Consider the following 55,577-nt stretch of genomic DNA (forward strand, 5'->3'; position numbering starts at 1 on the left):
ATCAATTTGCGATTCTGTACGGAGATCGGTTCATCAGGCCAACCTGGTGAAATCAAGGCCTGCCTGACGGCAGGCCGTTACCGGCCCGCACACAAAAAATCTGACACTTCCACGAGGCCAGTGTGCGCAAACGATTATCCTGTCGCCTGTAACCCTGCCAGCAGTAGCCGCTGATAAAGCTCCTCTTTCAACCCTTGCGGAACCTCCAGCCCCATCCGCGCCAGATGCCGCTCATACCCTTCCGGCCCCGGTGCATCCAACGCTGCCTTGCCCAGCTCCAGCACCTCGCTCAGCTTGAACTTGCTCTTCAACCAGTTCAGCGCCCGCAACAGATCCCGCTCCTCGGCCGTAAAGTCCGTGCCCATCGGATACTCCGGGAACAGCCGCGCATGCTGTGCCCTGATCGCCTCCAGGCGTTGCGGGGTATTGTCGGTAAAGCGCGCCTCCAGCTGAAAGTCGTCGGCAAGCTTGCCAGCGTCTTTGGCCTGCTTGATCAGGCCCGGCTGGAACCGCGAATCGCTCACCGCCAACAACCGCGCAATCACTTCGCTGTCAGTCTGCCCACGCAAGTCAGCAATGCCGTACTCGGTCACCACGATATCGCGCAGGTGCCGGGGAATGGTGCAGTGGCCATAGGTCCAGAACAGGTTCGAGGTCACCTCCCCGCCTGCCTCGCGCCAGCTGCGCAAGAGCAGGATCGAACGCCCGCCCTCCAGCGCATGGCCCTGGGCAACGAAGTTGTACTGCCCGCCCACGCCACTGAGCACGCGGCCGCCCTCCAGCTGGTCGGCCACCCCGGCGCCGAGCAGGGTCATGCCAAACGCGGTGTTGATGAAGCGCGCATCACGACGTTGTCGGCGCTTGAGTGCCTCCTGCCCATAGAGCTCGTTGATGAAGCTGATACGGGTCATGACAAACTGCGCGCGCTGCTCCAGCGGCATCTCGCGCAAGCGCTGGTAGAACGCTTGCGGGCCGAGGAAAAAGCCGCCATGCAGTATTGCGCCTTGCTCGTCCGCCGGGCGTCGTAGCAGCCCTGCTTCGGCCAGCACCAGCAAGCCGTTGACGAACATCTCGCTGCAGCCGTACAAGCCGTGGGTAAGGGTGTCCAGGCCCCCTTCTCGCTCGATCAACGCCTGCCACGGTCCGACATCCAGCGCCTTGAGCACCGCTCGGTAACCGGCGTTGTCGCCCTGACGTGCCAGCAATGCCGCCGCAACCGCATCGCCCATGGCACCAATGCCGATCTGCAGCGTACCGCCATCGCGTACCAGGCTGCTGGCGTGCAGGCCGATGCAGTGGTCCTGAATGCCAACCGGCATGTTTGGTGTGGAAAACAGCCGACGTTGCTCTACTTCATCGAGCAGCAGGTCGAAGGCATCGATGGGCAGCTCGGCATCGCCTGGCATGTAGGGCAGTTCGGCATGCACCTGGCCCAGCATGAGGATGGTTTCGCCTGCAGCGCGGCGCTTGGCGATCATCGGCAGCAGGTCGAGGGTGATGTCTGGGTTGCAGGCCAGGCTCAGGTGCACGGGCTTTTCGGGGGTGGCGGCCACCAACTGGGCGACCAGGTTCAGGCCCTTGGCGTTGATATCACGTGCGGCGTGGCTGTAGTTGCTGCTGACGTAGTCCTGCTGGGCCGATTCGCTGTGCAGCAGGCTGCCGGGCTGCATGAAGAACTGTTCGACACGGATGTTGGGCGGCAGGCTGTCGTTGCGCAGGTCTGCGAGGTAACTGAGCTCTTCGTAGTCAGCGAAGACACGCTCGACGAAGGGTTCGAGAAAGCGCCGCTGCAGGCCATCGCCCAGTGGCGGGCGGCCGAGGGAAAGTGCGGTATAGATGGTCAGGCGCCGTTCGGGCAGCTCGCGTACGCGGGCGTAAAGCGCGTTGACGAAGGCATTGGGTTTGCCCAGGCCCAAAGGCAGGCCCATGTGGATATGGGCTGGCAGCCGGGACAAGACCTGCTCGACAGCCTGGTCGATGGAGCAGAGGTGCATCTGGGCCTCCTGAAACATCCATGGGTTCAGGAGTTGGACATAGGGCTGAAGTAATTGGTTGCCCGCGAAGAGGCCGGCCCAGGCAACAAAAAAACAAAGCCCGCCATCAACGGCGGGCCTCATGCAATTCAGCTGTAAATCACAGCCCGGACATTTTCTTGATCGCCCCTTTCAGGTCTTCATCCGAGCAGTCTGCACAGGTGCCCTTTGGCGGCATGGCGTTGATGCCAGTAATGGCCTTGGCCAGGATGCCATCCAGGCCGCCCTGGTGGTCGGCGCGTTCTTTCCACGCCGCGGTGTCACCAATTTTAGGCGCGCCGAGCAAGCCGCTGCCATGGCAGGCATTGCAGTGCTTGGCGATGATTTCATCCGGCGTTTTGGCTCCCCCGCCACCCGCTGCAGCGGCCACTTCCATGCCTTTGCACTCCTGGCCCTGGACGCACACCTGGCCAACCGGCTCCAGGCGCTTGGCGATGTCGTCATTGGTCGCAGCGGTTGCGCTCATTGCCCAGAGGGCGAATACGGCTGCTGGTACGGCCAGCATCTTCTTGATTTGATTCACGCGAACACCCTCATGGTGGCTAATCACGCTCGCGGCCACGGATCGGCGAGCGTTGAAAAGTATAGCGGGAACCCAGAGGCCGTGAAACGACCCCACACAGGAAAGGGGTATTGCCGAATCAATGCACTGCGCTGGATCAAAAGTTTGAAGGCGTCGCCGCACTGATCAGCCGCGCCGGCTGGTCGAATGGGTTGCGGAAGCGGTGCGGGCGGGTGCTTTCGAAGTAGTAGCTGTCGCCTTCTTCGAGAACGAAAATCTCGTTGCCGACCACCAGTTCCAGGCGGCCTTCAAGCAGGATACCGGTCTCCTCGCCGTCGTGGGTCAGCATCTCGGCACCGGTGTCCGCACCTGGCGGGTACACCTCGGTCAGAAAAGCGATGGCACGGTTGGGGTGCGACTTGCCCACCAGCTTCATGGTCACCGCACCGTCCGAGATATCGATCAGCTCGTGGGCCTTGTAGACGATCTGAGTCGGGCTTTGCGGCTCCAGCTCGACCGAAAAGAATTCGACCATGGACATGGGAATGCCGCTCAGCACCTTGCGCAGCGAGCTGATAGAGGGGCTTACGCTGTTCTTCTCGATCATCGAGATGGTGCTGTTGGTCACGCCAGCACGCTTGGCGAGTTCGCGCTGCGACAGGCCCTTGAGCTTGCGGATGGCTTGCAGTCGTTCGCCGACGTCCAAAGCTGGAGCCTCCTGAAACGGTGAAAGGGGAGTGGATGTGAACGATATCATGGCAATGCCGTTCAGTATTTACAACACACCGCCCCCAACCTGTCCGCTTCAGCGTCTCATTCGCCGACGTAGTCCCGTGGTACTCGCTTCAGGTTGCAGAAGATCTGGTACGGAATGGTGCCCGCCTGCGCGGCCACTTCACTGGCCAGCACCTGCTTGCCCCAGAGTTCGACCGGGCTGCCGACAGTGGCTTGCGGTACGTCGGTGAGGTCGATGCTGAGCATGTCCATCGACACCCGGCCGATCAGGTGGGTACGCTTGCCGGCGACCAGCACTGGGGTGCCGTTGGGCGCCTGGCGCGGGTAGCCATCGGCATAGCCCATGGCGACCACACCCACGCGGGTCGGCCGAGGGCTGACGAACTTGGCACCATAGCCCACCGGCTCGCCGGCAGGCAGCTCGCGCACGCTGATCACCCGCGATTGCAGGGTCATCACCGGTTGCAGGCGTGCGGCCTCGGCCTGCGCCACTTCGAACGGCGTGGCGCCGTACAGCATCAGGCCTGGGCGTACCCAGTCGCTGGGCGCTTGCGGCCAGCCCAGCACACCGGGTGAGTTACGCAGGCTGCATTCGGCGGCCAGGCCCTGTCGGGCAGCTTCGAACACGGCAATTTGCTGGGCGGTAGCGTCAGCGTCCAGTTCGTCGGCGCGAGCGAAGTGGCTCATCAACACGATGCGCGAAACCTTGCCACTGGCCAGCAGTCGCTGGTAGGCATCGTGGTAGTCCTTGGGGTGCAGGCCAACGCGGTGCATGCCACTGTCCAGCTTCAGCCAGACGGTGAGCGGCTTGTGCAGCGGGGTTTTCTCGATGGCTTCCAGCTGCCACAGCGAGTGCACCACGCACCACAGGTCGTGCTCGGCGATCAGTGCCAGTTCGCTGGCTTCGAAAAAACCTTCCAGCAGCAACACCGGGGCATTGATACCCGCGGCGCGCAGTTCCAGTGCCTCCTCGATGCAGGCCACCGCAAAGCCATCGGCCTCGGCCTCCAAGGCCAGGGCACAGCGCACGGCGCCGTGGCCATAGGCGTCGGCCTTGATCACGGCGAGGGCTTTGGCACCGGTCAGTTCACGGGCCAGACGGTAGTTGTGGCGCAGGGCCTGGAGGTCGATCAGGGCGCGGGCGGGACGCATGGCGGCTGCCTTATGGTGGTTCGGGTTGAAATCGGTGGTGGATTCTTCGCGGGCTTGCCCGCTCCCACAGGTCGTGCACAGCTTTCAAAAGCGGTGGTGTTCCTGCGGGAGCGGGCAAGCCCGCGAATGGGCCGGCACAGGCTATTACTGCTGGTGAGCCGGCGCGCTTTGCCCGTGCTTGGCCACTTCCCGGCTGTTGCCATACCGGGAGATATCCAGGCCTTCGGCACTGATCTGCGGCTTCTTGCGCGCAATCAGGTCGGCCAGCAAGCGACCGGAACCGCACGCCATGGTCCAGCCCAAGGTACCGTGACCGGTGTTCAGGAACAGGTTGCGGAACCCCGTGGCACCCACGATCGGCGTGCCGTCCGGGGTCGCCGGGCGCAGGCCGGTCCAGAAGCTGGCCTGGCTCAAGTCACCGCCGCGAGGATAAAGGTCGTTGACGATCATCTCCAGTGTTTCGCGCCGGCGCGGGTTCAGCGACAGGTCAAAGCCGGCGATTTCAGCCATCCCGCCAACGCGGATGCGGTTATCGAAACGGGTGATCGCAACCTTATAGGTCTCGTCGAGAATGGTCGAGGTCGGAGCCATGTCGGCGTTGGTGATCGGCACGGTCAGCGAATAACCTTTCAGCGGGTACACCGGAGCCTTGATGCCCAGCGGCTTGAGCATCTGTGGCGAGTAGCTGCCCAGCGCCAGCACGTAGCGGTCTGCCGTCTCCAGCTTGCCGTCGATCCACACGCCATTGATGCGGTCACCGGCGAAGTCCAGGCGCTGGATGTCCTGGCCGAAGCGGAACTCCACGCCCAGCTTCAACGCCATGTCGGCGAGCTTGGTGGTGAACAGCTGGCAGTCGCCAGTCTGGTCGTTCGGCAAACGCAGGGCGCCGGCCAGGATATCTTTCACGCCGGCCAGGGCGGGTTCGACGCGGGCAATGCCGTCGCGGTCGAGCAGCTCGTAAGGCACACCGGACTGTTCAAGTACGGCAATGTCCTTGGCCGCAGCATCGACCTGGGCCTGGGTGCGGAACAGCTGGGTGGTGCCCAGGCTGCGGTTTTCGTAGTTGATGCCGGTTTCGGCGCGCAGCTCGTCGAGGCAGTCACGGCTGTACTCGGACAGACGCACCATACGCTCCTTGTTCACCGCGTAGCGGCTGGCGGTGCAGTTGCGCAGCATCTGTGCCATCCACAGGTACTGGTCGACGTCGCCCGTGAGCTTGATGGCCAAGGGGGCGTGACGCTCCAGTAGCCATTTGATGGCTTTGAGCGGTACACCAGGGGCAGCCCAGGGCGAGGCATAGCCGGGCGAGATCTGGCCGGCGTTGGCAAAGCTGGTTTCCATGGCCACCGCCGGCTGGCGGTCGACCACCGTGACTTCGAAACCTTGCCGGGCCAGGTAGTAGGCACTGGCGGTTCCGATTACACCGCTACCAAGTACCAGAACTCGCATCGTTTTATCCCTCACACGCGGCGCGCCGCACACTTTTATTGAAATGGCATGAATGGGCGCAGTATAGGAATTTGAGACCAGTGCAATTCACTATATAAAAGCCTATTATTGGCGAGAATTCTCGGCAAAATCGCCTTTCACGGAGGGGCATCCCCTATGAGAACCCAGCACCAGACCAAGCGTGAACTGGACAAGATCGACCGCAACATCCTGCGTATCCTGCAGAATGACGGGCGTATTTCCTTCACCGAACTGGGCGAGAAAGTTGGGCTGTCCACCACCCCTTGTACCGAGCGGGTTCGCCGCCTGGAGCGCGAGGGCATCATCATGGGCTACAACGCCCGCCTGAACCCGCAGCACCTCAAGGGCAGCTTGCTGGTGTTCGTGGAAATCAGCCTGGACTACAAGTCGGGCGATACCTTCGAGGAGTTCCGCCGCGCGGTTTTGAAGCTGCCCCACGTGCTGGAATGCCACCTGGTATCGGGCGACTTCGACTACCTGGTGAAAGCGCGTATTTCGGAAATGGCCTCGTACCGCAAGCTGCTCGGCGACATCCTGCTGAAACTGCCGCACGTGCGCGAGTCGAAGAGCTACATCGTGATGGAAGAGGTGAAGGAGAGCCTCTGCCTGCCGATCCCGGACTGAGGCTAGACCAGCACCTGGCGGGTGGTGGCAATGAACTGGTGGACCAACTGTTCAGCGGCGGGGTCGATCATCGGTTCAGGGCCACGACCACGCGGGCAGGCCATGCGCGGGGTGGTACCGAACAGCCGACAGATCATCGGCCGCTCTTCATACACCGTGCAGCCGTGGGGGCCCAGGTGCACGCAGTCCAGACGCTCCAGAGCAGCGTCCTGCTCGGCCTGGGACTTGCGCGGCAGCCGGGCCATTTCTTCCGCCGAGGTGGTGACCGGGCCGCAGCAGTCGTGGCAGCCGGGCTCGCACTCGAAAGAGGGGATGAGTTCGCGCAGGAAGTGGATCTTGTGGCGGTTACAGGACATGACGGGATACAAGCTGACAAAAGTGATTGGATTATAGGCTTATTCGCGGGTTCACCCGCGAACGAGCATGAAGCCCTCGCTGGTTGCCCGGCCGCGATGGCACAGCTTATCCTCGTCCCCCCTCCATTTTTCAGGGCCGCCCCAATGATCCACAGCGCGCAGCACGCCGCCTCCTATTACGCCGCCAGCAGCGCGCCACACCCCGACCACGCCTACCTGCAAGGCGAACACAACGCCGACGTGTGCATCATCGGCGGCGGCTACTCCGGCCTGAACACCGCCATCGAGCTGGCCGAGCGTGGTTTCTCGGTCATCCTGCTGGAAGCGCGCAAACTTGGCTGGGGCGCCAGTGGGCGCAATGGCGGGCAACTGATCCGAGGGGTCGGTCATGGTCTGGAGCAGTTCCTCCCGGTCATCGGAGAAGAAGGCGTGCGCACCATGAAACTGATGGGCCTGGAGGCCGTACAGATCGTGCGCGAGCGGGTAGAAAAGCATGCCATCGCCTGCGACCTGGCCTGGGGCTACTGCGACCTGGCCAACAAACCCGCCGAGCTGCTGGGCTTTGCCCAAGACGCCGAGGAACTGCGCAGCCTGGGCTATGCACATGAGCTGCGGCTGGTCGGCAAGGACGATATCCACAGCGTGGTCGGTGCCGATTGCTACGTGGGCGGGTTGGTCGACATGGGCTCCGGGCATCTGCATCCGCTCAATCTGGCACTGGGTGAAGCCGCCGCAGCCGCCCGCCTGGGCGTGAAGTTGTTCGAGCAATCCGAAGTCACCCGCATCGACTACGGCACTGAAGTGCAGGTGCATACTGCCCAAGGCCGGGTACGCGCCAAGACCCTGGTACTGTGCTGCAACGCCTACCACAACGACCTCAATCGCGAGCTGGGCGGCAAGGTGCTGCCGGCCGGCAGCTACATCATCGCCACCGAGCCGCTGGGCGAAGAACGCGCACACGCCTTGCTGCCGCAGAATATGGCGGTGTGTGACCAGCGCGTGGCGCTGGACTACTACCGCCTGTCCGCCGACCACCGCCTGCTGTTTGGCGGTGCCTGCCACTATTCAGGCCGCGACCCGAAGGACATCGCCGCCTATATGCGGCCGAAGATGCTCAAGGTGTTCCCGCAGCTTGCCGACGTGCGCATCGACTACCAGTGGGGTGGCATGATCGGCATTGGTGCCAATCGCCTGCCGCAGGTTGGCCGACTGGCCAGCCAGCCGAACGTGTATTACGCCCAGGCCTACTCGGGCCATGGGCTCAACGCCACCCACCTGGCCGCACGCCTGCTGGGTGAAGCCATCAGTGGCCAGGAAAGCGGGCGCTTCGACCTTTTCAACAAGGTGCCGCACATCACCTTCCCTGGCGGCAAGCACCTGCGCTCGCCACTGCTGGCGCTGGGGATGATGTGGCATCGCCTGAAAGAGCTGGCCTGAAAGTCCCCATCCTTGTGGCAGCAACTGTCTTGCTTAAAATCTAAAAGCTGACTAGCCCCCTGTGGGAGCGGGCGTGCCCGCGAACACGGGCGAAGCCCGTGCCATCCTCCGCGACGCCTGCTTCGCGGGCATGCCCGCTCCCACAGGGTCGGTGCAAGTTTCAAGTCTGGGGCACAACAGGCCCTCCAGCGACCACCGTGTCAGTCCTTCCAAAAGGGTTTCCGCCCTTCGATCCGGGCCTGCTCCCAGCTCAGCCCGACATCGCGCAACTCGTCATCGGTCAGCAGCAGCAACGCCCTGCGGGTATGCCAGCGATGCAGCATCAGCCCCCAACGCCCCAAACCCTCTGGCGCGTTGAACACCTTGGCCTGCTGCCCGGCTTCCAGTTCCTTGGCCAACAGTTGCAAGCGCACATCGCTCATGCCACCCATCACCGCATCCTCCCGTTCAGTTGTTACCGTGGAGAAAGCATGCGCGTCGGCACCCTCGACAATACAGATCCAATACAGCCTTATTATTCCCATACAGAATTGGCCGCTGGCCGACTGAATGCTGTATTTTCAGCCCAACTGTACCGGTCGCTATGCCAATGCAGCGCAGGAGTATGCCGTGAGCCTCTACCTGAATCTCGCCGAAATACTCGGCGCCCGCATCGAGCAGGGGCTCTATCGCCCCGGCCAGCGCCTGCCGTCCGTGCGCGCACTGAGTGAGGAGCACGGGGTCAGCCTGAGCACCGTGCAGCAGGCCTATCGCATGCTCGAAGACAGCGGCATGGTCTCGCCGCGGCCCAAGTCCGGCTACTTCGTCAGCGACCAACGCCAGTTGCCGGCACTGCCCGCAGTCAGCCGCCCGGCCCAGCGCCCGGTGGACATCTCGCAGTGGGAACAGGTGCTGGAGCTGGTGCGCAGTACGCCGCGCCAGGATGTGGTGCAACTCGGCCGCGGCATGCCCGACATCGACAGCCCCACCCTGAAGCCGCTGCTGCGCAGCCTTGCCCAGTTGAGCCGGCGCCAGGACATGCCTGGCCTGTACTACGACAACATCCACGGTAACCTGGCCCTGCGCGAACAGGTGGCCCGGCTGATGCTCGACTCCGGCTGCCGCCTGGGGCCGGCCGACCTGGTGATCACCACCGGCTGCCATGAGGCGCTGTCATGCAGCATCCGCGCGGTCTGCGAGCCAGGCGACATCGTCGCGGTCGACTCGCCCAGCTTCCACGGCGCCATGCAAACCCTCAAAGGCTTGGGCATGAAAGCGCTGGAAATCCCCACCGACCCGGTCACCGGCATCAGCCTGGAGGCGCTGGAACTGGCCCTGGAGCAGTGGCCGATCAAGCTCATCCAGATCACACCCAGCTGCAACAACCCGCTGGGTTACATCATGCCCGAGGCACGCAAGAAGGCCCTGCTGAGCCTCGCCCAACGCTATGACGTGGCAATTCTGGAAGACGATGTGTACGGCGACCTGGCCTATACCTACCCACGCCCACGCACCCTGAAGTCGTTCGACGACGATGGCCGCGTGCTGCTCTGCAGTTCGTTCTCCAAAACCCTGGCGCCCGGCCTGCGGATCGGCTGGGTGGCGCCCGGGCGCTACCTGGAGCGCGTGCTGCACATGAAATACATCAGCACCGGCAGCACCGCCAGCCAGCCTCAGCTGGCCATCGCTGATTTCATCGCCGCCGGGCACTACCAGCCCCATGTACGGCGCATGCGCAGCCAGTACCAGCGTGGCCGCGACCTGATGAGCGACTGGGTGACCCGCTACTTCCCGGCGGGCACCCGGGTCAGCCGGCCCCAGGGCGGCTTCATGCTGTGGGTGGAATTACCCGAACATCTCGATACGCTTCGGCTGAACCGCGCTTTACTGGAGCAGGGCGTGCAGGTTGCCGTGGGCAGCATCTTTTCGGCCTCGGGCAAGTTCCGCCACTGCCTGCGCATGAACTTCGCCGCCAGGCCAACGCCGCAAATCGAAGCCTCCGTGCGTAAGGTAGGTGAAACCGCCCTTCGTCTACTGGATGACGAAAGCGCCGACGCGTAACTTTGCGCCGCCCGTCACGGTCAAACCCCTAAAGCCCTTGCTGCACAGGACGGTCCACCCTTGAGACTCCAGCGAGCCTTGCCTCTGCTGCTGGTGTTGTTGCTCGGCCTTGCCGGTTGCACAAGCATCAGCGCGCCCCGCGAAACCAGTCAGGCGTTGCCTGCCCACGACTCGGCCTTTGGCCGCTCGGTGCTGCGCCAAGCCGCGCCCTATGGCGGCCGCTCGGGCTTTCGCCTGCTGCCCAACAGCAACGAGGCATTTCGCGCCCGCGCCGAACTGATACGCAACGCCCAGGCGAGCATCGACCTGCAGTACTACATCGTCCACGACGGCCTCAGTACCCGCGCCCTTGTGCATGAACTGCTGCGCGCTGCCGACCGTGGCGTGCGCGTGCGCATCCTGCTCGACGACACCACCAGCGACGGCCTGGACACCGTCATGGGCACCCTTAATGCCCACCCGAACATCCAGATTCGAGTGTTCAACCCACTGCATCTGGGGCGCAGTACCGGCGTTACGCGCGCCGTGGGCCGGCTGTTCAACTTGTCGCGCCAGCACCGGCGCATGCACAACAAGCTGTTCCTGGTGGACAACAGCATGGCCATCGTCGGCGGGCGCAACCTGGGCGACGAGTATTTCGATGCCGAGCCCAACCTCAACTTCACCGACATCGACCTGCTGGGCGTGGGCCCAGTAGCCGAGCAGTTGGGGCACAGCTTCGACCAGTACTGGAACAGCGCCCTCAGCCGGCCGATCACCGACTTCCTCTGGCATGACCCGGATGCCAACGACCTGCGGGCCAGCCGCCAGCGCCTAGAAGTGTCGCTGGCCAAAGCCAGGACCCAGCGCAAGGCCCTGTACGACCGCTTGATGGCCTACCAGTCGCAGCCGCGCCTGGATGTGTGGCGCAACGAGCTGATCTGGGCTCACGCCCAGGCGCTATGGGATGCGCCCAGCAAGGTGTTGGCCGAAGACGAACCGGACCCGCAATTACTGCTGAGCCAGCAACTGGCACCGGACCTGGCTAACGTGCACCGCGAGTTGGTCCTGGCATCGGCCTACTTTGTACCGGGCGAACCGGGGCTGCTGTACCTGACCGGCCGCGCCGACGCTGGCGTTTCGGTGAAGCTGCTGACCAACTCGCTGGAAGCCACCGACGTGCCGGCAGTGCATGGAGGCTATGCACCCTATCGTCGTGCCTTGCTTGAGCACGGGGTGCAGCTTTACGAGCTTCGCCGCCAGCCAGGCGACCCCAGCGCGGGGCGACTGAGTTTCCGTGGCAGCTCGGATTCGAGCCTGCACACCAAGGCGATCGTGTTCGACCGGCGCAAGACCTTCATCGGCTCGTTCAACTTCGACCCGCGCTCAGTATTGTGGAACACCGAGGTCGGGGTAATGGTGGACAGCCCAGAGCTGGCCGAATACACCCGCGAGCTGGCCCAGCAGGGTATGGCGCCTGCGCTGAGCTATCAGGTGAAACTGATAGGTAACAAGCTGGTATGGGCGACCGAGGACAATGGCCAACGGCACGTGCTGACGTCTGAGCCGGGTGGGGTCTGGCGGCGGCTCAATGCCTGGATCAGCAAGGCGGTTGGCTTGGAGAAGATGCTGTAGCTGCGATTCCGGGGGCCTTGCGGCCCCCAACAATCATCAGGCAGAAACCGGCTCAAAGGCTCCGCGCCGCCGGGTCAATACCACCAACCCCGCAGCCCCGGCCGCCATCAGGAACAGCAACGCATGCCCGCTGATCCACTGGCTCCCCGCCCCCGCCAACAATGGCCCGAGCAAACAGCCAATACCCCACAGCTGAGCCACGTGGGCATTGGCCCGTACCAACTCATCATCGCGGTAGCGCTCACCGATCAGCACCAGCGACAAGGTGAACAGGCCGCCGGCACTGGCGCCGAACAACACCCACAATGGCCAGATAACCGGTGTGTGCAACAGCAGCGGGATCGCCAGGCTGGACACCAGCAGGGTCACCGCACAGCCAGTAAACAAGGTACGTCGCGACATATGGTCGGCCAGCGCGCCGATGGGCAACTGCAGCACCGCATCACCCACCACCACGGTACTCACCATGAACAAGGCGATTTCGGTGCTGAAACCCTGCTGCAGGCAATACACCGGCAGCAACGTGAGGATCATCGCCTCGAACGAGGCGAACAGGGCAATGGCCCAGGCAATTACCGGTAAGCGTCGGCAGAAGGCGAACAGGTCGCCAAAGGTGACACTGCAGGCTTCCGTGCTCGGCGCCCCACCACGCCCCAGCAGAACCAGCGGCGCGGCCAGCAGCAGACCGGTCGCCGCCCAGAAGCCGAAGTCGTCATCAGAGCCGAGGAAACCCAGCACCAACGGCCCGGCCAACTGGCTCAGGGCGTAGCTGCTGCCATACAGCGCCACCAACCGGCCACGCCACTGTTCGACCACCAGTTGGTTGATCCAGCTTTCGCCGAGGATGAACACCACGGTCAGGGACATGCCGATCATCAGCCGCAGCAGCAGCCATAACGGGTAACTAGGCAGCAACGCGAGCAGGCCAATCGACAGCGCCCCGCCCCACAGGCACAGGCGCATCGCCGACGGTACGCCAACCCACCCTGCCAGGCGGCTGGCCAGGCTGGCGCCGGCCAGTACGCCCAACGCCGGCATTGCCGCCATCACGCCGATGGCGAAGCTGCCGTAGCCCCAAGCCTCCAGGCGCAAGGACACCAGCGGCATGCTCACGCCGAGCGCCAGCCCGACACTGAGCACCGATGCCAGTACGGCGAAGTAGGTACCCCAACGCATTGCAGCCTCCCAGCCAATATTTCCAGGGGCCCATTTGCGGGCAAGCCCGCTCCTGCATCGGTCGCGAAGACCTGCAGGAGCGGGCTTGCCCGCGAAAAGGACCTACCGGGTTACAGCTTGATCCAGGTCGCCTTCAGCTCGGTGTACTTCTCCAGTGCGTGCAGCGACTTGTCACGGCCGTTGCCCGACTGTTTGAAGCCACCGAACGGCGCGGTCATGTCGCCACCATCGTACTGGTTGACCCAGACGCTGCCCGCACGCACGGCACGGGCGGTTTTGTGGGCCTTGGAAATGTCCGAGGTCCAGATACCCGCTGCCAGGCCATACGGGGTGTCGTTGGCAATGGCCACGGCTTCTTCGGCGGTGTCGAAGGCAATCACCGACAGCACCGGGCCGAAGATTTCTTCCTGGGCAATGCGCATGGCATTAGTCACGCCGTCGAAGATGGTCGGCTCGACGTAGGTGCCGCCGGTCTCTTCCAGGGTGCGCTTGCCGCCGGCCAGCAGCTTGGCGCCGTCCTTGTGGCCAGCCTCGATGTACGACAGTACGGTGTTCATCTGCTGGGTATCGACCAAGGCACCGACAGTGGTCTGCGGGTCCAGCGGGTTGCCTGGCTTCCAGCCTTTCAGGGCTTCTACCACCATCGGCAGGAACTTGTCCTTGATCGAACGCTCGACCAGCAGTCGGGAACCTGCAGTGCACACTTCGCCCTGGTTGAAGGCGATGGCGCTGGCGGCGGCTTCGGCGGCAGCTTGCAGGTCCGGGGCGTCGGCAAAGACGATGTTCGGGCTCTTGCCACCGGCTTCCAGCCAGATGCGCTTCATGTTCGACTCGCCCGCGTAAACCATCAGCTGCTTGGCGATCTTGGTCGAACCGGTGAACACCAGGGTATCGACGTCCATGTGCAGGGCCAGTGCCTTGCCCACGGTGTGGCCATAGCCTGGCAGCACGTTCAGCACGCCAGCCGGGATACCGGCTTCGATCGCCAGTTGGGCGATGCGGATGGCAGTCAGCGGCGATTTTTCGGACGGCTTGAGCACGACCGAGTTACCGGTGGCCAACGCCGGGCCGAGCTTCCAGCAGGCCATCAGCAGCGGGAAGTTCCAAGGTACGATGGCACCGACCACACCTACCGGCTCGCGGGTAACCAGGCCAAGCTGATCATGCGGGGTCGGGGCAACTTCGTCGTAGACCTTGTCGATGGCTTCGGCAGTCCAGTGGATGGCTTGGGCCGCACCTGGGATGTCGATACTGGAGGAGTCGCCAATCGGCTTGCCCATGTCCAGCGTTTCCAGCAGCGCCAGCTCTTCGACGTTCTTGCGCAGCAGGTCGGCGAAACGGATCAGCTTGGCCTTGCGCTTGGCCGGGGCCAGCTGCGACCACACGCCGGAGTTGAAGGTGGCACGGGCGTTTTCAACAGCGCGGTTGGCATCGGCCAGGTCGCAGCTGGCAACCTTGGCCAGGAAGCGTCCGTCGACCGGGCTCAGGCACTCGAAGGTTTCACCGGATGCGGCATCGGTGTATTCGCCGTTGATGAAGGCACGGCCTTCGATCTTCAGTTGCTGGGCACGTTGTTCCCAGTCCGCACGGGTCAGGGTGGTCATACGAAACTCCTCCTCTTGTTTAGGTGCAACGCCGCACTGAGGACTCACAGGCGTTGTCAGAATTCTGGCCGGGCGCCAAGCGCACACTGGCAAGCGATACCCTAAACCAGCCGGTGTAAACTATCAATATATTTGACACGAGAGGCTCAAAAGCCTACTGATGTTCATTTTATTAAACAACAACAGGAGCCGAACCATGAGTATCGATAGCATCATCGACTTCGCGCAGGTCCTCACCGAAGCCGAACGCTACCGCCCGGCTGCAGAGAAAGTTCTCAAGGGCGAACCGGACCAGGCGGTCTACAACCATTATTCCAGCCCGTGTGGGCAGTTTGCCGCTGGCGTATGGGAAGGTGAGGTGGGCCAGTGGACAGTGAACTACACGGAGCACGAATACTGCGAGATCGTCCAGGGCGTTTCGGTGCTGCGCGATCAGGACGGCGGGGCTAAAACCCTGCGTGCCGGCGATCGGTTTGTCATCCCCGCCGGCTTCAAAGGCACTTGGGAGGTGCTGGAGCCGTGCCGCAAGATCTATGTGATGTTCGAGCAGAAATAATTATGTAGCGCAGGGATTTTGCAGGCATGCGTGAGGATGACCCTGCCCGTTTCGGGCCATTCAGCCTCACAAGGAAAATCAGCATGACCAACGAAGAAGTTCTGCAAACCCTCGCTCACCTGGTCGGCACCCGCTACGTGCCGGAGCTGAAAGGCACCATTTGCGCCCTCACCGGGCGCACTCGCGTGGTTGGCCCCAACGAGATGTCCACCCGCGACTACGACGCCGCGCGCATCCAGATCAAGGCCGACGCCGACCTGATGATCCAGAGTTTCGCCTTCAACTGACCCTGCTGCAGCCCAAAAAAAACCCGCGTCCTTTCGGATGCGGGTTTTTTTTCAGGTCGCCGATCAATTACTTGATCTTGGCTTCCTTGTACACCACGTGCTTGCGAACAACCGGATCATATTTCTTGATCTCGATTTTGTCCGGGGTGGTGCGCTTGTTCTTGTCGGTGGTGTAGAAGTGGCCGGTACCGGCACTCGAAACCAGACGGATCAATTCACGCATGATGCTCTCCCTTAAACCTTGGCGCCAGCTTTACGGATGTCAACCAGAACGGCGTCGATGCCGCGCTTGTCGATGATACGCATGCCTTTGGCGGAAACGCGCAGACGCACGAAACGCTTCTCGGATTCAACCCAGAAACGGTGGTGCTGCAGGTTCGGCAGGAAACGACGACGGGTTTTGTTGTTTGCGTGGGAAATGTTGTTCCCGGTTACTGGACCCTTACCAGTAACTTGACAGACTCTCGACATGACTCAGCCCTCTAAAACCACATGCCCAACCCGGCATGGGTTGGCCGCTTAATCTCTCAGTCTTTGGCGCCTGGGCGCCGTGATTCTGGAGGCCTTATCGACCGGATCCGCTGATGCGACAGGCCGAGCCCCTAGAAAAGAGCGCTGCTTTATACCAGAAAGACTTGGCTGCAACAACAGTAGATGCACATTACCGCTAGCCAGAACGCGCCGGGCCAGCATAGCGGCAGGCCCCGCCAGTCGTCGACCGCTCGTCGCAAGATTTGCAAAAAAGGGTGTGGTCATTTGCCGGCGGGCGCACTAGGGTAGGCCTTTTACAGACTGCACTGGCAGATGGGCCACTGACAGCCAAGGAGCCACCATGCGTGCCGCCGCACTTTCCTTATTGTTCACCTCCCTGTTCGCCGCCGGCGTTGCCCAGGCCGCTCCGCTGAGCGTTTGCAGCGAGGCCAGCCCCGAAGGTTTCGACGTGGTGCAGTACAATTCGCTCACCACCACCAACGCCACCGCCGACGTGCTGATGAACCGCCTGGTGGAGTTCGATGCGGCGCAAGGCAAGGTGGTGCCGAGCCTGGCGACCAGCTGGACGGTATCGGCCGACGGCCTGGTGTATGACTTCACCCTGCGCGATGACGTCAAGTTTCACAGCACCCCCTACTTCAAGCCAAGCCGCAAGCTGAATGCCGACGACGTGCTGTTCAGCTTCCAGCGCATGCTCTACCCGGCCCATGCCTGGCACAAGACTGCGCCGGGCGGCTACCCGCATGCCCAATCGCTGCAGCTGGGCAGCCTGATCAAAGCGATCGAGGCACCGTCGCCGAACACCGTGCGCTTCACCCTCAGCCACCCGGACGCCACCTTCCTGGCCACCCTGAGCATGGGCTTCGCCTCGATCTACTCCGCCGAATACGCCGACAAGCTGCTCAAGGCAGGTACGCCGGAGAAGCTCAACAACCAACCGATCGGCACCGGGCCGTTCGTGTTCCAGCGTTTCCAGAAAGACGCCGTGGTGCGCTACCGCGCCAACCCGGACTACTTCGCCGGCAAGCCGGCGGTCGACCCGCTGATCTTCGCCATCACCACCGATGCCAACGTGCGCCTGCAGAAGCTCAAGCGTGGCGAGTGCCAGGTTGCCCTGTCGCCCAAGCCGTTGGACATTGCCGAAGCGGGCAAGGACGGTAACCTCAAGGTGGCCACCACCCCGGCATTCATGACTGCCTTCGTCGCCATCAACAGCCAGCACCCGCCGCTGGACAAGCCGGAAGTGCGCCAGGCGATCAACCTGGCCTTCGACAGGCAGGCCTACCTCAAGGCCGTGTTCGAAGACTCTGCGGTGGCTGCCAACGGCCCCTACCCCCCTAACACCTGGAGCTACGCCAAGGACCTGCCCGGCTACCCGCTGGACCTGAAGAAAGCCAAAGCCCTGCTGGCCAAGGCCGGGCTGGCCGAAGGCTTCAGTACCACCATCTGGACCCGGCCCTCGGGTAGCCTGCTCAACCCCAACCCCAGCCTTGGCGCGCAGATGCTGCAAGCCGACCTGGCGAAGATTGGCGTGAAAGCGGAGATCCGCGTGATCGAGTGGGGCGAACTGATACGCCGCGCCAAGGCCGGCGAGCATGACTTGCTGTTCATGGGCTGGGCGGGCGACAACGGCGACCCGGACAACTTCCTCAGCCCGCAGTTTTCCTGTGCGGCGGTAGAGTCAGGGACCAACTTCGCACGCTTCTGCGACAGCCGCCTCGACCAGCTGATCAGCGCCGGGCGCACCACCAATGACCAGAGCGTGCGCAGCCGGCTGTACCAACAGGCGCAGACACTGATCCAGCAGCAGGCGCTGTGGGTGCCACTGGCGCACCCGACGGCGGCGACCTTGCTGCGCCAAGGCGTCGAGGGGTACCAGGTGAGCCCGTTCGGGCGGCTGGATTTCAGCAAGGTGACGGTGACCAAGTAAGCCTGTACCGGCCTCTTCGCGGGTTTACCCGCGAAAGGGCCCGTACTGACCCTATAAGGCTCTCAGTAGTCCCTCAGGCCACAATCCACCCATGCTCGACCATCGACAACGGCTCCCCATCACCAATGATGATGTGATCCAGCACCCGCACATCAATCAACGCCAGCCCCCGCTTCAACGACAGGGTCAAATGCACATCGTCCTGACTCGGTTCACTGATCCCTGAAGGATGGTTGTGGCACAGGATCAATGCCGCAGCGTTGTGCACCAACGCCCGCCGCACCACCTCTCGCGGATAGACACTCGCCCGATCTATCGTGCCCCTGAACAGGATCTCGAATGCCAGTGGCCGGTGCTTGGTATCGAGAAACAGACACCCGAACACCTCGCTGGCCTCATGCCTGAGCATGGCTTTCAAGTAGCGTCGCACCGCTGCCGGGCTGTCCATGGCAGACTCCCGCTCAATCGACGTTGCAAGGTGCCTGCGGCCGATCTCAAGCAGTGCCTGCAGCTGGCTGTACCTCACCGGGCCCAACCCGAGCTCGCCGACGAAGGCCTCGCGGTCGGCCTCCAGCAACCGGCGCAAGCTGCCGAACTTCACCAACAAGCCTCGCGATAGCTCCACGACATTGCGCCCACGTATGCCTGAGCCGAGAAAAACGGCCAGCAGCTCCGTATCTGTCAGGCTCCCTGCCCCGCGCTGCAACAACTTCTCCCTAGGCCGTTCTTCCGCCGGCCACTCCCTGATGTTCATTCCGCCCCTGCCTTTGCTGCGGCCCATTTCGGCCCTGTGTTAATCTATTTCGCCTCGTACATGCGACGTTCCGCCGCAGGCATTTTCAAACGTCGCCGCCCGCTCTCACTGGAAAAAGGCAAGCCTATGCAGCGGCTGTATCGCAAGCGCATCGTTCTCGGCGTGGGTGGCGGCATTGCCGCCTACAAAAGCGCCGAGCTGATTCGCCGTCTCCTCGAGCACGGCGCGCAGGTGCGCGTCGTCATGACACGGGGTGGTGCCGAATTCATCACCCCGCTGACCCTGCAGGCGCTGTCGGGCCACCCCGTGCACATGGACCTGCTCGACCCGGCCGCCGAAGCAGCCATGGGCCATATCGAACTGGCCAAGTGGGCGGATCTGGTGTTGATCGCCCCTGCCACCGCCGACCTCATGGCACGCATGGCCCAAGGCATGGCAGACGACCTGCTGACCACGCTGGTGCTGGCCACTGACGCCACCGTCGCCGTGGCGCCGGCGATGAACCAGGCCATGTGGCGCGACCCGGCCACCCAGGCCAACCTCGAGCTGCTCAAGAGCCGTGGCATTCAGGTGTTCGGCCCGGCATCCGGCAGCCAGGCCTGTGGCGACGTCGGCCTGGGGCGCATGCTGGAAGCCACCGACCTGGCCTGGTGCGCCGCGGAAAGCTTCAAGCGCCAGGCACTGACCGGCAAGCACGTGCTGATCACCGCCGGGCCGACCCAGGAAAACATCGACCCGGTGCGCTACATCACCAATCATAGCTCCGGCAAGATGGGCTTCGCCCTGGCCGAAGCGGCCGCCGAAGCAGGGGCTCGGGTGACCCTCGTCACGGGCCCTGTGCACTTGCCAACCCCTGACCGGGTCAGCCGCATCGACGTCGTCAGCGCGCGAGACATGCTCGCGGCCTGTGAAGCGGCCATGCCGTGCGACCTGTTCATTGCCTCGGCAGCGGTTGCGGACTACCGCCCCGAAGTCGTTGCCACACAAAAACTGAAGAAAGATCCTACGACCGGCGACGGCATGCTGCTGCAGATGGTGCGTAATCCCGATATCCTTGCCACCATTGCTGGCCGCGCCGACCGCCCGTTCAGCGTCGGCTTTGCCGCCGAAACCGAGCACCTGCTCGATTACGCCACGCGCAAGCTCAAGGACAAGAACCTCGACCTGATCGTCGCCAATGATGTGGCCAACCCCAGCATCGGCTTCAACAGCGAAGAAAATGCCTTGACCGTGATCGACCGCCAGCAGCACCAGACCCTCTTCGCGCAGACCAGCAAGGGCAAGATTGCCCGGCAACTGGTCGCCTTCATCGCCGAACGGCTTAACCAGGTTCAATAAGTTACATGCACGCTCTTCAAGCCAAGATCCTCGACCCACGCCTGGGCAGCGAATTCCCGCTACCCGCGTACGCCACCCCCGGCTCCGCCGGCCTCGACCTGCGCGCCCTGCTCAAGGAAGACACCCTCCTCGAACCGGGCCAGACCATCCTGATTCCTACCGGCCTGTCGATCTACATCGGCGACCCGGGCCTGGCGGCAGTCATCCTGCCGCGCTCGGGCCTGGGCCATAAGCACGGCATCGTGCTGGGCAACCTGGTCGGCCTGATCGATTCGGACTACCAGGGCGAGCTGATGGTGTCGTGCTGGAACCGCGGCAACACGCCGTTCACCATCGCGGTTGGCGAGCGTATCGCCCAGCTGGTGCTGGTACCGGTGGTGCAGGCTCACTTCGACATCGTCGAAGCGTTCGACGAAAGCCAGCGTGGCGCTGGCGGCTTCGGCCACTCCGGCAGCCACTGAGCCGGCAAATGACCGTTCAGGCCAAGGATGGCGAACTCTCTGGCGAAACCACCGTCCAAGCGTTCAGTTTGCGCCTGCCCAGAAAGCCTTTGACTAATGGAGCTTCCAGAGATGAACGACATGGCCCACCTGGTCCCCGCCGCATTGCCCGACAGCATTTTCCGCGCATATGACATACGCGGCGTGGTCGGCAAGACCCTTCACGCCGAAACCGCCTACTGGATCGGCCGCGCCATCGGCGCGCAAAGCCTGGCCCAGGGCGAACCGCAGGTTTCGGTAGGGCGCGATGGCCGCCTGTCGGGCCCGATGCTGGTGGAACAGCTGATCAAGGGCCTGGTCGATGCGGGCTGCCACGTCAGCGACGTCGGCCTGGTGCCTACCCCGGCGCTGTACTACGCAGCCAACGTGCTGGCCGGCAAGTCCGGTGTGATGCTGACCGGCAGCCACAACCCTTCGGACTACAACGGTTTCAAGATCGTCATCGCCGGTGACACCTTGGCCAACGAACAGATCCAGGCCCTGCTGACCCGCCTGAAAACCAACGACCTGACCCTGGCCCAAGGCCGCGTGGAGAAGGTCGAGATCCTCGACCGCTACTTCCAGCAGATCGTCGGCGACGTAAAGCTGGCGAAAAAGCTCAAGGTGGTGGTGGACTGCGGCAACGGCGCCGCTGGCGTGGTTGCACCGCAATTGATCGAAGCCCTGGGCTGCGAAGTGATCCCGCTGTTCTGCGAGGTCGACGGCAACTTCCCCAACCACCACCCGGACCCGGGCAAGCCGGAGAACCTCGAAGACCTGATCGCCAAGGTCAAGGAAACCGGTGCCGATATCGGCCTGGCCTTCGACGGTGACGGCGACCGCGTCGGCGTGGTGACCAACACCGGCAGCATCGTCTACCCCGACCGCCTGCTGATGCTGTTTGCCCAGGACGTGCTGTCGCGCAACCCGGGCGCCGAGATCATCTTCGATGTCAAATGCACCCGCCGCCTGACCCCGCTGATCGAACAGCACGGTGGCAGCGCCTTGATGTGGAAAACCGGCCATTCGCTGATCAAGAAGAAGATGAAGCAGACCGGTTCGCTGCTGGCAGGCGAGATGAGCGGTCACATCTTCATCAAGGAACGTTGGTACGGTTTTGACGACGGTATCTACAGCGCCGCGCGCCTGTTGGAGATCCTCAGCAAGACCCAGCAGAGCGCCGAAAACCTGTTTGCCGCCTTCCCGAACGATATTTCCACGCCGGAAATCAATATTGATGTGACCGACGAGGGTAAATTCAGCATCATTGATGCACTGCAACGCGACGCCGACTGGGGCGAAGCCCACCTGACCACCATTGACGGTGTGCGGGTCGACTACGCCAATGGCTGGGGCCTGGTTCGCGCCTCCAACACCACCCCGGTGCTGGTGCTGCGCTTCGAGGCCGACAGCGACGCCGAGTTGCAACGTATCAAGGATGTTTTCCGCACCCAGTTGCTGCGGGTAGAGCCTGAGCTGCAACTGCCGTTCTGACCGACTATCTGTTCCTTACAGGAGCCCTGCATGACCCTCGATCGCGATGCCGCTTCCCATGTAGCCGAGGTTTTGTCCGAAGCACTGCCTTACATCCGCCGCTTTGTCGGCAAGACCCTGGTGATCAAGTACGGCGGCAACGCGATGGAGAGCGAGGAGCTCAAGACGGGCTTCGCCCGTGACATCGTGCTGATGAAGGCTGTGGGCATCAACCCGGTGGTGGTCCACGGCGGTGGCCCGCAGATCGGTGACCTGCTCAAGCGCCTGTCGATCGAAAGCCACTTCATCGACGGCATGCGCGTCACCGATTCGGCGACCATGGACGTTGTGGAGATGGTGCTGGGCGGCCAGGTCAACAAGGACATCGTCAACCTGATCAACCGCCACGGCGGCAGCGCCATCGGCCTGACCGGCAAGGACGCGGAGCTGATTCGCGCCCGCAAGCTAACTGTCAGCCGCCAGACGCCTGAGATGACCACTCCGGAAATCATCGACATCGGCCACGTGGGCGAAGTGGTGAGCGTGAACACCGACCTGTTGAACATGCTGGTGAAGGGCGACTTCATCCCTGTCATCGCGCCAATCGGCGTGGGTGCCAACGGCGAGTCGTACAACATCAACGCCGACCTGGTGGCGGGCAAGGTGGCCGAAGCGCTGAAGGCCGAGAAGCTGATGCTGCTGACCAACATCGCCGGCCTGATGGACAAACAGGGTCAGGTGCTGACTGGCCTGACCACCGAGCAGGTCAACGAACTGATCGCTGACGGCACCATTTATGGCGGCATGCTGCCGAAGATCAAGTGCGCGCTGGATGCGGTGCAGGGCGGCGTGAACAGCTCGCACATCATCGATGGCCGCGTGCCGAATGCAGTGCTGCTGGAGATCTTCACCGACAGCGGCGTGGGCACCCTGATTACCAACCGCAAGCCGCGCTGATTGATCGGTTAGCCTGCACTGGCCTCTTCGCGGGTAAACCCGCTCCTACAAAGGAAATCCCCATGTAGGATCGGGTTTACCCGCGAAAGGGCCAGATCAGGCGGCACAAAAAAGGCGACCCTCTGAAGAAGGTCGCCTTTTTCATTCCTGGGCCAGGATCAGATCCCGTACTGCGCCCGGTAGGCCTCGACAGCCGGCAGATGCTGTTTCAGCTGTGGATCGTCAGCCAGGAACTCCAGCACCTGGGTCAGCGAAACAATGCTGACCACCGGGATACCGAAGTCGCGTTCCACTTCCTGGATCGCCGACAGTTCGCCATTGCCGCGCTCTTCACGGTTCAGCGCGATCAGTACACCAGCGGCCTTGGCCTGCTGGGCGTTGATGATCTGCATGACCTCACGAATGGCGGTACCGGCAGTAATCACGTCGTCGATGATCAGCACGTCACCGGCCAGCGGCGCGCCGACCAGGCTGCCACCTTCGCCATGGTCCTTGGCTTCCTTGCGGTTGAAGCACCATGGCACGTCCAGCTGATGCTGGTCGGCAAGGGCCACGGCGGTAGTCGCCGCCAAAGGGATACCCTTGTAGGCCGGGCCGAACAGCACATCGAACGGGATCTTGCTGTCGACGATGGCGGCGGCGTAGCAACGGCCCAGTTCAGCCAGGGCGGAACCGGTGTTGAACAGGCCGGCATTGAAGAAATACGGGCTGGTACGCCCCGATTTCAGGGTGAATTCACCGAAACGCAGTACCCCGCGATCGATGGCAAAACGGATAAAGTCGCGCTGATACGGCTGCATGAATAGTCCCGGACACCACGGATTTAGCTAAATGGGTTGAGCTCGGGTATCATACACGCACGAGATTTATGGGGCCATTTATGCGGATCATCAGTGTGAACGTAAATGGCATTCAGGCTGCGGCCGAGCGTGGTTTGCTCAGCTGGCTGCAAGCCCAGAATGCCGACGTCATCTGCCTTCAGGATACCCGCGCCTCGGCCTTTGAACTCGACGACCCAGCTTTCCAGCTCGATGGCTATTTCCTTTATGCCTGCGACGCGGAGGTGCCTGCCCAAGGTGGTGTGGCCCTTTACTCGCGCATGCAGCCCAAGGCAGTCATCACCGGCCTGGGCTTCGAGACAGCCGACCGCTACGGGCGTTACCTGCAAGCAGATTTCGACAAAGTCAGTATTGCCAGCCTGCTGCTGCCTTCGGGCATGAACGGCGACGAAGACTTGAACCAGAAGTTCAAGTTGATGGACGACTTCGCCAAGTACCTGGACAAGCAGCGTCGCAAGCGTCGCGAATACATCTACTGCGGCTCGTTCTACGTGGCGCAGCAGAAGCTCGACATCAAAAACTGGCGTGACAGCCAGCAGTCGCCAGGCTTCCTGGCGCCAGAACGCGCCTGGATGGATGCAATCACTGGCGAGATGGGGTATGTCGATGCCTTGCGCGAAGTCAGCCGTGAAGGCGACCAGTACAGCTGGTGGCCAGACAACGAGCAGGCCGAGATGCTCAACCTGGGCTACCGGTTCGACTACCAGATTCTCACCCCGGGCCTGCGCCGCTTCGTACGCAACGCTCGCCTGCCGCGTCAGCCACGCTTCTCCCAGCATGCGCCGCTGATCGTCGACTATGACTGGACGCTGACCATCTAAAAGGCCATTGGGGCTGCGTTGCAGCCCCAATGGCTATTTGATCGGCCGCCAGATCATCGGGTAGCGATAAGGCTTGCCCTCATTCGCCCGCACCGCCGCAATGATGATCAATATCATCACTGCCACCGTGAGCATGGCAAACAGCACCAGCCCGATAAACACGAACATCAGCAGAAAGCAGATGAACCCGGCAATGGTCACGCTGATTTGAAAGTTCAGCGCCTCTTTGCCCTGGGCGTCGATAAAAGGGTCTTGCTCGCGCTTGAGGTGCCATAGCACCAGCGGGCCCAGCAGGTGCCCGAGCGGCACTACCAGGCCCAACAGCGCGGAGAGGTGGCAGAACATCGCCCATTGCCGGATTTCGGCATTGGGCGGGGTGATCGACAGGTTCGAATCGCTCATGCCCCGCACCTCCGTGGCTGGCTTCAGTCAGCCAGTGCTGCCTGCTGCAGCTCGAAAATCTCGTTCATGCCCTTCTGCGCCAGAGCGAGCATGGCGTTGAAATCTTCCGGCTGGAACGGTGCGCCTTCGGCAGTACCCTGCACTTCGATGAAGCCACCAGCGCTGGTCATGACCACATTCAGGTCGGTTTCGGCTGCGGAGTCTTCCAGGTAGTCCAGATCAAGCACGGCTTCGCCCTGGTACATGCCTACCGACACGGCAGCGATCATGTGCTTGAGCGGGTTGCCGCCCTTGAGGCCGCCGCGCTTCTTGATCACTGCCAAAGCGTCGCACAAGGCAACCATGGCGCCGGTGATGGACGCGGTACGGGTACCGCCATCGGCCTGGATCACGTCGCAATCGACGTACAGGGTGATGTCACCGAGCTTGCTCATGTCCAGCGCGGCGCGCAGCGAACGGCCGATCAGGCGCTGGATTTCCAGGGTGCGGCCACCCTGCTTGCCACGGCTGGCTTCACGCTGGTTACGTTCGCCGGTGGAGCGCGGCAGCATGCCATATTCGGCGGTCAGCCAGCCTTGGCCCTGGCCTTTGAGGAAGCGCGGTACACCGTTTTCAACGCTGACCGTGCAGATGACTTTGGTGTCACCGAACTCGACCAGTACCGACCCTTCGGCGTGCTTGGTGTAGTTGCGGGTGATGCGGATCGAGCGGAGCTGATCGGCAACGCGACCACTTGGACGTTTCATCTGGGATACCTGTACTGGGACTTTGAATCTGCCGAGCATTATAGAGCCCGCAGCCCGGGGAAGACATGCCTATTGTCGCGCCCGGCACAGCCCGTCGCCTTTTCCTACCGCAGTAGCCACCCGTCGGTAACATAGGCGGATTGGGCGCCACGGCGACACTGCGCTACAATCCTGCGCCTTGCAGCCGAGAGGCTCCCACCGTTCATTCATCTACGCGAGGTACTCCCCATGGTGCACAGCATGACCGCTTTTGCTCGTGTCGAGCGCGCCGGCAGCCAAGGCACCCTGGTCTGGGAGCTGCGTTCGGTCAACCACCGTTACCTGGAGCCGCACCTGCGCCTGCCCGAGGCCCTGCGCGACCTCGAAGGCGGTGTACGTGAAGGCCTGCGCCAGGGCCTGTCACGCGGCAAGGTGGAATGCACCTTGCGCCTCAACGAAGACAGTAATGGCAAACCGCTGAAAGTGGACCATGAGCGCGCCAAGCAACTGGTTGCCGCCGCCGAAGAAGTGGCGGGCCTGATCAAGCAGCCTGCCCCCCTGAACCCGCTGGAAGTGCTGTCATGGCCAGGCGTGCTGGTGGCCGACACCAGCGACCCACAGGCACTGAACGCCGAAGCCATGGCGCTGTTCGACGAAGCGTTGGCCGAACTCAAGGCCGGGCGCCAGCGCGAAGGCCAGGAACTGGCGCGGCTGATCAACGAACGCCTGGACAACATGGCCAGCGAAGTCACGACCCTGCGCGCCCTGGTGCCGCAGATGCTGGCGGCGCAGCGGCAGAAGATTCTCGACCGCTTCGGCGACATGCAAGCCGAGCTGGACCCACAGCGCCTGGAGCAAGAGATGGTACTGCTGGCCCAGAAAAGCGACGTGGCAGAGGAGCTCGACCGCCTCAGCACCCACGTCACCGAAGTGCGCCGCGTGCTCAAGGGTGGCGGCGCCGCTGGCCGGCGCCTGGACTTCCTGATGCAGGAGCTCAACCGCGAGGCCAACACCCTTGGCTCCAAGGCCTTCGACCCACGCAGCACGCAAGCGGCGGTCAACCTGAAGGTACTGATCGAACAGATGCGTGAACAAGTACAGAACATCGAGTAAGGCCACCCCTACCATGAACCACAGCAGCGGCACCCTCTACATCGTTTCGGCCCCCTCGGGTGCCGGCAAGACCAGCCTGGTCACCGCCCTGACCAAAGACGACCAGCAGATTCGCGTCTCGGTCTCGCACACTACCCGCGCCATGCGCCCGGGCGAGCAGCACGGGGTGAACTATCACTTCGTCGTCCACGAGGAGTTCAAGACGCTGATCGCGCAAGGAGACTTTCTGGAGCATGCCGAAGTGTTCGGCAACTTCTACGGTACTTCGCGCAGCGCGCTGCAGCACACCTTGGACCAAGGCTACGACCTGATCCTGGAAATCGACTGGCAAGGTGCCCAGCAAGTGCGCAAGCTGATGCCACAGGCGCTGTCGGTGTTCATCCTGCCTCCAAGCCAGGAGGCGCTTCGCCACCGCCTGGACGGACGCGGGCAGGACAGCGAAGAGATCATTGCCGGGCGCATGAAGGAAGCGGTCAGCGAGATGGTGCACTACGACGAGTATGACTACGTGATCATCAATGATGATTTCGACGCGGCGCTGGCAGACTTGAAAGCGGTGTTCCGCTCGAATCGGCTGCTGTTGAAGAAGCAGCAGCAGCGTCATGCGGCGCTGCTGAAGCAAATGATCGGCTAAAGATCGATGGGGGCTGCATTGCAGCCCTTCGCGGGCACGCCCGCTCCCACGGGTTAATCACTGCCTTGAGGCTTGTGCCACACCTTTGGGAGCAACTGTCTTGCTCAATTTCTAAAAGCTGGCGCGATCCGAGTGGGAGCGGCCTTGTGTCGCGAAAGGGCCGCGAAGCGGCCCCCGCATTATTTGCATCGACGCTGAAATCCCGGGGCTGCTGTGCAGCCTTTTCGCGACACAAGGCCGCTCCCGCAAGGACTGCGCCAGGCTTTAGATGTGGACGGCGACTTTTAGGGCTTCCAGCGCCGGTTCGACCTTGATGCCCAGCACTGCCGCCAGTCCATTACCCGTGCCAGGTCCTGCTGCCCCACCATGACCATCTGCAGTTCATACCTGTAGGAAACAACGGCGACCCTAGGTTTGATGAGTGGGTTTGCGGTGATGATGTTTCTCGATACCGCGCTGGGCTGAGGCTGAGCACCGGCCTGTGGGAGCGGGCGTGCCCGCGAAGGGCCGCAGAGCGGCCCCATTGGTTTATTCCTGCAGTGGCAAGGTAGCCTGCTGACGCAGGGTAGCCCCGAGGAAGTACGCCGGCGCACGCATGCGCGACAGCATCATCAGGCCGATACCAAGCACCGAGATGATCGCGGCAATCACGAACACCAGCCCCAGACCGCCCACATGCGAGCCGCTGCCGAAGTCCGGCGACGCGCTGTCGATGGCGGTACGCACGAAGATCACCGACAAGATCACCCCACCCACCAGCGGGCACAGGCCGCGCATGATGAAGTGGCGCAGGCTGTCGAACAGGCTGCCGCGGAAATACCAGACGCAGGCAAACGCAGTCAGCGAATAGTAGAAGCAGATCATCATGCCCAATGCCGTGATGGTATCTGCCAGCACGTTCTCGCTCAGCGTACGCATGGTCACGTAGAACAGGCCTGCGGCCAGGCCGGCGCAGATGGTGGCATAGCGCGGCGTTTGCGAGCGCGGGCAGACGCTGGCGAACTTCTGCGGCACCGCGCCGTAATAACCCATGGCCAACAGGGTGCGCGCCGGCGCCACGAAGGTGGACTGCAGCGACGCCGCCGTACTGGCCAGCACAGCGATGGACATCAGGATCGCCAGCGGCCCCATGACCGGGCCGGCCAGGTGGGCAAAGACGTTCTCCTGGATGCGTGGGTTGTTCAGGCCCAGGCCCGTTTCACTGATACCGGCAAACTGCAGGGTGGCGATGGCGGTGAACAGGTACAGGCCGAGAATCAACATCACGGTCCAGGTAGCGGCCTTGCCCGGCACCTCTTCGCTGCCCACCGATTCTTCACTGACGGTCAGGCAAGTGTCCCAGCCCCAGAAGATGAAGATCGACAGTGACAGGCCAGCGGCAAAGGCCGAGAACGACTCGACACCGAACGGGTTGAACCAGGCGAAATCGAACGCCAGCGGTGGCGGCGCGGTGGTGCCGCCGAAAGCGGCGAAAGCAAAGCCGATCAACACCAGCAACTGCAAGGCCACCAAGCCGTACTGCACAGTCATTGTGGTGGCGATACCCCGACAGCAGATCCACACTGCCAAACCAATGAACACGCAACAGGTAACGATGTTGATCAACAGGTTGTCGGCCAACGCTGCCAGCTCATGCTTGCCGGTGATCTGGCCAAGGAACAGGTAGAAGAAGTCCACCGCCACACCTGCCAGGTTCGACAGCACGATCGTGGTGGCAACCACCAGTCCCCAGCCGCCGATCCAGCCGATCATCGGGCCGAATGCACGCGCCGACCAGGTAAACGAAGTCCCGCTGTCCGGCTCCGCCGAGTTCAGCTCGCGATAGCCCAGGGCAACCAGCAGCATCGGCAGGAAGCCCACGATGAACACGGCCGGCAGGTGGGCGCCCACCTCACGCACGGTCGGGCCAAGGGCCCCAGTCAGGGTATAGACCGGGGCGATGGTGGAAATGCCCAGCACCACGCTGGCCAGCAGGCCCAAGCGGCCCTTGGCCAGGCCTTTGCTGCGCTGAGTGTTGCCCGCGTCGGCCGCCACATCGGGTGGGCGGCCGGCTTCTGTGTAATTGCTCATGAGTATTTGCCGTAAATTTTGGAATTGTTTTAACAAGCCTTGGGTACAAGGCTCGCTTTCACTCATTGAAAGCTTGCTATCGGGGACGAGTCATCCGAGACCTTCGGCTGACGCCAGAATCATTCCTGCCGTGAGCCCTCCCGTGCTGCGTAGGCATTGCAGGCCTCGCGAAACGCCTGAAACAGACGCAGCGAAACCGGGTTTTCGTTGAAGCGCCACTCCGGGTGCCACTGCACCCCGAGCACAAAGCCCGGTGCCGCAGGCATGGACACCGCCTCGATCAGGCCATCCGGGGCCCGTGCCTCGACGCGCAGGCCTGGGGCCAGACGGTCGATGCCCTGGCTGTGCAGCGAATTGACCTCGAACTGCGCCGCCAGGCCCAGGCGCTCGAACAACCCGCCAGGCTCGATACTGACCGAGTGACGAGGGCTGTATTGCACCTCCAGGGGGGCATCCTCGGGTTCGCGGTGGTCAAGGTAGCCTGGCAGCTCCTGCACACGCTGGTGCAGGCTGCCGCCAAGGGCCACGTTCAGCTCCTGGTAGCCTCGGCAGATGCAGAATACGGGCACACCGACGGCAATGGCTGCCTGCAGCAGCGGCAGGGTCAGGCGATCACGCGCCAGATCATGCCGGGTACCCGCCACACTGGGGGCGCCATTGTAATGATGCGGCTCGATATTTGAAGGCGAGCCGGTAAAAACAATGCCGTGCAGGCGGGCCAGCAGCGCTTGCGTGTCGCTGCCGCCATCACGGGCCGGCAAGATCAGTGGCAAGCCGGCAAAGCCGGCTGCCTCGACATACTTGTCGCCGACCGTGTGCGAGGAGTTCTTCCCTACCTGCTGACGGCAGGCGCTGACACCGATCAAAGGGACCGCATTTGCGCTCATGGGGTTACACCGTGTGCAGGTACCAGTTGTACTCGAGGTCTGAAATCGACACTTCGAACTCGGCCAGTTCGCTTTCCTTGCAGGCCACGAAGATATCGATGTAGTCCGGGCTGATGTATTGGTTGAGGACTTCGCTGTCATCCAGCGCGCGCAGGGCATCGCGCAGGTTGTTCGGCAGGCTTTGCTCCAGCTGCTCGTAGGAGTTGCCTTCGATCGGTGCCTCGGGCTCGACCTTGTTGGTCAGGCCATGGTGAACGCCGGCAAGGATCGCCGCGAGCATCAGGTACGGGTTGGCATCGGCGCCGGCTACACGGTGCTCAAGGCGCACATTGTCGCTGCTGTCGGTGGGCACGCGTACGGCCACGGTGCGGTTGTCCAGGCCCCAGCTCGGCGCATTGGGCACGTAGAACTGCGCACCGAAGCGGCGGTAGGAGTTGATGTTGGGGCACAGGAAGGCCATCGACGCCGGCATGGTTTCCAGCACGCCACCAATGGCGTGGCGCAGCGTATCGCTTTGCAGCGGATCGTCACTGGCGAAGATGTTCTTGCCGGTTTTCTTGTCCAGCAATGAAATGTGCACATGCAGGCCATTGCCTGCCTGGCCCGGGTAGGGCTTGGCCATGAAGGTGGTGTCCATTTCATGGTCGTAGGCGACGTTCTTGATCAGGCGCTTGAGCAGGATCGCATAGTCGCAGGCCTTCAGCGGATCCGCCACGTGGTGCAAGTTGACCTCGAACTGCGCTGGGGCGCTTTCCTTGACGATGGCGTCGGCAGGCAGGCCCTGTTCCTTGGCTGCTTCGAGCATGTCCTGCAAGCAGTCGGCGTACTCGTCGAGGTCGTCGATCAGGTACACCTGGGTCGACTGCGGGCGCTTGCCGGAGATCGGCGAGCGCGGCGGCTGCGGGCGGCCGTTGAGGTTGTCCTGGTCGATCAGGTAGAACTCCAGCTCGAACGCGGCGCAAATATCCAGGCCCAGGTCGTCGAACTTGCTCACCACCTGGCGCAGCACTTCACGCGGGTCGGCGAAGAACGGCTGGCCATCCAGCTCGTGCATGGTCATCAGCAGCTGGGCGGTGGGGCGCTTCTGCCACGGCTCGTCCGACAAGGTGCCGGGGATCGGGAAACAGATACGGTCGGCGTCGCCGATGTCCAGGCCAAGGCCGGTGCTTTCGACAGTGGAACCGTTGATATCAAGGGCGAACAGCGATGCGGGCAGGTTGATGCCCTTCTCGTACACCTTGTGCAGGCTGGCCCGCTCGATGCGCTTGCCACGTACCACGCCATTCATGTCGGAGATCAGCAGGTCTACGTACTGCGTGTCCGGATGGGCCTGGAGGAAGTCATTCATCTCGCTGGAAGAACTGGCGCACGGGGTTACCGACGTCATGGTGTACATCCTTTGATGTGCTGCGGCGATGTGGGGATACGGCTGGCGCCTCACGGGCGACGATGGTTGCAGCTGTTGTTCTTTTCACTTTCCCATCGTGGGGACTGGTTACCCGACCGGGCGCATTGATTCCGGGGGGCCGTTTCACTATAAAATGGCCCAGACGCAACAGACATTGGCAATTTGGCAAGCAGAGCGTGCATCAATGCAATATCAGATAACCCACGCAGACCTCTCTCTGGTCCTGGCACTGGAACGTGGCCGCTCGCTGGCCAAAGCCGCCGAACTGCTCAAAGTCGACGTTTCGACCGTATTCCGCTCGATCCGCCGATTGGAGTCAGCGCTGGGCACTGCTTTGTTCGTCAAGAGCCGAAAGGGCTATCTGCCGACTGACACCGCACAGGCCTTGGCCGAGCAGGCCGAACGTGCCGAGCAGGCGCTGGAAGCGGCGCGCATTGCCATGACCAGTGGCGAGCAGGTGGTCAGCGGCACGGTGCGCCTGACCTGCACAGAGGCGGTGATGCACAGCCTGTTGCTGCCGGCGCTGGCCGAGTTCATGTCCAACTACCCGGCTTTGTCGCTGGAGATGGGCACCTCCAATACCTTCGCCAACCTCAGCCGGCGCGACGCCGACATCGCCCTGCGCCTGACCAACACACCTCCGGAGCACCTGGTTGGCCGCAACCTGGGTTCGACCTCCTATGTAGTCTGCGGCCAGCCACAGTGGCGCGAGCGCCTGAGCGAGTCCCCCGCCAGCGTGCCGTGGATCGCACCAGACGACTCGATGCAGGACCACCCTACGGTGGTCTGGCGCAACCAACAACACCCGGGCCTGAGCCCGCGCTACCAGTGCAGCAGCATGTCGACCATCGCCCAGTTGGTAATGGCCGGCCTGGGCGTGGCAGCACTCCCGGACTACATGGTGCATGCGCTGCCTGGGGTGGATGCTCTCAGCGGTCCCCTGCCCGGCTGCGACACTCAGCTGTGGTTGCTGACCCGGCCGGATTGCCGGGCGTTGCGCTCGGTGCAGACCTTGTTCGAAGAGCTGACCCCGCGGTTGCGTGACGCGATGCTCTGAGGTTATCGTCAGGCTCATGCATTGAGGGTGTCTGTTCCGGCTCTTTCGCGGGTAAACCCGCCGCTACAAGCTACGCGGTCCCTGTAGGAGCGGGTTCACCCGCGAAGAAGGCATCGCAGGGTTTGCAGGTACCGCCCGGCAAAACAGCGCTTCCCTATTGGCTGGTGAATTTTTATACTATCGAGTCCGCCTGCCCATTAATGGGCTGCACGCCCACCGCAATTGCTACTGAGGAAGACCATGGCCCGCGTAACTGTTGAAGACTGCCTGGAACACGTGGATAACCGCTTTGAGCTGGTCATGCTCTCGACCAAGCGCGCTCGCCAGCTGGCGACCGGCGGCAAAGAGCCACGCGTTGCGTGGGAAAACGACAAGCCAACCGTTGTTGCCCTGCGTGAAATTGCCGAAGGCATCGTCACCAACGAGTTCATCGCCGCTGAAGAGATCGTCACCGAGGATCCGGTGTTCGCCGCGTTCGAGGACGAGAACAACGAGGCTGTCTGATTGATGCCAGGTCGACGTCGTACGGCGCAAGGCCCTCTTCCTCGGCAGGAGGTGAACCCATGCCGGGTATAGAAGCCTTGGCCGAACGGCTGTCGACCTATCTTGGCCCCGAACAGGTCAACCTGGTTCGGCGTGCCTATTTCTACGCCGAACAGGCTCACGATGGGCAACGCCGCCGCAGTGGCGAGCCCTACGTGACCCACCCCCTGGCCGTGGCCAGCATCCTCGCCGACATGCACATGGACCATCAGAGCCTGATGGCGGCCATGCTGCACGATGTGATCGAAGACACCGGCATCGCCAAGGAAGCCCTCAGCCAGCAGTTTGGCGAGACCGTGGCCGAACTGGTCGATGGGGTCAGCAAGCTGACCCAGATGAATTTCGAGACCAAGGCCGAGGCACAGGCGGAAAACTTCCAGAAGATGGCCATGGCCATGGCCCGCGATATCCGCGTGATCCTGGTCAAGTTGGCCGACCGCCTGCACAACATGCGCACCCTGGAAGTGCTGTCTGGCGAAAAACGCCGGCGCATCGCCAAGGAAACCCTCGAGATCTACGCCCCCATCGCCAACCGCCTGGGGATGCACACCGTGCGCGTGGAGTTCGAAGACCTTGGCTTCAAGGCCATGCACCCGATGCGCTCGTCGCTGATTCATCGAGCAGTGAAGAGCGCACGCGGCAACCGCAAAGAAATCGTCGCCAAGATCGAGCACTCGCTGGCCAACTGCCTGTCCGCCGACGGCATCGAGGGCGAGGTCAGCGGTCGGCAGAAACACCTCTATGGCATCTACAAGAAGATGCGCGGCAAGCGCCGTGCCTTCAACGAGATCATGGACGTGTATGCCTTCCGCATCATTGTCGACAAGGTTGACACCTGCTACCGCGTGCTCGGCGCCGTGCACAACCTGTACAAGCCGCTGCCCGGACGCTTCAAGGATTACATCGCGATCCCCAAGGCCAATGGCTACCAGTCGTTGCACACGACCCTGTTCGGCATGCACGGCGTGCCCATCGAAATCCAGATCCGCACCCGCGAAATGGAAGAGATGGCCAACAACGGCATCGCCGCGCACTGGCTGTACAAGTCAAACGACGACGAGCAGCCCAAGGGCAGCCACGCGCGTGCCCGCCAGTGGGTCAAGGGTATCCTCGAACTGCAGCAACGTGCCGGCAACTCCCTGGAATTCATCGAGAGCGTGAAGATCGACCTGTTCCCGGACGAGGTCTACGTGTTCACGCCCAAAGGCCGGATCATGGAGTTGCCCAAAGGCTCCACGGCCGTCGACTTCGCCTACGCGGTGCACACCGACGTTGGCAACAGTTGCATCGCGTGCCGCATCAACCGCCGCCTGGCGCCGCTGTCCGAACCGCTGCAAAGCGGCTCGACAGTGGAAATCGTCAGCGCCCCGGGCGCTCGGCCCAACCCGGCCTGGCTCAACTTTGTGGTCTCAGGCAAGGCACGCACGAATATCCGCCACGCGCTCAAGCAACAGCGCCGTTCCGAATCCATCAGCCTGGGCGAGCGCCTGCTGAACAAGGTGCTCACTGGCTTTGACAGCAGCCTGGAGAAAATCCCCCAGGAACGCATCGAGTCTATTCTCGCCGAGTACCGCCTGGAGCTGATAGAAGACCTGCTCGAAGACATCGGCCTGGGCAACCGCATGGCCTACGTGGTCGCGCGCCGCCTGCTGTCGGCCGAAGGGGAACAGTTGCCGGCGCCAGAAGGCCCGCTGGCGATCCGCGGTACCGAAGGCCTGGTGCTGAGCTACGCCAAGTGCTGCACGCCGATCCCGGGTGACCCGATTGTCGGCCACCTGTCGGCCGGCAAAGGCATGGTCGTGCACCTGGAAAACTGCCGCAACATCAGTGAAATCCGCCACAACCCCGAAAAGTGCGTGCAACTCTCCTGGGCCAAGGACATCACTGGCGAGTTCAATGTCGAACTGCGTGTCGAACTGGAACACCAGCGGGGGCTGATCGCCCTGCTGGCCAGCAGCGTCAACGCCGCCGACGGCAACATTGAGAAGATCAGCATGGACGAACGCGACGGCCGTATCAGCGTGGTCCAACTGGTGGTCAGCGTGCACGACCGCGTGCACCTGGCGCGTGTGATCAAGAAGCTGCGTACCCTGACCGGTGTGGTCCGCATCACCCGCATGCGTACGTAGTCCGCCAACCGCAAGGAGTCATCATGAGCAAAACCGTCATCAACAGCGACAAGGCCCCTGCCGCCATCGGCACCTACTCGCAGGCGATCAAGGCCGGCAACACCGTGTACATGTCGGGCCAAATCCCTCTGGACCCGAAGACCATGGAACTGGTCGAAGGCTTCGAAGCCCAGACCGTGCAGGTGTTCGAGAACCTCAAGGCCGTGGCTGAAGCTGCTGGCGGTTCGTTCAAGGACATCGTGAAACTGAACATCTTCCTCACAGACCTGAGCCACTTCGCCAAGGTAAATGAGGTGATGGGCCGCTACTTCGAACAGCCCTACCCGGCCCGCGCCGCCATCGGCGTTGCCGCGCTGCCGAAAGGCGCCCAGGTCGAAATGGACGCCATCCTGGTCATCGAATGATGCCCTGGTGACGGGCCCTGCCCGTCACCCTCCTTCCTCTGCAAGGTTACCCCGTCATGCGTCAAGCACTGCCCTTCGCGCTGGCAGCCCTGCTACTGGGCGGCTGCACCAGCCACAAACCCGAAGATTTCAACGGCATCTGGATCAACCAGGAAGCCATCACTGCGGCGGTCAAAGCCGGCAGCCTGCGCCAGGCGCTGAATGAGCACGGCCCAGTGTTCGAGTGGAAGCTCGACGTGGCCAATCAGCAAGCTAGCTATAGCAATGGTTTCGAGGCCGCTGACGGCCAGCTGAGCGCCAATGAAAAGCAATGGCAGGCCCGTTTCCAAGGCGGCCAGACCGAGCAGCTTTCGCTCGATGGCGACGAGCTGCTGGCCGTCGACCAGAACGGCACCAAGCAAACCTTCGTGCGCGCCAAGACACCGGCGGCAGCCAATGCACCACTGGGCAGCAGCTTCGAGAAGGCGCTTTACCAGGCCTACCTGGGTGGTGACTGGAAGATCGTCGACGGCCAAGGCAAAGGTGCCAGTGTACGCTTCAGCGATACCGGCAACGTCACCGGCCTACCGGGGCCGGACCGCTTCGCCCTGTGCCTGGCAGGTGATTGCGCGACCATGGGTGGCAACAATGACAGCCTGTGGCTGGAGCGCAACCAGCGTGGCGCACCGTTCATCATCAAGCGCGATGGTGACAAGCTGGAGATTTTCCAGGCAGTGAACCGTGCCCAGCCGGATGAAATGCCAGAGCTGGCAGCGGGCAAGCGTCAATGGGCGCTGGAGCGCAGCTGAGATGATGCGCGGTTCCTGTAGGAGCGGGGTTACCCGCGAAGAAGACACCGCGGTGGATGGCACGGGCTTCGCCCGTGTTCGCGGGCAAGCCCGCTCCCACAGGGATCGCGCCAGCTTTTAGAAATTGAGCAAGACAGTTGCTCCCACAAGGGACCGCGCCACCTGCCAGCTAGGCTTTTCCTGCCAGAATCGCGGCGTAGCCTTCCTTGTAGCTCGGATACTCAGGCGCCCAGCCGAGCGCCCGCGCCCGGGCATTGCTGCAGCGCTTGCTGCCAGTACGCCGCACCCGCTGCTCATCGGACCATTCGGTAACGCCCATATACGCCCGCAGCCAGGCCACCACATCGGCCAGCGGCGCCGGGTCGTCATCGACGCCAATGTAGCAGTCGTCCAGAGCCTTGCCATCAGCATCGGCCTGCAGCAGAAACGCCAGCAGGCTGGCGGCATCTTCGGCATGAATGCGATTGCCATACAGCGGTGGCTCCTCGGCAACGCGGTAACCCTGACGCACCTGGCTCAGCAACCACTCACGCCCTGGGCCATAGATACCGGTCAGGCGGACCACGCTCGCCGGGATCCCGCTGGCCAGTGCCAACCGTTCAGCCTCCAGCATCACACGCCCGGAATAACCCTCAGGCTCGGTGGCAGCGCCCTCCTCTATCCACTCGCCGCCTTTCTGCGCATACACACTGCTGCTTGAGATGAACAGCAGCCGACGCGGGCGCTGGCCACGCTCGGCCAACCAGGCCAACACATGGCGCAAACCATCGACATAGGCTGCTTGGTAACCCGCCTCATCGTGCTGGCTGGCCGCCACGCAGTACACCAGGTAGTCCAGCGGGCCCTGTGGCCAGGACTGCGGTATCGACGGTTCGGCCAAATCTGCGGCAACCGGCTGAACCCCTGCGGGCAGCTGACCAACAGAACGGCGCAGGCCGCTCACCTGCCAGCCTTTAGCCAACATCTGCTTGGCCAGACGCCCACCCACATCACCACAACCCACCACCATCACGGAAAGGTCTGACATCTCTAAACTCCCTAGACCAATTGATCAGCCTGGCCACGCTACACGATGGGCGGCTAGACCATAGGCGAAAAAAGCTACAATATTACTTTTGTTAACAAGAATTACTTGCAATAATGGCCGCCAAATTGTTCTCGGCCTACATCGAGGCCTTGGAGAACGTTCACTTTTTCTTCATCAGGTCCGGCCAGCATGACACGTACTCAACCTTCCGCTTCGCCAACCCCGTCGCGCGCCTGGCGCGCCATCGCCGCGCTGACACTCAGCCTGGTGCTGGCCCCGGTGGCCATGGCCGATGAGCCAACCACCAACAGCGCCACACCTGCCGCTGCTACTGCCCCGGCCGCACCCGCTGCTGCCCCGGTCGATGCGCCGGCGCCTGGTGCCACTGCCACCAACCCGGCAGATACAACGGCCGCAGCAGACCCAAGCGTTCAAGCCCTGGTCGAAGACACCTCGCTGGGCATGGCCCATGACCTGTCCCCATGGGGCATGTACAAGAACGCCGACATCGTGGTGAAGATCGTCATGATCGGCCTGGCCATCGCCTCCATCATCACCTGGACCATCTGGATTGCCAAAGGCTTCGAGCTGATGGGCGCCAAGCGCCGCCTGCGGGGTGAAATCGCCCAGCTGAAGAAGTCCACCACCCTGAAGGAAGCCAGCGAGGTTTCCAACAAGGAAGGCACCCTGGCCCATACCCTGGTCCACGATGCCCTCGAAGAGATGCGCCTTTCGACTAACGCCCGCGAAAAAGAAGGCATCAAGGAGCGCGTCAGCTTCCGTCTGGAGCGCCTGGTGCATGCCAGCGGCCGTACCATGAGCAGCGGCACCGGCGTCCTCGCAACCATCGGCTCCACTGCGCCGTTCGTTGGCCTGTTCGGTACCGTATGGGGCATCATGAACAGCTTCATCGGCATCGCCAAGACCCAGACCACCAACCTGGCCGTCGTTGCCCCAGGTATCGCCGAAGCGCTGCTGGCCACTGCTCTGGGCCTGGTCGCGGCAATCCCGGCCGTGGTCATCTACAACGTCTTCGCCCGCTCCATTGCCGGTTACAAGGCACAGGTGTCCGATGCCTCCGCTCAGGTACTGCTGCTGGTCAGCCGTGATCTGGACCACCAGGGTAGCGAGCGCGCCGCCCCGCACATGGTGAAAGTGGGGTAAGCCATGGGCCTGCATCTCAACGAAGGTGGCGACGACCTCGCCGAAAACCACGAAATCAACGTTACGCCGTTCATCGACGTGATGCTGGTGCTGCTGATCATCTTCATGGTCGCCGCCCCCTTGGCCACGGTCGACATCAAGGTCGACCTGCCGGCCTCAACCGCCAAACCGGCGCCAAGGCCAGAGAAACCGGTGTTCGTCAGCGTCAAGGCCGACCAGAAGCTGTATGTCGGCGACGATCAGGTTGCTGCACCCGACCAGCTTGGCCCGATGCTCGACGCCAAGACCAAGGGTGACAAGGAAACCACCATCTTCTTCCAGGCTGACAAAGGCGTGGATTACGGCGACCTGATGGAGGTGATGAACAACATGCGCGCGGCCGGCTACCTGAAAGTCGGTCTGGTAGGTCTCGAGACGGCAGCCAAGAAATGATGAAAACGCGCTCTAACATGGCGCGCTACGGTGGCAGCCTGGCGATCGTGCTGGGTGTGCACGTGGTCGCCGTGCTGCTGACGCTCAACTGGTCGGTACCACAGGCCATCGAACTGCCCCCGGCAGCGATGATGGTCGAACTGGCACCGTTGCCGGAGCCTGCGCCACCACCACCCCCAAAGGCAGCTCCGCAGCCACCGGCACCGGTCGAGGAACCACCGTTGCCGAAGCTGGCAGAAGCGCCCAAGCCCAAGATCGCCATCCCCAAGCCGCCCAAGCCAAAGGCCAAGCCCCAGCCGCCCAAGCCCGAGAAAAAGCCTGAGCCGCCGAAGGAAGCACCACCCACCGAGCAAACGGTGGACGCACCGCCCAGCAACTCGCCACCGCAGAAGTCCGCGGCACCGGCACCGAGCATTGCGTCCAACAGCAACGCCCTGCCAACCTGGCAGAGCGACCTGCTGCGCCACCTTGCCAAGTACAAGCGTTACCCAGAAGACGCGCGCCGTCGTGGCCTGCAAGGCATGAACCGCCTGCGCTTCGTGGTCGACGCCGAAGGCAAGGTCGTGTCGTACTCCATGGCCGGTGGCTCGGGCAGTGCCGCACTGGACCGGGCGACCCTGGAAATGATCCGTCGGGCCGGCACGGTACCCAAGCCGCCACCCGAGTTGCTGAACAATGGCACGATTGAAGTCGTGGCACCGTTCGTCTACTCACTGGACCGCCGCTAAGACTTTTGTTTCTGTCACAATTCGGCAAGTCTGATAACGTGCGTCTATCAATTGCAGCCGCTATGCTGGGCTCGCAACTTCATGGACGCACGTTATGACCCTCACAGAATTACGCTACATCGTCACACTCGCCCAGGAACAGCACTTCGGCCATGCCGCCGAGCGCTGTCATGTGAGCCAACCCACCCTGTCGGTCGGTGTGAAGAAGCTCGAGGACGAGCTTGGCGTTCTGATCTTCGAGCGCAGCAAAAGCGCAGTACGTCTGACCCCGGTCGGCGAAAACATCGTCGCCCAAGCGCAGAAGGTACTGGAGCAGGCCCAAGGCATTCGCGAGCTGGCCCAGGCCGGCAAAAATCAGCTGACCGCTCCGCTCAAGGTCGGCGCTATCTACACCGTCGGCCCCTACCTGTTCCCGCACCTGATCCCGCAGCTGCACCGCGTAGCGCCGCAAATGCCGCTGTACATCGAAGAAAACTTCACCCACGTACTGCGCGAAAAGCTGCGCAATGGTGAACTGGACGCGGTGATCATCGCCCTGCCGTTCAACGAAGCCGACGTGCTGACGCTACCGCTATACGACGAACCGTTCTGCGCCCTGATGCCTGCCGACCACCCATGGACGGCGAAGAAGACCATCGACACCGCCATGCTCAACGACAAGAGCCTGCTGCTGCTTGGTGAGGGCCACTGCTTCCGTGACCAGGTACTGGAAGCCTGCCCTACCCTGAACAAGGGGGGTGAAGGCTCACGGCACACCACGGTTGAGTCCAGCTCGCTGGAAACCATCCGTCACATGGTGGCTTCCGGCCTTGGCGTATCGATCCTGCCGCTGTCGGCAGTGCACAGCCATCACTATGCCCCCGGCGTCATCGAAGTGCGCCCGCTGACGGCACCGGCACCGTTCCGCACGGTCGCCATCGCCTGGCGCGCCAGCTTCCCGCGGCCAAAGGCCATCGAGATCCTCGCCGACTCGATCCGCCTGTGCTCGGTCGCCAAAAACCCTGCGGAACAACCGGCCTGAGTCATGAGTGAGCTGTCGAAGGTCCCGGTCACAGTACTGAAAGGCGTGGGCGAGGCTATGGCGGAGAAACTCGCCAAGGTCGGCCTGGAAAACCTGCAGGACGTGTTGTTCCACCTGCCCCTGCGCTACCAGGACCGTACGCGTGTGGTGCCAATCGGCCAACTGCGTCCCGGCCAGGACGCGGTTATCGAGGGCGTGGTCAGTGGTGCCGATGTGACCATGGGCAAGCGCCGCAGCCTGGTGGTGCGCCTGGGCGACGGCAGCGGTGTGCTGACATTGCGCTTCTACCACTTCAGCAACGCGCAGAAGGAGGGCCTGAAGCGGGGCACCCACCTGCGCTGCTACGGAGAAGCCCGCCCCGGCGCTTCGGGCCTGGAAATCTACCACCCGGAGTACCGTGCGCTGAACGGCAACGAGCCACCACCGCCGGTGGAGCAGACCCTGACGCCGATCTACCCGTCCACCGAAGGCCTTACCCAGCAACGCCTGCGCCTGTTGTGCCAGCAGAGCCTTGCGCTGCTTGGCCCGCGTAGCCTGCCCGACTGGCTGCCTGACGAGCTTGCCCGGGACTACCAGCTGGCACCCTTGGACGAAGCCATCCGCTACCTGCACAACCCGCCGGCCGACGCTGACCTCGACGAGCTCGCCGAAGGCCAGCACTGGGCTCAACACCGCCTGGCCTTCGAAGAGTTGCTGACCCATCAGCTGTCGCAGCAACGCCTGCGCGAAAGCCTGCGCAGCCTGCGTGCGCCGGTACTGCCCAAGGCCACGCGCCTGCAGGCGCAATACCTGGCTAACCTGGGCTTCCAGCCGACCGGCGCGCAGCAGCGGGTAGCCAACGAAATTGCCTACGACCTTAGCCAACACGAACCGATGATGCGCCTGGTGCAGGGCGACGTGGGTGCCGGCAAGACCGTGGTCGCAGCACTGGCGGCGCTGCAGGCGCTGGAGGCTGGCTACCAGGTGGCATTGATGGCACCCACCGAGATCCTCGCCGAGCAGCACTACATTACCTTCAAGCGCTGGCTGGAACCGCTGGGCATCGAAGTCGCCTGGCTAGCCGGCAAACTCAAGGGCAAGGCCCGGGCTGCTTCCCTGGAGCAGATCGCCAACGGTGCACCCATGGTGGTCGGCACCCACGCGCTGTTCCAGGAAGAGGTAAGGTTCAAGCACCTGGCCCTTGCGATCATCGACGAACAGCACCGGTTCGGCGTGCAGCAGCGCCTGGCCCTGCGCAAGAAGGGCGTGGCCGGCGAACTGTGCCCGCACCAGTTGATCATGACCGCCACACCTATTCCGCGCACGCTGGCCATGAGCGCCTACGCCGACCTGGACACCTCGGTGCTCGACGAATTGCCGCCAGGCCGTACGCCGGTGAACACCGTGCTGGTGGCCGACAGCCGCCGCTTCGAAGTGGTCGAGCGGGTACGCGCCGCCTGCGCCGAGGGGCGCCAGGCCTATTGGGTATGCACGCTGATCGAAGAGTCCGAAGAACTCACCTGCCAGGCCGCCGAAAGCACCTACGAGGAGCTTGGCAGCGCGCTAGGCGAGCTGAGGGTGGGGTTGATCCACGGGCGCATGAAACCGGCGGAAAAAGCCGAGATCATGGCCGAGTTCAAGGCTGGCAACCTGCAGCTTCTGGTCGCGACCACGGTCATCGAGGTGGGCGTGGACGTGCCCAACGCCAGCCTGATGATCATCGAGAACCCCGAGCGCCTGGGCCTTGCACAGTTGCACCAGCTGCGCGGCCGGGTAGGCCGAGGCAGTGCCGTGAGCCATTGCGTGCTGCTGTACCACCCGCCGCTGTCGCAGATCGGCCGCGAGCGCTTGGGGATCATGCGCGAGACCAACGACGGCTTCATCATCGCCGAAAAAGACCTTGAACTGCGTGGCCCGGGCGAGATGCTCGGCACCCGCCAGACCGGTCTACTGCAGTTCAAGGTCGCCGACCTGATGCGCGACGCCGACCTGCTGCCGGCCGTGCGCGACGCGGCCCAGGCCTTGGTATCACGCTGGCCGGAACACGTCAGCCCGCTGCTGGACCGCTGGCTGCGCCACGGCCAACAATATGGCCAAGTGTGACGCCAGTCCCAGAATGGATCCAGATTTGCTCGCAGGCTGGTTATACTTCGCGTTTAAAAGAAACAGTGGATACGGACCATGACTGAAGTTGCCCTGGACACCGCAACCCCACACGCCCCCTCCGTCATCAGGCTGCTGCTCGACAAGCTCGGCGTGCCCTACCGCCAGGTGGTCGAGCACTCGCACCTGCCTGCGGCTTCGCGGGTGCAGGCTGTCCTTCTCGACGACGAGGTCGGCGCCCTCATGGTGCTGTTCCCGCAGAGCCACCTGCTGGACCTCAACCGCCTGGCCGAGCTGACCGGGCGCAAGCTGACCGCGGTGTCGGTGCCGCGCCTGAAGCAGATGCTCGACAAGCACCACCTCAAGGCCCTGCCGGGCATCCCGGCACTGACCAGCTCGCCATGTCAGTACGAAAAGAGCCTGCTCGACGCCGAAACTGTCTTTATCCAGTCAGGCGAAGCCGGCCTGTTGCTGGAAATCGAACGCGCACACTTCAAGCGCATGCTGGCCAAGGCCAGCGCCAGCAGCTTTGGCCAGCAAGTCGAAGCGATCAGCCCCAATCTCGACCGCCCCGATGACGACACCCGGGAAATCACCGATGCGGTCCAGGCCTTCACTGCCCGACGCATTCAGAAACGCCTGGAAGAAACCATCGAAATTCCACCGCTCGCCGACACCGCGCAGAAGATCATCAAGCTGCGGGTAGATCCCAACGCCAGCATCGACGACATCACCGGCGTGGTCGAAACTGACCCGGCGCTGGCGGCACAGGTGGTGAGCTGGGCTGCATCGCCCTACTATGGATCACCGGGCAAGATCCGCTCGGTGGAAGACGCCATCGTGCGTGTGCTGGGTTTCGACCTGGTGATCAACCTGGCCTTGGGCCTGGCGCTGGGCAAGACCTTGAGCCTGCCCAAAGACCACCCGCAGCAAGCCACGCCCTACTGGCAACAATCGATCTACACCGCCGCGATCATCGAAGGCCTGACCCGCGCCATGCCGCGCGCAGAACGCCCCGAGGCCGGGCTGACTTACCTGGCCGGGCTACTGCACAACTTTGGCTACCTGCTGCTGGCGCACGTGTTCCCACCGCATTTTTCGCTGATTTGCCGCCACCTTGAGGTCAACCCGCATTTGAACCACACCTATGTGGAACAACACTTGCTGGGCATCAGCCGCGAACAGATCGGTGCCTGGCTGATGAAGCTGTGGGACATGCCAGAAGAGCTGTCGACTGCCTTGCGCTTTCAGCACGACCCAGCCTACGACGGCGAATATTTCGCGTTCCCCAACTTGGTGTGCCTGGCCACCCGCCTGCTGCGCTCGCGAGGTATAGGCTCAGGGCCGCAGGAAGAGATTCCTGACGAGCTGTTGGAACGCCTGAGCATTACCCGGGACAAGGCTGAGGATGTGGTGAACAAGGTGCTCGAAGCCGAGAACCTGCTGCGTGAGCTGGCTTCGCAGTTCCACACACCGCATTAAGCATTAACACATAGTCTGTGGCAGCAACTGTCTTGCTCAATTTCTAACAGCTGGCGCGATTTTGGACTGTGGGAGCGGGCTTGCCCGCGAACACCGGCGAAGCCGGTGCCATGCACCGCGTCGCTTGTTTCGCGGGCACGCCCGCTCCCACAGGTAAAGCGTCATCATCCCCGTCGGGCTTCAGCCTTTCTTCTTTGGTTTCAAGTATTTCATCAACCCCTGGAACCACATCACCAGCGCCGGATTGCCCTTGATCTGGATGTGCTTTTCCTGAATCCCCTGCATGAACGCCAGCTGCTTGTTACCCGCCTGCATGGTGGCGAAGCCATAAGCGGCGTCCCTGAATGCAATGGCGAACGCCGGCTGTGGGTGCGCGCCGCCCTTGCTGCTGATGCGCTCGTTGCTGACGATGAAGTGTCGGGCGACCTTGCCGTCCAAGGTCTGCATCTGGAACACCAAGTCCTTGCCCTTGAGCTGCTGCTGGAATGCGGGGTTATTACGGCTGGCCCTGACCATCAACAGCCCCATGGCCCAGAGAAGAAAGCGGAACTTCATCAACGCGCCTCGAATGAAAAGTGACTAAGGCGCGTAGTTTATCCTTTTCCAGAACTATTTATGCAGGTTCGAAACATTTTGCCTGCAGAAAGCACAACGGGCGCCTTGGGGCGCCCGCTTGGCCGACACTGGGGTTGTCAGGGAGCGATCACTTGCCTTTCTTGGCTGGCTTGGCGGGGGCGTTAACGCTGTCACGCAGGTTCTTGCCAGGCTTAAAGGCCACGGTATTGCTGGCCTTGATCTTGACCGGTTCCCCAGTTTGCGGGTTCTTGCCGGTACGCGCACCGCGATGACGTTTTTCGAAGGTGCCGAAACCGACCAGGGTCACGGTGTCCTTGTCCAGGGCACCGGTGATGCTGTCGAGAATCGCGTTCAAAACCTGATTGGCCTTTTCCTTGGTCAGATCAGCCTTATCGGCGATGACGGCGGCGAGTTCTGGTTTGCGCATAGTGAAGCCTCTTTGACGGAATTCTTGTTGTTATGCCGTGCTGCCTCTGGGAGCAGCGCTCAAGGCACCGCAGGCTCTAATCTGCGGCAGACGGGAGTGAGAATGGCACGAGCTCAGGGGCCGCGCCAGTATCTGGGCGGCCATTGTGCAGGCAACAACAGGATAAATCCGACAGAACAGCCGCTATTTACGCCATAACCGCTGGTAACTGACGATTCAGCGCCAGCTTATCCATCACCGCCGCTCCGGTCAGGGCGTAGCCCAGCAACTTGCCGTCGGCATCAAGGCAAAGCACCTTGAGGTCACTGCCCTGCCCCTCTACCTGCCAGGTGCCTTCGCAACCCTGTGGCGCTGGCGAGACGACCAGCGGACAGGCCGGGGTTTTCACGGTGATAGGCATCGGCCCGTAGGAAACTACCGTCGGCTTGCCGGCCAGGGTTTGCGCCAACGCCCGGGCACAGCTCATCAGCGGCATCACGTACAGCAGGTTGATGCCATCGACTTCGGCACAGTCGCCAAGGGCGAAGATGTTGGCGTGTGATGTACGTAGCTCGCGGTCTACGCTTACACCTCGATTGGTCTGCAGCCCAGCTGCGGCAGCCAGGTCGGTACGTGGGCGCAGGCCGATGGCCGAAACCACCAGGTCGCAGGCAATCACGCTGCCATCCGACAGGTGCGCCTCCAGGCCTTGGGTCACCTGCTGCAGGCGGGTCAGCACCGGCCCCAAGTGAAAGCGTACTCCCAGCCCCTCCAGCCCACCCTGTACAGCCGCCGCAGCGGCCGGGTGCAGCAGGGTCGGCATGACCTGTTCACACGGCGCCACAACGTCGACCTTGAAACCACCCAGGCTCATGTCGTTTGCGAATTCGCAGCCGATCAGGCCGGCGCCGAGGATCAGGACACGCTGCTTGCCCGCGGCGGCAGCACGGAAGCGCGCGTAGTCCTCCAGATCGTTGATCGGGAATACCAGATGGCCGCCATCACCCTCGATCGGCACCTGCACGGTCTGCGCCCCCCAGGCCAGCACCAGATCGCGGTATTCCACGGCTTCTTCGCCGATCCACAGCCGCTTGTGGCCCGGGTCGATGCCGCTGATGCGGGTATGGGTGCGGACCTCGGCGTTCAATTGCTCGGCCATGGCACCCGCCTCAGCCATGCACAGGCCGTCGGCGTCCTTCTGCTTGGCAAAGCCCATGGAAAGCATCGGCTTGGAGTACGAACGACCATCGTCGGCGGTGATCAGCAACAGCGGCGTCTGCGTATCGAGCTTGCGAAATTCACGGGCCAGGTTGTAGCCCGCAAGGCCGGTACCGATGATTACCACAGGGGACGTCATGTCGTGCTTTCCTCGATTAACCGATGGAGATCATTTCAAAGTCGCTTTTGCCGACGCCACAGTCGGGGCACAGCCAGTCCTCAGGCACATCCTCCCAACGGGTGCCGGGGGCGATGCCGTCGTCGGGCCAGCCTTCGGCTTCGTCGTAGATCAGGCCACAGACAATACATTGCCACTTTTTCATCAGGTCTATTTCCTCGGTTCAGGCTGGGGCTTGTGTTGCGGCTGATGGCCTCTTGGCGGGCAAGCCCGCGCCTACAGTGACCGCGCAGGCCGGGCGGGCTTGCCCGCGAATGGGGCCAGCGCGCAATGCGTGGGGGCTTTGTAGCGGCCCTGCCGGCAGTATGCAAGCAGTTGGGGCAATCATGCTAAGCTCGCCGCCTCTCTGGCTGTAACAAAGCATACCGACGTGTCGTACGAATCCCCGCAAGCAGCCGCTGTCGCGTGGCTGCCGTATTCACAGCTGGCGACCGACATCGACCAGCCCACCCTTGACTGGCTGTTCGACGAGGGCTCGCTGACCCGCCGCCTGACCCGTCTGTCCATCGATCACTTTTCCGTCACCCCGCTGTTCGAGGGCTGGCAGCCGCTGCGCGATGACGAATGCCAAGCGCTGGGCATCGCTGCTGGCGCCGAAGGCTGGGTGCGCGAAGTGTACCTGCGCGGCCATGGCCAACCTTGGGTATTCGCCCGCAGCGTGGCCAGCCGCAGCGCCCTGGAACGTGGCGGTCTGGACCTGGAATCCTTGGGCAGCCGCTCGCTGGGCGAGCTGCTGTTCTGCGACCAGGCGTTCATCCGTCATCCACTCGAAGTGTGCACTTATCCACAGGCCTGGCTGCCGTCCGAAGCTGCACATGCGGCGCTGTGGGGCCGCCGCTCGCGCTTCGAGCGCAACGGCCTGGACCTGCTGGTGGCAGAGGTGTTTCTGCCGGCATTGTGGCAAGCGGCCAAGGAGGAAAACCGCTGATGTACCTGCAACTGCTCAAGTCGCTCAACCGCCTGCATCCACGGGCCTGGGACTTCGTCCAGCTCAGCCGCATGGACCGGCCGATAGGCATCTACCTGCTGTTGTGGCCGACCCTGTCGGCAGTGTGGATTGCCGGCAATGGGTCACCCACCCTGGCCAATGTGCTCATCTTCGGCCTTGGTGTGGTGCTGATGCGCGCCGCCGGCTGCTGCATCAACGACTTTGCCGACCGCAAGGTTGACGGCCATGTCAAGCGGACCGCCGACCGCCCCCTGGCCAGTGGCCGGGTGCGGCCACGCGAGGCGCTGACACTGTTCGCGATTCTGGTCGGGGTGAGTTTCCTGCTGGTGCTGTGCACCAACAGCCGCACCGTCTGGCTGTCGTTCGGGGCGGTGGCCTTGGCGTTCTGCTACCCGTTCATGAAGCGCTACACCTACTACCCGCAGGTGGTGCTGGGGGCGGCGTATTCGTGGGGCATTCCCATGGCTTTCACAGCCGCTGGCGGTGAATTGCCGGCCGGCGCCTGGCTGCTGTATATCGCCAACCTGCTGTGGACGGTAGGCTACGACACCTACTACGCCATGGTCGACCGCGATGACGACCTGAAGATTGGCGTGAAGTCCACTGCGATCCTGTTCGGCGACGCTGATCGCAGCATCATCCTGACCCTGCAGTTGCTGTCGCTGGGCTGCCTGTTGCTGGCCGGTAGTCGCTTCGACCTGGGTGGCTGGTTCCACCTTGGGTTGCTGGGTGCGGCGGCGTGCTTTGCCTGGGAATACTGGTCAACGCGCAAGCTGGACCGGGAATCGTGCTTCAAGGCATTTCTGCACAACCACTGGGCGGGGATGCTGGTGTTTATCGGAGTTGTACTGGATTACGCGTTGCGCTGAGTAGTTTGGGGCTGCTGCGCAGCCCATCGCGATACAAGGCCCCACACATTGCTCGGCGTACGTCGAACCATGTGTGTGGCCTTGTGTCGCGATGGGCCGCACAGCGGCCCCGGCTATCTCAAGGCTTGGCAACGTGCCAGACGTCTTTCATGCCGTCACCGGTCATGTCACCGGCCTTCTTGTCCTTGATGAAGGTATACAGCGGCTTGCCGTCGTAAGCCCACTGCATCGAACCGTCGTCACGCTCTACATGGGTCCATTTATCCTTCGGTGCTTCGTCTTCTTTCTTGACCATCAACGGTGGCCAGTTCTTGGCGCACTCGCCATTGCACATCGACTTGCCACCCGCATCCTTGTCAAAGGTGTACAGGGTCATGCCGGCCTCATCGACCCACTTGCCATCCTTCTCCATGGCATGGTGGGCCAACGCCACCCCCGGGAGCGCCAACGCAGTGAAAAGGGCCATCCAGCTCAGCGTATGTCGTGTCATTGGATTCACCATTGTTTCGGGGGGAAATGAGTTCGGGTTGCCATTAAAGCGGCCCTCTGTAGCCTAGTTCAGTCACGGAATGTCGCCAGAACGGCCAACACCCTGTCACACAGCTGCAATAATTCCGTTATCTAATGCGGGCCAAGACACCGAATCCAGGAGAGGTTTTGAGCATGGTAGGCAGGAACATTCTGATCGTCGACGACGAAGCGCCCATTCGCGAGATGATCGCCGTTGCCCTGGAAATGGCCGGCTATGACTGCCTGGAAGCGGAAAACTCCCAACAGGCACACGCGATCATCGTCGACCGCAAACCGGACCTGATCCTGCTCGACTGGATGCTGCCGGGCACCTCCGGCATCGAGCTGGCCCGCCGCCTGAAGCGCGACGAACTGACCGGCGATATCCCGATCATCATGCTCACCGCCAAGGGTGAAGAGGACAACAAGATCCAGGGCCTGGAAGTGGGCGCCGACGACTACATCACCAAGCCGTTCTCGCCGCGTGAACTGGTAGCGCGACTGAAAGCCGTGCTGCGCCGCACGGGTCCGAGCGACAGCGAGGCGCCGATCGAGGTCGGCGGCCTGCTGCTCGACCCGATCAGCCACCGTGTGACCATCGACGGCAAGCCGGCCGAGATGGGCCCTACCGAATACCGCCTGCTGCAGTTTTTCATGACCCACCAGGAGCGCGCCTACACCCGAGGCCAATTGCTGGACCAGGTGTGGGGCGGCAACGTCTACGTCGAGGAACGTACCGTCGACGTGCACATCCGTCGCCTGCGCAAGGCGCTGGGTGAAGCTTACGAGAATCTGGTACAAACCGTCCGGGGCACTGGCTACCGCTTCTCGACCAAGAGCTGATCGAGCTCTGGAGCGCCAAGCTGCACATCGTTGTACAAGGATCGTCAATTGAACCAGAACTGGCATGCAACCCTGATTCGCCATCTGCTGTTGCTGATTACCGTCTGCCTGATCGGCGGGCTGGTCAGCGGCTACTATGGCTGGAGCCTGGCCATTGGCCTGGCGCTCTATCTGGGCTGGACCCTCAAGCAACTGCTGCGCTTGCACGACTGGCTGCGCAATCACCAACCCGACGAAGCACCGCCCGATGGCTACGGCCTGTGGGGCGAGGTATTCGATAGCATCTACCACCTGCAACGCCGCGACCAGCGCGTACGGGGCCGCCTGCAGGCAGTGATCGACCGGGTGCAGGAGTCCACTGCTGCGCTGCGTGACGCGGTGATCATGCTCGACAGCGACGGCAACCTGGAATGGTGGAACCGCGCCGCCGAGACCCTCCTGGGCTTCAAGACCCCACAGGACGGCGGCCAGCAAGTGACCAATCTGGTGCGCCATCCGCTCTTCAAAGAGTACTTCGAGGCAGAAAACTACCTCGAACCGCTGGAAATCCCGTCGCCAATCAATGACCGCATGCGTGTGCAGTTGCACATCACCCGCTACGGCAACAATGAACACCTGATGCTGGTGCGCGATGTCACCCGTATTCACCAGCTGGAACAGATGCGCAAGGACTTCGTCGCCAACGTGTCTCACGAGCTGCGCACGCCGCTGACGGTAATCACCGGCTACCTGGAAACCCTGCTGGACAACGTCGAGGACGTGAACCCGCGGTGGAGCCGCGCCCTGCAGCAAATGAGCCAGCAAGGCTCGCGCATGCAAACCCTGCTCAACGATTTGTTGCTACTGGCCAAACTGGAAGCCACCGATTACCCATCGGACAACCAGCCGGTGGCGGTCGATGCCCTGCTCGCCGCCATCAAGAACGACGCCCAGGCCCTGTCCGGGCCGCGCAACCAGCGCATCAGCCTGGAAGCTGCGCCTGGCGTCAAGCTGAAGGGCAGCGAGTCGGAATTGCGCAGTGCCTTTTCCAATCTGGTGTTCAATGCAGTCAAGTACACCCAGGACGAAGGCAGCATCCGCATCCGCTGGTGGGCCGATGCCCAGGGCGCACACCTGTCGGTGCAGGACTCGGGGGTGGGCATCGATGCCAAGCACTTGCCACGCCTGACCGAGCGCTTCTACCGGGTAGACTCCAGCCGTGCATCGAATACCGGCGGTACCGGGCTGGGGCTCGCAATCGTCAAGCATGTGCTGATGCGCCACCGGGGCAAGCTGGAAATCAGCAGTGTACCGGGGCATGGCAGCACCTTTACCTGTCACTTTGCGCCAGCACAATTGGCCAACGAAAAGGCTTGAGATTGAGGCTGCTGCGCGGGCCTTCGCGGGCATGCCTGCTCCCACAGGGACTGCAATGAGTCCGCTGCCCTTTGCTTTTACGGCCCCAGCCGCTACATTGGATCCCCTGTGCCAGCAAAAGCTGGCACTTTTTTTCTCTCTATCTCAAAGACGGACCCCGTAAAAACTCCATCATGGACCCTTCCTCTGGCATTAGCCTCACCTCGTTATTCGCCGACTTCGGCATGATCATCTTTGCCTTCCTGCTGGTGCTGCTCAACGGCTTCTTCGTTGCCGCGGAGTTCGCCATGGTCAAGCTGCGCGCTACACGCGTAGAGGCCATCGCCGAAAAGCACGGCTGGCGTGGCAACATCCTGCGCAAGGTTCACAACCAGCTCGACGCCTACCTGTCGGCCTGCCAATTGGGCATCACCCTCGCCTCGCTGGGCCTGGGCTGGGTGGGTGAGCCCGCCTTCGCCCACCTGCTGGAACCATTGCTGGCCTATTTCGGCGTGGACAGCGCCGAGCTGGTCAAGGCGATCTCGTTCTTCGTCGCCTTCTTCGTCATCTCGTACCTGCACATCGTGGTCGGCGAGCTGGCCCCCAAGTCCTGGGCTATCCGTAAGCCAGAGCTGCTGTCGCTGTGGACCGCCGTGCCGCTTTACCTGTTCTACTGGGCGATGTACCCGGCCATCTACCTGCTCAATGCCAGCGCCAATACCATCCTGCGTATTGCCGGCCAGGGCGAGCCTGGCCCGCACCACGAGCACCACTACAGCCGCGAAGAACTTAAGCTGATCCTGCACTCCAGCCGTGGCCAGGACCCAAGCGACCAAGGCATGCGCGTGCTGGCCTCGGCCGTGGAAATGGGCGAGCTGGAAGTGGTCGACTGGGCCAACTCGCGTGAGGACATGATCAGCATCGACGCCCATGCGCCTCTGAAGCAGATCCTGGCCCTGGTGCGCCGCCACAAGTTCAGCCGCTACCCGGTGTACGACGCCGAGCGCGAAGAATTCACCGGCCTGCTGCACATCAAGGACCTGCTGCTGGAGCTGGCTGAGCTGGAGCACTTGCCGGAGACCATTGACCTGGAAGACCTTGCCCGGCCACTCGAACGCGTGTCGCGGCACATGCCGCTGGCCCAGTTGCTGGAGCAGTTCCGTAAGGGCGGCGCGCACTTCGTGTTGGTCGAGGAAGCCGATGGCAAGGTGATCGGCTACCTGACCATGGAAGACGTGCTGGAAGTGCTGGTGGGCGACATCCAGGACGAGCACCGCAAGACCGAGCGTGGCATTCTCGCCTACCAGCCGGGCAAGCTGCTGGTGCGCGGCGACACCCCACTGTTCAAGGTCGAACGCCTGCTGGGTATCGACCTTGACCACATCGAGGCCGAAACCCTGGCCGGGTTGATCTACGAGACGCTCAAGCGCGTGCCGGAAGAAGAGGAAGTGCTGGAAGTCGAAGGGCTGCGCATCATCATCAAGAAGATGAAAGGGCCCAAGATCGTACTGGCCAAGGTGCTGAAGCTGGATTGATGGCCAAGGGGCTGCTGCGCAGCCCATCGCGACGCAAGGCCGCTCCCACAGCTACAGCACCTGCCTCTGGCTATGTGGGGCCTTGTGTCGCGAAAGGCCTGCGAAGCAGGCCCGGCAATCTCAAGGGTTGCCGGCAGTGAAATCCGGCATCCCGCTGATCGGCCTGTCGAAGCGGTAAGGTATCGACTCCAGCGCCAACCCCACATTGCGCTGCACCACAAAATGCAGGTGCGGCCCAGTGCTGTTGCCGGTATTGCCCGACTTGGCCAGCATCTGGCCCTGCCGTACCCGTTGCCCCTCCGCCACCATCACCGAACCACGCATCAGGTGAAGGTAGACGCCCATGGTGCCGTCCGGGTGCAAAATCCTGACAAAGTTACCCGAGGGGTTGGGGCCGCGCCCGCTCTGGCTGTTCTGCGTCTTCACCACCACCCCTTCCCGCGCCGCGATGATGGGTGTGCCTTCGGGCATGGCGATATCCATGGCGTAGCGCCCTCGGGGCCCAAAATGACTGACACGGCCATTGGGGCCCTGAGTGACGCGGAACGGCCCGCCAATCCACGGGAACGCATAGCGGAAGCCTAGCGGCCGTTTGCCCGGATCACCCATGGCCTGCAGCAGGGTCGAACGGTAGTTCAGCAGCAGCCCGGGCCGCCCCCTGAGCACACTGAGCATCTGCGTGGTGCGCGGCGGCAGCAGCCGGCGCACGATACGCGGGGCATCACCGCCTTGTGCGTTGACCAGGTTGTCCAGCCGCAACTCTACCTCTACCGGCACATGCAGCTCGTTTCGTGCCGAAAAGCTCACGCCACCGTCGAAGGTTTTCGCGTTCAGCAGTACCTGGCCTTCGAGCGTTTCGACCATGGGCTCGAGCAACACCAAGGGCTTGGCGCCGGGGCCAGGGCGGTCGGAATAGGAGACGACACCGGAATCGTCAGTGATCTTGTAGAGCGTCACGCCCTGGCTCGACGCCGAGGCCATGAGCAATGCACAGAACAGCAGCAGGCGCGCGGGCATGATAGTGGCTTTTTGACAGTTATGATCTGTCGAAGCCTAGCAGCGGGTTTTACGGTAGGTATTGCAGTTGGTCGGATGGGGCAACTCGGGCTTGGGCAGGAGCACCCGTGTGCTGCTCCTGCCCAAAGCATGACGCGGGGCCGGGGTCAGGCACCGGGGGTGAAGTGCTTCTGCGCAGTGCCGCGGGCAATCAACCGAGACAGGTAGTCGAGCTTCTGGGCATCCTGGTCGACAAACTTGAACGTCAACTGCAACCAGTCGCTGTCAGGTTTTGGCTCCAGCGCCGCCACCGCATGCAGGTAGCCGTTCAGGCGAGCGACTTCGGCACTTTCGCCCTGCTCCAGGTCCAGCACCGCACCTTCCAGCACCTGTGGCAGCACTTCGCTGCGGCGTACCACCAGCAGTGCCTCTTTCAGGCTCAACGCCTTGATCACGCATGGCTGCATGCCACTGGCCAGGCGCAGCTGGCCCTGGCCACGGCCGCTCGGCGCGGGGGCAGCAGGTGCGGGTGCGGGTGCGGCGACCAAAGGCTTGGCCGGTACCGGCGCCGCCACCTTGACCGCTTCGGGCTTGCCCGCCGTCAGCGCGTTCAACGAATCGTTGGCAAACGCCGGGTTGGCTCGCGCCGGGCCGATGGCCATCAGGCTGTCGAGCTTACCGATCTTGGTCAGGGCTTTCTTTACCTTGGTCAGCAGTTGCTCGTTGGTGAACGGCTTGCCTACAAAATCGGAAACGCCCGCCTGGATCGCCTGAATGACGTTTTCCTTGTCGCCACGGCTGGTCACCATGATGAACTGCAGGTTCTTCAGTGCAGGCTGCTGACGGCACCAGGTCAGCAGTTCCAGGCCTGACATTTCCGGCATTTCCCAGTCGCAGAGGACCAGATCGAACGCTTCCTTGCCGAGCATGGCCATGGCCTTGCGACCGTTGACCGCGTCGTCGATGGCCATACCCGGGAAGGCGTTGCGCAGACACTTGCGGACCAGATCACGGATAAACGGGGCGTCATCCACGACCAGCACATTCACTTTACTCATCGATACTCCTTATGAATCCCGACTAGCCTACTGCCAAATGATGGCCATTTGCTACAACCTGGTCACGCCGGGACTTCTTCACATCGTTCGCGGGTGCCTGCCGGCTCTCGACCGCAAACGAAAACGCCCGGCCAAGGCCGGGCGTCGATGCTCGGGAGCAACCTTACTTATCGTCAGATTCACCCGGAACATTAGCCTTTTCGCCGTTGGCGACAGCAGTGCCCTGCACTTCTGCCGTCATGCGCTTGAGGCCCATGTGGCGCACGTCGGTACCGCGCACCAGGTAGATCACCAGTTCGGAGATGTTGCGCGCATGGTCGCCAATACGCTCCAGCGAGC

The 55,577-nt window shown here is 62.6% G+C and carries 56 protein-coding genes and 1 pseudogene (1 of these 57 running past the window's edge); 30 read left to right on the forward strand and 27 right to left on the reverse strand.

Annotation, left to right across the window (positions count from 1 at the left end; translation table 11 throughout):
• Window positions 1–134 precede the first annotated feature (134 nt).
• The 5 genes from I8746_RS14360 to dadA form a co-directional block, all read right to left on the reverse strand.
• The gene (locus I8746_RS14360) at window positions 135–1,994 is read right to left on the reverse strand and encodes an acetyl-CoA hydrolase/transferase C-terminal domain-containing protein (protein ID WP_221100770.1); all 1,860 of its coding nucleotides are present in this window, start codon (window positions 1,992–1,994) and stop codon (window positions 135–137) included.
• A gap of 139 nt (window positions 1,995–2,133) precedes the next feature.
• Window positions 2,134–2,538: a cytochrome c5 family protein gene (locus I8746_RS14365; RefSeq protein ID WP_033723760.1), complete on the reverse strand. Its 405-nt coding sequence runs from the start codon at window positions 2,536–2,538 to the stop codon at window positions 2,134–2,136.
• A 154-nt stretch (window positions 2,539–2,692) separates the two neighbouring features.
• Window positions 2,693–3,241: a cupin domain-containing protein gene (locus I8746_RS14370; RefSeq protein WP_003253526.1), complete on the reverse strand. Its 549-nt coding sequence runs from the start codon at window positions 3,239–3,241 to the stop codon at window positions 2,693–2,695.
• A gap of 107 nt (window positions 3,242–3,348) precedes the next feature.
• Window positions 3,349–4,422 (reverse strand): alanine racemase, encoded by a 1,074-nt coding sequence (alr, locus tag I8746_RS14375; RefSeq protein WP_003253524.1) that lies wholly within the window; start codon window positions 4,420–4,422, stop codon window positions 3,349–3,351.
• A 144-nt stretch (window positions 4,423–4,566) separates the two neighbouring features.
• Entirely contained in the window at window positions 4,567–5,871 is a 1,305-nt protein-coding gene (gene dadA / locus I8746_RS14380; protein WP_012054090.1) for a D-amino acid dehydrogenase, read from the reverse strand.
• A 156-nt stretch (window positions 5,872–6,027) separates the two neighbouring features.
• Between dadA and I8746_RS14385 the strand changes: the two genes are divergently transcribed.
• On the forward strand, window positions 6,028–6,516 hold the full coding sequence (locus tag I8746_RS14385) for an Lrp/AsnC ligand binding domain-containing protein (protein WP_003253520.1): 489 nt from the start codon (window positions 6,028–6,030) through the stop codon (window positions 6,514–6,516).
• A gap of 2 nt (window positions 6,517–6,518) precedes the next feature.
• Here the strand turns inward: I8746_RS14385 and I8746_RS14390 are convergent, their stop codons facing one another.
• Entirely contained in the window at window positions 6,519–6,872 is a 354-nt protein-coding gene (locus tag I8746_RS14390) for a YkgJ family cysteine cluster protein (RefSeq protein ID WP_012054091.1), read from the reverse strand.
• A 144-nt stretch (window positions 6,873–7,016) separates the two neighbouring features.
• On the opposite strand from I8746_RS14390, the gene I8746_RS14395 reads away from it, so the two are divergent.
• A complete protein-coding gene (locus tag I8746_RS14395) occupies window positions 7,017–8,309 on the forward strand; it encodes an FAD-binding oxidoreductase (protein ID WP_221100771.1) in 1,293 nt (430 codons plus the stop codon).
• A 200-nt stretch (window positions 8,310–8,509) separates the two neighbouring features.
• Here I8746_RS14395 and I8746_RS14400 read toward each other — a convergent pair whose 3' ends face one another.
• Complete coding sequence (locus I8746_RS14400) at window positions 8,510–8,740, reverse strand: DUF1127 domain-containing protein (RefSeq protein ID WP_088512613.1); 231 nt, start codon at window positions 8,738–8,740, stop codon at window positions 8,510–8,512.
• A 178-nt stretch (window positions 8,741–8,918) separates the two neighbouring features.
• On the opposite strand from I8746_RS14400, the gene I8746_RS14405 reads away from it, so the two are divergent.
• On the forward strand, window positions 8,919–10,349 hold the full coding sequence (locus I8746_RS14405) for a PLP-dependent aminotransferase family protein (protein WP_221100772.1): 1,431 nt from the start codon (window positions 8,919–8,921) through the stop codon (window positions 10,347–10,349).
• Between the two features lie 60 nt (window positions 10,350–10,409).
• Window positions 10,410–11,963 carry a phospholipase D family protein gene (locus tag I8746_RS14410; protein ID WP_017148027.1) on the forward strand — a complete coding sequence of 518 codons (1,554 nt, stop codon included), beginning with the start codon at window positions 10,410–10,412 and terminating at the stop codon, window positions 11,961–11,963.
• A 36-nt stretch (window positions 11,964–11,999) separates the two neighbouring features.
• Here I8746_RS14410 and I8746_RS14415 read toward each other — a convergent pair whose 3' ends face one another.
• Window positions 12,000–13,139 (reverse strand): MFS transporter, encoded by a 1,140-nt coding sequence (locus I8746_RS14415; RefSeq protein ID WP_003253511.1) that lies wholly within the window; start codon window positions 13,137–13,139, stop codon window positions 12,000–12,002.
• Window positions 13,140–13,249: 110 nt separating this feature from the next.
• Window positions 13,250–14,743 (reverse strand): aldehyde dehydrogenase, encoded by a 1,494-nt coding sequence (locus tag I8746_RS14420; RefSeq protein WP_003253510.1) that lies wholly within the window; start codon window positions 14,741–14,743, stop codon window positions 13,250–13,252.
• A gap of 196 nt (window positions 14,744–14,939) precedes the next feature.
• Between I8746_RS14420 and I8746_RS14425 the strand changes: the two genes are divergently transcribed.
• Together I8746_RS14425 and I8746_RS14430 are read left to right on the forward strand one after the other, a co-directional pair.
• The gene (locus tag I8746_RS14425) at window positions 14,940–15,299 is read left to right on the forward strand and encodes a cupin domain-containing protein (RefSeq protein ID WP_088512615.1); all 360 of its coding nucleotides are present in this window, start codon (window positions 14,940–14,942) and stop codon (window positions 15,297–15,299) included.
• A gap of 83 nt (window positions 15,300–15,382) precedes the next feature.
• A complete protein-coding gene (locus tag I8746_RS14430; protein ID WP_004575219.1) occupies window positions 15,383–15,586 on the forward strand; it encodes a hypothetical protein in 204 nt (67 codons plus the stop codon).
• A gap of 67 nt (window positions 15,587–15,653) precedes the next feature.
• On the opposite strand, the gene rpmG is transcribed toward I8746_RS14430, so the two are convergent.
• Window positions 15,654–15,809, reverse strand: coding sequence for a 50S ribosomal protein L33 (gene rpmG / locus I8746_RS14435; RefSeq protein ID WP_003253507.1), 156 nt, complete (start codon window positions 15,807–15,809; stop codon window positions 15,654–15,656).
• A gap of 11 nt (window positions 15,810–15,820) precedes the next feature.
• Window positions 15,821–16,057, reverse strand: coding sequence for a 50S ribosomal protein L28 (gene rpmB / locus I8746_RS14440; protein WP_003253504.1), 237 nt, complete (start codon window positions 16,055–16,057; stop codon window positions 15,821–15,823).
• A 361-nt stretch (window positions 16,058–16,418) separates the two neighbouring features.
• Here rpmB and I8746_RS14445 point away from each other — a divergent pair, with 361 nt between their 5' ends.
• Entirely contained in the window at window positions 16,419–18,008 is a 1,590-nt protein-coding gene (locus I8746_RS14445) for an ABC transporter substrate-binding protein (protein ID WP_088512616.1), read from the forward strand.
• Between the two features lie 73 nt (window positions 18,009–18,081).
• Here the strand turns inward: I8746_RS14445 and radC are convergent, their stop codons facing one another.
• Window positions 18,082–18,762 carry a RadC family protein gene (gene radC / locus I8746_RS14450; protein ID WP_088512617.1) on the reverse strand — a complete coding sequence of 227 codons (681 nt, stop codon included), beginning with the start codon at window positions 18,760–18,762 and terminating at the stop codon, window positions 18,082–18,084.
• 126 nt (window positions 18,763–18,888) lie between these two features.
• Here radC and coaBC point away from each other — a divergent pair, with 126 nt between their 5' ends.
• The 4 genes and pseudogenes from coaBC to argB all read left to right on the forward strand — a co-directional run bounded on the left by coaBC (window position 18,889) and on the right by argB (window position 23,009).
• Window positions 18,889–20,100: a bifunctional phosphopantothenoylcysteine decarboxylase/phosphopantothenate--cysteine ligase CoaBC gene (gene coaBC / locus I8746_RS14455; RefSeq protein WP_003253409.1), complete on the forward strand. Its 1,212-nt coding sequence runs from the start codon at window positions 18,889–18,891 to the stop codon at window positions 20,098–20,100.
• Window positions 20,101–20,105: 5 nt separating this feature from the next.
• Window positions 20,106–20,561 carry a dUTP diphosphatase gene (dut, locus tag I8746_RS14460; RefSeq protein ID WP_003253408.1) on the forward strand — a complete coding sequence of 152 codons (456 nt, stop codon included), beginning with the start codon at window positions 20,106–20,108 and terminating at the stop codon, window positions 20,559–20,561.
• A gap of 144 nt (window positions 20,562–20,705) precedes the next feature.
• Window positions 20,706–22,073: pseudogene (locus I8746_RS14465) on the forward strand (phosphomannomutase/phosphoglucomutase); the annotation flags it as partial.
• Between the two features lie 30 nt (window positions 22,074–22,103).
• Window positions 22,104–23,009, forward strand: a complete 906-nt coding sequence (argB, locus tag I8746_RS14470) for an acetylglutamate kinase (RefSeq protein WP_004575216.1) — start codon at window positions 22,104–22,106, stop codon at window positions 23,007–23,009.
• A 158-nt stretch (window positions 23,010–23,167) separates the two neighbouring features.
• Here the strand turns inward: argB and pyrE are convergent, their stop codons facing one another.
• On the reverse strand, window positions 23,168–23,809 hold the full coding sequence (pyrE, locus tag I8746_RS14475; protein ID WP_003253405.1) for an orotate phosphoribosyltransferase: 642 nt from the start codon (window positions 23,807–23,809) through the stop codon (window positions 23,168–23,170).
• Between the two features lie 80 nt (window positions 23,810–23,889).
• Here pyrE and I8746_RS14480 point away from each other — a divergent pair, with 80 nt between their 5' ends.
• Complete coding sequence (locus tag I8746_RS14480; protein ID WP_003253401.1) at window positions 23,890–24,669, forward strand: exodeoxyribonuclease III; 780 nt, start codon at window positions 23,890–23,892, stop codon at window positions 24,667–24,669.
• Window positions 24,670–24,702: 33 nt separating this feature from the next.
• Here I8746_RS14480 and I8746_RS14485 read toward each other — a convergent pair whose 3' ends face one another.
• Together I8746_RS14485 and rph are read right to left on the reverse strand one after the other, a co-directional pair.
• Window positions 24,703–25,071, reverse strand: coding sequence for a DUF4870 domain-containing protein (locus I8746_RS14485; protein ID WP_003253399.1), 369 nt, complete (start codon window positions 25,069–25,071; stop codon window positions 24,703–24,705).
• Between the two features lie 23 nt (window positions 25,072–25,094).
• The gene (gene rph / locus I8746_RS14490; protein ID WP_003253397.1) at window positions 25,095–25,817 is read right to left on the reverse strand and encodes a ribonuclease PH; all 723 of its coding nucleotides are present in this window, start codon (window positions 25,815–25,817) and stop codon (window positions 25,095–25,097) included.
• A gap of 228 nt (window positions 25,818–26,045) precedes the next feature.
• On the opposite strand from rph, the gene I8746_RS14495 reads away from it, so the two are divergent.
• The gene (locus I8746_RS14495; protein ID WP_003253395.1) at window positions 26,046–26,909 is read left to right on the forward strand and encodes a YicC/YloC family endoribonuclease; all 864 of its coding nucleotides are present in this window, start codon (window positions 26,046–26,048) and stop codon (window positions 26,907–26,909) included.
• 13 nt (window positions 26,910–26,922) lie between these two features.
• A complete protein-coding gene (gene gmk, locus I8746_RS14500; RefSeq protein WP_003253393.1) occupies window positions 26,923–27,543 on the forward strand; it encodes a guanylate kinase in 621 nt (206 codons plus the stop codon).
• Between the two features lie 528 nt (window positions 27,544–28,071).
• Here the strand turns inward: gmk and I8746_RS14505 are convergent.
• The 3 genes from I8746_RS14505 to I8746_RS14515 all read right to left on the reverse strand — a co-directional run bounded on the left by I8746_RS14505 (window position 28,072) and on the right by I8746_RS14515 (window position 31,887).
• Complete coding sequence (locus I8746_RS14505) at window positions 28,072–29,613, reverse strand: APC family permease (RefSeq protein WP_003253391.1); 1,542 nt, start codon at window positions 29,611–29,613, stop codon at window positions 28,072–28,074.
• 119 nt (window positions 29,614–29,732) lie between these two features.
• Window positions 29,733–30,500, reverse strand: a complete 768-nt coding sequence (locus I8746_RS14510; RefSeq protein WP_012054103.1) for a gamma-glutamyl-gamma-aminobutyrate hydrolase family protein — start codon at window positions 30,498–30,500, stop codon at window positions 29,733–29,735.
• A gap of 4 nt (window positions 30,501–30,504) precedes the next feature.
• On the reverse strand, window positions 30,505–31,887 hold the full coding sequence (locus I8746_RS14515; protein ID WP_003253387.1) for a glutamine synthetase family protein: 1,383 nt from the start codon (window positions 31,885–31,887) through the stop codon (window positions 30,505–30,507).
• A 205-nt stretch (window positions 31,888–32,092) separates the two neighbouring features.
• On the opposite strand from I8746_RS14515, the gene I8746_RS14520 reads away from it, so the two are divergent.
• From I8746_RS14520 to I8746_RS14540, 5 genes are all read left to right on the forward strand, one after another.
• Window positions 32,093–32,965: a LysR family transcriptional regulator gene (locus tag I8746_RS14520; RefSeq protein ID WP_003253385.1), complete on the forward strand. Its 873-nt coding sequence runs from the start codon at window positions 32,093–32,095 to the stop codon at window positions 32,963–32,965.
• Between the two features lie 240 nt (window positions 32,966–33,205).
• On the forward strand, window positions 33,206–33,469 hold the full coding sequence (gene rpoZ, locus I8746_RS14525; protein ID WP_003253383.1) for a DNA-directed RNA polymerase subunit omega: 264 nt from the start codon (window positions 33,206–33,208) through the stop codon (window positions 33,467–33,469).
• 59 nt (window positions 33,470–33,528) lie between these two features.
• Entirely contained in the window at window positions 33,529–35,637 is a 2,109-nt protein-coding gene (gene spoT / locus I8746_RS14530) for a bifunctional GTP diphosphokinase/guanosine-3',5'-bis pyrophosphate 3'-pyrophosphohydrolase (protein WP_003253381.1), read from the forward strand.
• A 23-nt stretch (window positions 35,638–35,660) separates the two neighbouring features.
• Window positions 35,661–36,041: a RidA family protein gene (locus I8746_RS14535; RefSeq protein ID WP_009684531.1), complete on the forward strand. Its 381-nt coding sequence runs from the start codon at window positions 35,661–35,663 to the stop codon at window positions 36,039–36,041.
• A gap of 56 nt (window positions 36,042–36,097) precedes the next feature.
• The gene (locus I8746_RS14540) at window positions 36,098–36,829 is read left to right on the forward strand and encodes a hypothetical protein (protein ID WP_012054105.1); all 732 of its coding nucleotides are present in this window, start codon (window positions 36,098–36,100) and stop codon (window positions 36,827–36,829) included.
• 169 nt (window positions 36,830–36,998) lie between these two features.
• Here I8746_RS14540 and I8746_RS14545 read toward each other — a convergent pair whose 3' ends face one another.
• The gene (locus I8746_RS14545) at window positions 36,999–37,856 is read right to left on the reverse strand and encodes an SDR family oxidoreductase (RefSeq protein ID WP_012054106.1); all 858 of its coding nucleotides are present in this window, start codon (window positions 37,854–37,856) and stop codon (window positions 36,999–37,001) included.
• A gap of 189 nt (window positions 37,857–38,045) precedes the next feature.
• Between I8746_RS14545 and exbB the strand changes: the two genes are divergently transcribed.
• From exbB to I8746_RS14575, 6 genes are all read left to right on the forward strand, one after another.
• Complete coding sequence (exbB, locus tag I8746_RS14550; protein WP_012054107.1) at window positions 38,046–39,020, forward strand: tonB-system energizer ExbB; 975 nt, start codon at window positions 38,046–38,048, stop codon at window positions 39,018–39,020.
• Between the two features lie 3 nt (window positions 39,021–39,023).
• Window positions 39,024–39,452, forward strand: a complete 429-nt coding sequence (exbD, locus tag I8746_RS14555) for a TonB system transport protein ExbD (RefSeq protein ID WP_003253367.1) — start codon at window positions 39,024–39,026, stop codon at window positions 39,450–39,452.
• A complete protein-coding gene (locus I8746_RS14560) occupies window positions 39,449–40,180 on the forward strand; it encodes an energy transducer TonB (protein WP_010955804.1) in 732 nt (243 codons plus the stop codon). Before exbD ends, I8746_RS14560 begins: the two co-directional genes overlap by 4 nt.
• Before the next feature lie 94 nt (window positions 40,181–40,274).
• The gene (locus I8746_RS14565) at window positions 40,275–41,201 is read left to right on the forward strand and encodes a hydrogen peroxide-inducible genes activator (RefSeq protein WP_003253362.1); all 927 of its coding nucleotides are present in this window, start codon (window positions 40,275–40,277) and stop codon (window positions 41,199–41,201) included.
• Between the two features lie 3 nt (window positions 41,202–41,204).
• Window positions 41,205–43,283 (forward strand): ATP-dependent DNA helicase RecG, encoded by a 2,079-nt coding sequence (gene recG, locus I8746_RS14570; protein WP_014861179.1) that lies wholly within the window; start codon window positions 41,205–41,207, stop codon window positions 43,281–43,283.
• A 78-nt stretch (window positions 43,284–43,361) separates the two neighbouring features.
• Window positions 43,362–44,765: an aminoacyl-tRNA deacylase and HDOD domain-containing protein gene (locus tag I8746_RS14575; protein WP_003253359.1), complete on the forward strand. Its 1,404-nt coding sequence runs from the start codon at window positions 43,362–43,364 to the stop codon at window positions 44,763–44,765.
• Between the two features lie 180 nt (window positions 44,766–44,945).
• Here I8746_RS14575 and I8746_RS14580 read toward each other — a convergent pair whose 3' ends face one another.
• The 4 genes from I8746_RS14580 to I8746_RS14595 all read right to left on the reverse strand — a co-directional run bounded on the left by I8746_RS14580 (window position 44,946) and on the right by I8746_RS14595 (window position 47,288).
• The gene (locus I8746_RS14580; protein WP_014861178.1) at window positions 44,946–45,320 is read right to left on the reverse strand and encodes a helicase; all 375 of its coding nucleotides are present in this window, start codon (window positions 45,318–45,320) and stop codon (window positions 44,946–44,948) included.
• Window positions 45,321–45,468: 148 nt separating this feature from the next.
• Window positions 45,469–45,768, reverse strand: a complete 300-nt coding sequence (locus tag I8746_RS14585; RefSeq protein WP_003253355.1) for an HU family DNA-binding protein — start codon at window positions 45,766–45,768, stop codon at window positions 45,469–45,471.
• Between the two features lie 187 nt (window positions 45,769–45,955).
• Window positions 45,956–47,104, reverse strand: coding sequence for an NAD(P)/FAD-dependent oxidoreductase (locus tag I8746_RS14590; protein ID WP_088512619.1), 1,149 nt, complete (start codon window positions 47,102–47,104; stop codon window positions 45,956–45,958).
• A 16-nt stretch (window positions 47,105–47,120) separates the two neighbouring features.
• Window positions 47,121–47,288, reverse strand: coding sequence for a rubredoxin (locus I8746_RS14595; protein ID WP_003253349.1), 168 nt, complete (start codon window positions 47,286–47,288; stop codon window positions 47,121–47,123).
• Window positions 47,289–47,513: 225 nt separating this feature from the next.
• Between I8746_RS14595 and I8746_RS14600 the strand changes: the two genes are divergently transcribed.
• Together I8746_RS14600 and ubiA are read left to right on the forward strand one after the other, a co-directional pair.
• Window positions 47,514–48,071, forward strand: a complete 558-nt coding sequence (locus I8746_RS14600; RefSeq protein ID WP_012054112.1) for a chorismate lyase — start codon at window positions 47,514–47,516, stop codon at window positions 48,069–48,071.
• A complete protein-coding gene (ubiA, locus tag I8746_RS14605; protein ID WP_004575206.1) occupies window positions 48,071–48,961 on the forward strand; it encodes a 4-hydroxybenzoate octaprenyltransferase in 891 nt (296 codons plus the stop codon). Before I8746_RS14600 ends, ubiA begins: the two co-directional genes overlap by 1 nt.
• A 118-nt stretch (window positions 48,962–49,079) precedes the next feature.
• On the opposite strand, the gene I8746_RS14610 is transcribed toward ubiA, so the two are convergent.
• A complete protein-coding gene (locus tag I8746_RS14610) occupies window positions 49,080–49,451 on the reverse strand; it encodes a hypothetical protein (RefSeq protein ID WP_012054113.1) in 372 nt (123 codons plus the stop codon).
• A 173-nt stretch (window positions 49,452–49,624) separates the two neighbouring features.
• Between I8746_RS14610 and phoB the strand changes: the two genes are divergently transcribed.
• From phoB to I8746_RS14625, 3 genes are all read left to right on the forward strand, one after another.
• Entirely contained in the window at window positions 49,625–50,314 is a 690-nt protein-coding gene (gene phoB, locus I8746_RS14615; protein WP_003253341.1) for a phosphate regulon transcriptional regulator PhoB, read from the forward strand.
• 48 nt (window positions 50,315–50,362) lie between these two features.
• The gene (gene phoR / locus I8746_RS14620; RefSeq protein ID WP_003253338.1) at window positions 50,363–51,670 is read left to right on the forward strand and encodes a phosphate regulon sensor histidine kinase PhoR; all 1,308 of its coding nucleotides are present in this window, start codon (window positions 50,363–50,365) and stop codon (window positions 51,668–51,670) included.
• A 173-nt stretch (window positions 51,671–51,843) separates the two neighbouring features.
• Window positions 51,844–53,184, forward strand: a complete 1,341-nt coding sequence (locus I8746_RS14625; protein ID WP_003253336.1) for a hemolysin family protein — start codon at window positions 51,844–51,846, stop codon at window positions 53,182–53,184.
• 120 nt (window positions 53,185–53,304) lie between these two features.
• Here I8746_RS14625 and I8746_RS14630 read toward each other — a convergent pair whose 3' ends face one another.
• The 3 genes from I8746_RS14630 to phoU all read right to left on the reverse strand — a co-directional run.
• The gene (locus I8746_RS14630; RefSeq protein WP_003253334.1) at window positions 53,305–54,201 is read right to left on the reverse strand and encodes a peptidoglycan DD-metalloendopeptidase family protein; all 897 of its coding nucleotides are present in this window, start codon (window positions 54,199–54,201) and stop codon (window positions 53,305–53,307) included.
• 146 nt (window positions 54,202–54,347) lie between these two features.
• Window positions 54,348–55,238, reverse strand: a complete 891-nt coding sequence (locus I8746_RS14635; protein ID WP_221100773.1) for a response regulator — start codon at window positions 55,236–55,238, stop codon at window positions 54,348–54,350.
• A 163-nt stretch (window positions 55,239–55,401) separates the two neighbouring features.
• Window positions 55,402–55,577 carry the 3' end of a phosphate signaling complex protein PhoU gene (gene phoU, locus I8746_RS14640; RefSeq protein ID WP_003253329.1) on the reverse strand. It continues 595 nt past the right edge of the window, so only the last 176 of its 771 coding nucleotides appear in the window; the start codon falls outside the window, past its right edge; the stop codon is at window positions 55,402–55,404.

The organism is Pseudomonas sp. USTB-Z, from assembly GCF_019691255.1.
In the GTDB taxonomy this organism is placed as follows: Bacteria; Pseudomonadota; Gammaproteobacteria; order Pseudomonadales; family Pseudomonadaceae; genus Aquipseudomonas; species Aquipseudomonas alloputida.

Coding starts and splice junctions, on each gene's coding strand:
- I8746_RS14400 (WP_088512613.1), bottom strand. CDS start 8,740: ATGGGTGGCATGAGCGATGTGCGCTTGCAACTGTTGGCCAAGGAACTG.
- I8746_RS14445 (WP_088512616.1), top strand. CDS start 16,419: ATGCGTGCCGCCGCACTTTCCTTATTGTTCACCTCCCTGTTCGCCGCC.
- I8746_RS14390 (WP_012054091.1), bottom strand. CDS start 6,872: ATGTCCTGTAACCGCCACAAGATCCACTTCCTGCGCGAACTCATCCCC.
- I8746_RS14495 (WP_003253395.1), top strand. CDS start 26,046: ATGGTGCACAGCATGACCGCTTTTGCTCGTGTCGAGCGCGCCGGCAGC.
- exbD (WP_003253367.1), top strand. CDS start 39,024: ATGGGCCTGCATCTCAACGAAGGTGGCGACGACCTCGCCGAAAACCAC.
- rpoZ (WP_003253383.1), top strand. CDS start 33,206: ATGGCCCGCGTAACTGTTGAAGACTGCCTGGAACACGTGGATAACCGC.
- alr (WP_003253524.1), bottom strand. CDS start 4,422: ATGCGTCCCGCCCGCGCCCTGATCGACCTCCAGGCCCTGCGCCACAAC.
- I8746_RS14590 (WP_088512619.1), bottom strand. CDS start 47,104: ATGACGTCCCCTGTGGTAATCATCGGTACCGGCCTTGCGGGCTACAAC.
- I8746_RS14595 (WP_003253349.1), bottom strand. CDS start 47,288: ATGAAAAAGTGGCAATGTATTGTCTGTGGCCTGATCTACGACGAAGCC.
- I8746_RS14510 (WP_012054103.1), bottom strand. CDS start 30,500: ATGAGCGCAAATGCGGTCCCTTTGATCGGTGTCAGCGCCTGCCGTCAG.
- dadA (WP_012054090.1), bottom strand. CDS start 5,871: ATGCGAGTTCTGGTACTTGGTAGCGGTGTAATCGGAACCGCCAGTGCC.
- pyrE (WP_003253405.1), bottom strand. CDS start 23,809: ATGCAGCCGTATCAGCGCGACTTTATCCGTTTTGCCATCGATCGCGGG.
- coaBC (WP_003253409.1), top strand. CDS start 18,889: ATGCAGCGGCTGTATCGCAAGCGCATCGTTCTCGGCGTGGGTGGCGGC.
- I8746_RS14420 (WP_003253510.1), bottom strand. CDS start 14,743: ATGACCACCCTGACCCGTGCGGACTGGGAACAACGTGCCCAGCAACTG.
- I8746_RS14585 (WP_003253355.1), bottom strand. CDS start 45,768: ATGCGCAAACCAGAACTCGCCGCCGTCATCGCCGATAAGGCTGATCTG.
- I8746_RS14360 (WP_221100770.1), bottom strand. CDS start 1,994: ATGCACCTCTGCTCCATCGACCAGGCTGTCGAGCAGGTCTTGTCCCGG.
- I8746_RS14635 (WP_221100773.1), bottom strand. CDS start 55,238: ATGAGTAAAGTGAATGTGCTGGTCGTGGATGACGCCCCGTTTATCCGT.
- rpmB (WP_003253504.1), bottom strand. CDS start 16,057: ATGTCGAGAGTCTGTCAAGTTACTGGTAAGGGTCCAGTAACCGGGAAC.
- ubiA (WP_004575206.1), top strand. CDS start 48,071: ATGTACCTGCAACTGCTCAAGTCGCTCAACCGCCTGCATCCACGGGCC.
- argB (WP_004575216.1), top strand. CDS start 22,104: ATGACCCTCGATCGCGATGCCGCTTCCCATGTAGCCGAGGTTTTGTCC.
- gmk (WP_003253393.1), top strand. CDS start 26,923: ATGAACCACAGCAGCGGCACCCTCTACATCGTTTCGGCCCCCTCGGGT.
- rpmG (WP_003253507.1), bottom strand. CDS start 15,809: ATGCGTGAATTGATCCGTCTGGTTTCGAGTGCCGGTACCGGCCACTTC.
- spoT (WP_003253381.1), top strand. CDS start 33,529: ATGCCGGGTATAGAAGCCTTGGCCGAACGGCTGTCGACCTATCTTGGC.
- I8746_RS14520 (WP_003253385.1), top strand. CDS start 32,093: ATGCAATATCAGATAACCCACGCAGACCTCTCTCTGGTCCTGGCACTG.
- phoB (WP_003253341.1), top strand. CDS start 49,625: ATGGTAGGCAGGAACATTCTGATCGTCGACGACGAAGCGCCCATTCGC.
- I8746_RS14385 (WP_003253520.1), top strand. CDS start 6,028: ATGAGAACCCAGCACCAGACCAAGCGTGAACTGGACAAGATCGACCGC.
- recG (WP_014861179.1), top strand. CDS start 41,205: ATGAGTGAGCTGTCGAAGGTCCCGGTCACAGTACTGAAAGGCGTGGGC.
- I8746_RS14540 (WP_012054105.1), top strand. CDS start 36,098: ATGCGTCAAGCACTGCCCTTCGCGCTGGCAGCCCTGCTACTGGGCGGC.
- radC (WP_088512617.1), bottom strand. CDS start 18,762: ATGAACATCAGGGAGTGGCCGGCGGAAGAACGGCCTAGGGAGAAGTTG.
- I8746_RS14630 (WP_003253334.1), bottom strand. CDS start 54,201: ATGCCCGCGCGCCTGCTGCTGTTCTGTGCATTGCTCATGGCCTCGGCG.
- I8746_RS14365 (WP_033723760.1), bottom strand. CDS start 2,538: ATGCTGGCCGTACCAGCAGCCGTATTCGCCCTCTGGGCAATGAGCGCA.
- I8746_RS14535 (WP_009684531.1), top strand. CDS start 35,661: ATGAGCAAAACCGTCATCAACAGCGACAAGGCCCCTGCCGCCATCGGC.
- rph (WP_003253397.1), bottom strand. CDS start 25,817: ATGAAACGTCCAAGTGGTCGCGTTGCCGATCAGCTCCGCTCGATCCGC.
- I8746_RS14580 (WP_014861178.1), bottom strand. CDS start 45,320: ATGAAGTTCCGCTTTCTTCTCTGGGCCATGGGGCTGTTGATGGTCAGG.
- dut (WP_003253408.1), top strand. CDS start 20,106: ATGCACGCTCTTCAAGCCAAGATCCTCGACCCACGCCTGGGCAGCGAA.
- I8746_RS14505 (WP_003253391.1), bottom strand. CDS start 29,613: ATGAGCAATTACACAGAAGCCGGCCGCCCACCCGATGTGGCGGCCGAC.
- I8746_RS14425 (WP_088512615.1), top strand. CDS start 14,940: ATGAGTATCGATAGCATCATCGACTTCGCGCAGGTCCTCACCGAAGCC.
- I8746_RS14545 (WP_012054106.1), bottom strand. CDS start 37,856: ATGTCAGACCTTTCCGTGATGGTGGTGGGTTGTGGTGATGTGGGTGGG.
- I8746_RS14560 (WP_010955804.1), top strand. CDS start 39,449: ATGATGAAAACGCGCTCTAACATGGCGCGCTACGGTGGCAGCCTGGCG.
- exbB (WP_012054107.1), top strand. CDS start 38,046: ATGACACGTACTCAACCTTCCGCTTCGCCAACCCCGTCGCGCGCCTGG.
- I8746_RS14415 (WP_003253511.1), bottom strand. CDS start 13,139: ATGCGTTGGGGTACCTACTTCGCCGTACTGGCATCGGTGCTCAGTGTC.
- I8746_RS14575 (WP_003253359.1), top strand. CDS start 43,362: ATGACTGAAGTTGCCCTGGACACCGCAACCCCACACGCCCCCTCCGTC.
- I8746_RS14565 (WP_003253362.1), top strand. CDS start 40,275: ATGACCCTCACAGAATTACGCTACATCGTCACACTCGCCCAGGAACAG.
- I8746_RS14515 (WP_003253387.1), bottom strand. CDS start 31,887: ATGACGTCGGTAACCCCGTGCGCCAGTTCTTCCAGCGAGATGAATGAC.
- I8746_RS14480 (WP_003253401.1), top strand. CDS start 23,890: ATGCGGATCATCAGTGTGAACGTAAATGGCATTCAGGCTGCGGCCGAG.
- I8746_RS14430 (WP_004575219.1), top strand. CDS start 15,383: ATGACCAACGAAGAAGTTCTGCAAACCCTCGCTCACCTGGTCGGCACC.
- I8746_RS14485 (WP_003253399.1), bottom strand. CDS start 25,071: ATGAGCGATTCGAACCTGTCGATCACCCCGCCCAATGCCGAAATCCGG.
- I8746_RS14395 (WP_221100771.1), top strand. CDS start 7,017: ATGATCCACAGCGCGCAGCACGCCGCCTCCTATTACGCCGCCAGCAGC.
- I8746_RS14625 (WP_003253336.1), top strand. CDS start 51,844: ATGGACCCTTCCTCTGGCATTAGCCTCACCTCGTTATTCGCCGACTTC.
- I8746_RS14610 (WP_012054113.1), bottom strand. CDS start 49,451: ATGACACGACATACGCTGAGCTGGATGGCCCTTTTCACTGCGTTGGCG.